Raw genomic sequence first — 57,671 nt, forward strand, 5'->3', positions numbered from 1 at the left:
GAAGACTGTCGCAAATAACATGAATGAGAATAGGGCATGGAAAATATATTCGATAAAAGCTACCAAGTCACCAAGCTTTAAGCTCCCTGCATCTATTTGAAGGCTACCTTGCCAGATAATAAATACCATTACAGTATTAAATAGAACAAAGAATGCTGGTTGTGCAAGAGCCATCAAAGAGAATAGTCTTGTTGATGTATCAGCATATTTCTTATTTACTTTTTCAAAACGTTTGCTTTCAAAATCTTCATTCACGAATGCACGTACAACACGGAGACCTGATAAATTTTCACGTAAAATGGCATTAATTTTGTCTAAATTCTTTTGTTGTTTTTTGGAAATTGGTTCTGAATAATAAGCAATTGCAATTACACCAATTAATAGGAAAGGTAGTGCACCTAAAACATACCATCCAAGCGTTCTATTAGTTCTCATTACGAGATATAAACTTGTTCCAAACATCAATGGCGTTGTAAAACCAAGTCTCAAAACATTCTGTAAGAAGAGCATGATTTGATAGGCATCATTGGTAACGCGCGTAATCAAAGATGATACTCCTATTGTTTCATACTCGCGATGAGAATATGTTTGGATTTTCTCATATAGATCATCACGAATATCAGCTGTAACATTTGATGTTATCCGTGAAGTAACATATCCAAGACAGATATTTAAGGTAACTCCAACAACTATTATTGCAAGCATCCATATACCCATTTTTATGACATATGAACGATCATTGTTGGGAATTCCTATATCTATCATCCAAGCTAGTAAAGTTGGTAGTCCTAGCTCGATTAAAATAAAGCCTAACACACAAATTAAATTACAAAATAAAAGCTTTTTATTTTTCATTGTGTATTTCCACATTAATTTCAATGAATGTACCTCCTTTTTATATACATTAACCCAAGTGTAACATAGGATAAACATTTTTTAAACACATTAAGTTAAAAAACAAGGGACTCTATCTTTTGATTTATAATCATATTTAGAATATAATATTATATATAAAAAATTTAATGAAAATGGATGGTTCAATGGAAGAAAGTAAAAAAGACAAATTTGTAAATCTTTTAGGTAGAGTTGCGTCAACAATGTCTGTATTGATGTATGTTTCATACATTCCACAGATTGCTGGAAACTTAGCAGGAAACAAGGGTAACCCCATTCAACCTTTCGTTGCTATGGTTAACTGTATCGTTTGGACTGCATACGGACTATTGCAAAAGAAAAAAGACTGGCCAATTGTTATCGCAAACGTACCAGGTATCGTCTTTGCAGGTATCGCATTTATTACAGCATTTTAAAATTTTTTAAAACTTTCATTTCGAAAGTTTTTTATTTTGGAGGTTATAATGGCAGAAATTAAAATAAGACATGAAAAAAAAGAAGATTATACTAACGTTGAAAAAGTAACTCGTGATGCATTTTGGAACTTATATGTACCAGGATGTAATGAACATCTGATAATTCATAATCTTAGAAATCACGAGGACTATATTCCAGAACTTACCTTTGTGATTGAAGTTGATGGAAGAATTGCAGGTTCTATTTTTTATTCAAAAACAAGAATCTTAGATGACTCAGGTAAAGAAATCAGTCAAGTAATCACCTTTGGACCTGTTTCAATAGCACCTGAGTTTCATAATATGGGACTTGGTTCTAAACTAATTAACTATTCAATAGAAGAAGCTAAAAAATTAGGTTATAAAGCAATCATTATTGGTGGCTATCCTGCTTATTATGAACGCTTTGGTTTTACAGGTACTAAGAAATTTGGATTAAGCCTTGAAGATGGTAACTACTACTCAGGAATAATGGCACTTGAACTTGTCCCAAATGCATTAAGTGACATTAAAGGGCAAATTCAATTTTCTTCAGCACTTGAACCTGATGCAAACGAACTTGAAGAATTCGATGCTCAATTCCCTCATAAAGAGAAAAAAGTTACGTCAAGTCAGGAAAAGTTTGCAAAGGCTGCTTCTGAACTTGATACAAAAGAATACTAAAAAAAGTTAACCCAGTATAAACTCCTTTGGAGCAAAGATTAGGTTAACTTTTTTCTTTAAATATGGTTTGCAGCTTTTAGAAGCTCAGTATAAATCGGAATTAAATTTTCATAAGTTTCTTCAACAAATTCCTTGGCTTTTTGAGGATCAGACCAAATATCGGAATCAGCAGGAATGACACGTCCAAATTCGAATTCACCTTTTTTTACATCACGAAGGCGCGTGATAGCTGCTTCTACTCCACCATCAGTGATTGGATAATATTCAGGGACCGTATGATCTTTAGAATATACAAAATCTTGAGGAAGTGAATTTAGGCTTTCTATATTATCTAATAAATAATCAGCCATTACTTTCTCTTCTTTTGGATTATCAATTAAAGATATATACATGAAAACATAATCTTTCCAAATTCCAAGTTGCAAATGTGGTTCAGATTTATAACCTCTCTTATTTAAAGAGATTGCTGACCAAGTGCTTTCAGGTGCATTTTTTGTACGACGAATATGTTGAGCTATATGAACAAAAGCATCATGTCCTACTGCTTCTTCAACTTGCGGTTTAATTGATTCTAATACTTCCTTAAATACTGGCTGAATGTGAGCACGAATTTCCACCATACGCTCATCCAAACCATTAACATTAAATACTTCAAAACTCTCTTCTGTAAACATAACTACCTCTATCTCTTATTATCTTAAATTTATTATAACTGGATAGAGTTCAAGGTGCAAGGTTGGTAATCAGATAATGAATGACCATGTTAGAAGAATTGCTGACAGGATTATTTTAATCATTAGATGTTTTAAATTTACTTTCCCATTCATTAAATAACCATTTATAGGTCCAGTTATCAGCAAGATTATAAGTCCCAAAGGTACAAAAATTTTGTTTATCCATGAAATTAGTAGGAAAAATGAGCCTAATAGGTTAAAAAAGCTTAGCCAATTTGGTAGTGAATATTTTTTTCTCAAAGAAATAAGGGAATATGCTAATAGAATTCCGTAAAGTGCTAAAATAAGGTAAATTGTAATTTTCATGTTTCCTCCTAAGATTTTTATAGGTGTCTGAAAGCGACGAGGACAAGGAGATGAGTTGAAGATAGAACTTGGGTTCATCAAAGCGAATCGACGATGTAATCGTCTAGTTTCAGGTGACTATGTTATAATTAAAACATAGGGTCTAAACCCCCTGTCAAGGAGAAACTATGTATATTTCGGAATTCGTCAAAAATCAGTCTACTACGCTAGATACTGTTAAATTTTATATAAAAAACGGTTTGCTGACTCCTGAAAAGGATGGGAGCTGGTACGTTTTTGGTGAGCAAGATGCTGGCGATTTTAAAAATATTGTAGAGCTTAAGGAACTTGGTTTTTCGATTAAAGCAATAAAAAGAATAAAAGAGCTACATAGTACTTCTTGTTCAACTGACGAGCAATGGATGGAAAATTTGTCTATTGTGACTGATGAACTTGCAGATATTGATAGTAAAATTGCTGAGCTTATGAAAAGAAAAATCAAGCTTGATAAAATACGAACTGAACTAAAAGAAAAATTAAGGAGACAAGATGTATAAATTAATAGCTTTTGACATGGATGGAACGCTTTTGACTAGCCAAAAAATAATCGCCGAATCTAGTATTGAAGCAATAAAAAAAGCCGAATCTGTTGGAAAAAATGTTGTATTATCTACTGGTCGAGCTTTGGTTGAACTGAATCAATATATGCCTGTGCTTCCCGATGTAGAATATGGTGTTCTTGCAAGCGGTGCTTTAGTCTACGATTTTAAAAATAAAAAGATTTTACATCAACATAAGATTCCAGCAAGTATTGTAGATCAAATTCGTGCAATTGTTAAAGAAAAGAAAACTATGGTAATTGCTATGATCAATGGGCAAATATATGTTCAACGGTCACACTATGACCATATCGAAAATTATCATATGGATTACTACAAAGATTTATATACTAATGCAGCTACATTCGTTGATGATATTTGTCAAATATTAAAGGGTGAACGAGAAAATTTTGAAAAAATAAACCTTTACCATTTTACTGATAAGGATAGATTAGATACATATGAAGAACTAAGAAAAGAAAATATTACTATTGTTAAGGCTGAGGAAACTGGTGTCGAAATTACTGACAAAGGTGTTGAAAAAGGTGAAGGTCTTGAGTTCTTATGCGATTATTTGAACATACCTATATCTCAAGCGATTGCTGTGGGTGATGCAGATAATGATGAAAGTATGATTAAAATTGCAGGACTTGGTGTTGCCATGGGAAATGCCAATGAAAATATAAAATCACTTGCTGATGTCGTTGTGAATGATAACGATCACGGAGGATGTGCTCAAGTGATTGATGAATATTTATTGGTTGATTAAAACATAATATTATGAGAAAAAGTATGTCGCACGAAGACATACTTTTTTGTATTTTTTAATTTACACGTTAACTTTATAGGATCAGAATCTTTCTTGAGATATTAAAAACATAGCACTAAAACGTGTCGTCTGTTTGTTCATCTGTATCATCTGTTTTGGAAGCATTCAAGAAACATAGCACTAAAACACTGAATACCAGCTTTAGCATCGTTAGCATGTTTTGGAAGCACTCAATTTAACATAGCACTAAAACTAGCATTTTTATTATTAATATTTCTATTCTGTTTTGGAAGCATTCAATTTAACATAGCACTAAAACTACATTATAGCGACATCATTCTTTTTAAAAGTTTTGGAAGCATTCAATTTAACATAGCACTAAAACAATCCAATCAGACCATTTATCAACTTTGAAGTTTTGGAAGCATTCAATTTAACATAGCACTAAAACTATGAATGTAATATCATTACAGAAAAAGAAGTTTTGGAAGCATTCAATTTAACATAGCACTAAAACTGAAGAAGATGAAGTATATCCTGCTCCTATGTTTTGGAAGCATTCAATTTAACATAGCACTAAAACTTCCAGGCTTCTATATCACACATATCAAGTGTTTTGGAAGCATTCAATTTAACATAGCACTAAAACTCGTAAAAATTATTAATATAGATGTCTATAGTTTTGGAAGCATTCAATTTAACATAGCACTAAAACTATTAGATATGTTTGCTTGCTCTATTAGTCGTTTTGGAAGCATTCAATTTAACATAGCACTAAAACTCATATACTTTCATAAAATCAATTTTTAGCGTTTTGGAAGCATTCAATTTAACATAGCACTAAAACATCTGCTTTGCGTGCATTGATGTGTTTTTTGTTTTGGAAGCATTCAATTTAACATAGCACTAAAACACCTGCTTACTGCTACATCAAATGTCACAAGTTTTGGAAGCATTCAATTTAACATAGCACTAAAACTGTTACTGATAATTAGTTTAATCACTGCAAGTTTTGGAAGCATTCAATTTAACATAGCACTAAAACATACTTAACGCATTAGAGACTACTACAACTGTTTTGGAAGCATTCAATTTAACATAGCACTAAAACTTGATATTAACATTTCATTTAACTTTTCTAGTTTTGGAAGCATTCAATTTAACATAGCACTAAAACCCCTTGTTTTGTATTTCGTCTAACGTATACGTTTTGGAAGCATTCAATTTAACATAGCACTAAAACGTAGTTCGTTGGATCAGAATTTAAAAGATTGTTTTGGAAGCATTCAATTTAACATAGCACTAAAACTTACAAATTTAGGTGTTAATTGGAATGGTGGTTTTGGAAGCATTCAATTTAACATAGCACTAAAACGTGCATGAATGCCTCTCCTATTTTCAACGTGTTTTGGAAGCATTCAATTTAACATAGCACTAAAACTGAGAAGCAAAGAAATGAACTAGCAGACTAGTTTTGGAAGCATTCAATTTAACATAGCACTAAAACTACCTCGTGATTACCGATACAAGAGTGAGAGTTTTGGAAGCATTCAATTTAACATAGCACTAAAACACCTACCTTGCAACACTATCATTTTTAAATGTTTTGGAAGCATTCAATTTAACATAGCACTAAAACAAAAAGTTATAGATGTTCAAAACTTAAAATGTTTTGGAAGCATTCAATTTAACATAGCACTAAAACCTCGTAGAATTTTTCTTTGAGGTTTTTTAGCATGCTATTAACCCTAGCAAGGCTTCAAAATTCAATCTCCCATAGTTTTATTTAACTTATTATATCATAATATTGAACTAATTATATCATAATATTGAACTCATATAAAAATCATCATCTAACATGTATTGTGGAAATCCATACACTTTTCTTGGCTCAACAAGCAAGACTTTTCCTCCTAATAAAGACGAATGCCTTCTCAATTCTTCCATCTCATCTTTTGAAAAATAACATGATACATTAGTTAGTATAAGGAGTTCTTTATTTGGAAGAAATTTATATAAGTTAAGAATATCAATTAGTTTTTCGTACAAACTTGTAGAGCTTTCATTTATTTTAACACCAAGTGACTTTATCAATTCTATATTAGTTATTTCATCAAATGATAAATCCAGAGGATATTCAATAATTTCATCAATTAATAAATTAGATATTTCATTTTTCAGTTGATGAATTTTGTTTCTAAGTTCCAAATTATCCTTAATTTGTCTATCAATGTCACTATATATTGTTTTAAGAACACCAACATTATTAAGTTCAAAGTTTAATATATCATTAATAACTAATATTTTACTTGATTTAACCGCATTGTAATTTTTATCGAAAAGTTTTAAATCCTGCTGATAATCATAATATTTAATATTTTCGATAAACTTGGCAAACACTTTGGTATTTTCAATTGAAAGTATTGTCCAAGAATCTATGTTTATTTTTTCGTCAAAGTAAATATAATTAAGATTCGTCAATGTCATTATCTCCTAAAAAAATTACTCTACTATCTGAATTTGCGACTGAATCATCAAAGTCACCATGAAGATAAATCATTTTTGAGAATTGTTTCTCCGTAACAGTTAGGATAGTTATATTTCCTTTTGATGGATTATTCTTTTTCAATCTTTTAATCAAGGCTTGTGCTGCAGTATTATTCAGTAATAATTTACTGTAAACTGAAAATTGATGCATTAAGAAACCTTCATCAATTAAATATTTTCTAAATTTACGATAACATTTTCTATCTTCTACAGTTTCAGTGGGAAGATCAAACATTAAAATCATCCTCATATATCTATAACTCATAATAAAATTCAGGGATATTGAAAGTTTCTCCATTTAAATTAGAAATTACTTTTTTTGTATAGTCACTAATTATATTCGTTAAATACATATCGCTTTTCTTATAAAAATATGTTTCAGAAAACATATCAAATAAATTTCGCTTTATTTGCTTAAATGGTTTATCTCTGTTTTTATATACAATATCATCAACTATTACTCTAAAAGGTTCCATAATATCACTTGCAAAATTAAAGTCATTAAATTGATTACTATGTTTAAGTCCAAATTGTGTTAAGCAACCGGCTTTAGTTATTTCACGCGCAAAAATTGACATTAAAAGCGTATAGCCGTAGTCTAATCCTGCATTAATATCTGACACATCATCACGAGTAAATTTAGTTCCAAATAATGCATTAAAATAAGTTCTAGCAGAATGACCTTCTCGATTTGTTGGATCATAAGGCTCCAAATCCTTAGCAAAGGCTAAAAGATTTGAAGCTTTATCTTCCATATAATTTTTAGTTAGGTGACTACTTTGGTTAACGATTTTTTGACGAATTATTTCAGTCCATAAATTGACTTTATCATCTATATTCCATCCAACTTGCTTACTTAACTGTAAACTACTATCATGTCGTGCATAGTATGGTGTCAGCATAGATTTTGGTAATCTTTTATCGTCACAAAAAATTACTAATACACCTTCATCTACTAATCTTTTTAAAAGCATGGTTGTAATAACAATATCTGTTGTTTCACAAATTAATACATCAATTTCTGAAAGGTGAATCAACTCTTGGCTTGAAGAGCTACGATATATTAAATGATTATTTTTATAGGATAGTTTACTGTGTGAATTTACTACTACTGTTCTCCATCCCATATATTTAATCTTCTTTCTTGTCTAAATTTCTTCTTGATTCGTACAGACCAGTTATTGAATAATCTATTATTGTTGACTTCAACAACTCATTTACTGATTGATATCTTAATCTATCTAATTTTATATCTTTACCAAAAAATTTAAATCCAGTCGATACTCCTGATTTACAAAAAGCTAACAAATTAATAAACGATTCACATAATAATCTGATTTCGCTCTCTTTATTTGTAATATAAATTTTTTCTAAATCTTTTATTACAGTGGGTTTTAATATATATTTCTCAGAAAATTTAATAATTACATCAAACAATTCATCAAATTGATATCTGAAATTTTTTAAATACTCTTCATTTTCTTCGGAATCTTTTTTACAATACTCTTTTGCCTTATATAAAAGAGTGATAATATTTTCAGGCAATATCAACTGATTGGCTTTATGTGCTTCAATTGAACTTGCAAGATATCTTTTACGTCCATCCTCAAACATATACAAAGAGTACTTAGGTAATTTAGTTAGTACTTTTGCATTAACATATCCTGAATTTATTAAGTAAGATTCCATATTCTTTTCAAAAATATTTTTTTCAGAAATATTGATATTTACAATTTCCAACTTAAATTTATCTTTTTTCACTGTATGACTTATTACGATAGAGTATGCACATCTTGGACTTCCATAGCCACCATATTTTTTGGGATCTAAATTATTCTTCAAATTGCGATACTTGTTTTTTTCTTTTCTAATCTTAGGATTCTCATCCCAAAATTCTCCGCTCTGAATCTCAAGTTTTTTAGTTATATTCATCTGATGACTTCCCAATACTTTTTTAATGGTTGGGATATCAGTTGAACCATTCCATAATATTTCCCCATCATCATTTATAATTGGTTCATTACTTGAGAAAAAGAGCATTAAATTACTATTTAATTTTTTCCTATAAGTAGCCTTATCAGGACCTTTATATGATGATTTTTTAAATTCACCATATACAAAATTGGATTTTAAGTTTGGATAGACTTTTAATATTGTTGTTCCAACAACGCTGTTAAGATATGCATCATGGGCATGGTGCATATCATTAAGCTCTCTTATTTTATAAATACCAAATTGTTTTCTAAATTGACTAGTTAATGCAGATTTCAATGTAATAATATTAACAGCTTCATATTCATCAACTTTTTCATTATTTTCATTCAGATTAAAGTAACTATACAAAATTGCCGCAACATTTTTTGTAATCTGGCGAGTTTCAACAAGCTGTCTATTAATAAATATTTCCTTATCTTGTTGGCTTAGACTACCTTTAGTCAAATTTGCAAGCTTTCTATCACTTAATAATCCAGCTTTATTTAGTCTATACCATTCAATAGACATTTTCTTAATAACATCTTCACTTGGCAGGTTATCAGATTTTCCTGTATTTGAGCGAGAACTTGTAAGCACCCTATTGTCAATAGAATTATCAGTAATAAAGCTTTGTGGAATAATATGGTCAATATGATAATTTGAAAGATTATGTATATCTAAATCTTTACCAGTATAAATATCTTTACCATTCTGCATATAATATAGATAAATTTTATCATTACGATAATCGGTATAATTAGGATTAATCTTTTCAGCATCTTTCCCTAATTCTTTTAAACCATCTTTTATTTTCTTTTCACGAGTTTTTGAGAGTCTAGTCCCTTGGTCAGTTGTTTGGTCTTCACGCGCCATTTCAATAACAATATTTTTAGGCTTTCTCCCCATCACTCTTACAAGTTCCTCAACAATATATAAAGATTGTAAAATACCTTTTTTTATAGCTGGAGATCCTGCCAATGAATCTACGGTATTTTTGAAACTTGAAAAGTCATTTTTCAACTGCTGATCTGTGATTTCTTTCTTAAACGATAATTTATCATCATTTATTAATTGCATAAAGTTTCTATGTGCAGAATCATCCTCTAAAAAATCTAAAATTGTTTTTTGGGTATCTTTGTCATAAATTCCATCAATCAATCTACGAGAAAGTCTCCCCCAACCAGTATAGTGTTTTCGAGAAAGCTTATTTACTGTGGTCTCTCCAATAATATCAGCATATTTGTTTAATTGCTGTTTAATCATCTTTCTGTCTTCAAATACTGTCAAAATTTTAACAATATCTTCTAGCATCTCTTCGTAATCCTCGTTATCAAGGATGTTCCTAGATATACCATTATTGGTTAAGTCAATGTATGTTGAAAAAGATGCATTGAAATTTTTATCAATTCCACTTTCTATTGAGACATCAGCATATTTAAACTCATCTTCTATACATTTAATAAGCTGTTTACTACTTACCTTTTTGCTATTTTTAAATAGTGTGTTAAAAATAACTTTCTTTTGCTTAGTATCTAACCATTGGGGTTCAGAAAAACCACTTGCGATAAATTTAACTTTTGTTAATTCATTAAATACAGTATATTTTTCATATAAAAGTGAATGTTTTGGAAGTACCTTTTCTTTAGGAAGATAGGTATCAAAATTAGTCATTTTTTCAATGAATCTAGTTGCTGAAGTTGCTTCATCAACTATTTCCTTAAAATTCCAGGGTCTAACAGGCTCATCAGATTTTCTTTCAATCCATGAAAAATCTGAATTATTATTTTTTCCAAGTGGACCTACATAGTATGGGATACGAAATTCAAGTATTTGCAGGATTTTATCTTTATTTTCTAATAAAAATGGATAAAATTTACCTTGTCTCTCTATTATTTTTTCGACTTCTCTCATATGAAGTTGATGAGGAATTACTCCATTATCGTAAGTTCTTTGTTTACGCAAGAAAGTTTCATTATCAATTTTTTTTATAAATTTATCTGCATTATCTAATTTTTCAATATTTTTTTTGATAAATGAATAAAAATCTGGTTCTTTTATTCCACCATTAATGTATCCCGCATATCCTTGTTTTGATTCATCTCTAAAAACTTCAAAATATTGTTCAGGTAAACTTTCTTTAATAAATTTCTTAAAATCTGCTAGATCCTTGCTGTGCTCCCTATACCTTTCAACCATACTTGAAGATATTAAAGCTTCTGAATCTGAATTTTCAGTTGATAAAATATTTGAAAGTTCAATAGAATCAAATGATTTTTGAGCAGAATTAAAAATATCTAAATATTCATCTCCGATTAAAGAAATAAGATTTTCTAAATCTTCCTCGTATGTATCTTTAGTTAATTGTAATTTTGCATCCTCAGAATTCTCCAATAGCATTTTAAAGTTAGCTTGGTTTCCAATTATTAATTTAAGAAAATTATGAAATTCTCTATTTTTCTTCTGAGTTGGGAATAAAGAGAGAACATTTTCCACTTTTCTTGCTCTAGATATTTTTTCAGTAAGATATGCTTCAACATCTGTTGATTCATCAACTGGATTGAAGTATGAGCCATCAGGTTGTAATGAAAATAGTTCATTATATTCACTTAAGAATTCTTTGAATGCTGATGCAACATTTGAGTTTTCTGGATTAAATTTACCCTCAATTAAAAAATGTCCACGGTATTTAATTGCATGATGAATAGCCAGATATACTAGACGTAAATCAGCTTTCCCATCTTTATCAAATCCAAAAAGATTCCTCTCTCCATCAACAAGTGACTTACGCAAATGATAAATGGTCGGATAATCCTTATAATATTGACTCTCTTCATTAGGAGTAGGAAATAAAGGATGTTTTTCCTTGATACTTTTGTCTTCAATTTGATAGAAACTTTCAATCATTCTTCCAAAAAAGTTTCTATCATTTTTTTCAATTTCAGAAGAAAATATTTCTTGTAAATATGATATTCTATTTGCTCTTCTTTCAAGTCTACGCCCCGTAGTTCTATACAATCTTCTATTTTCAGCTGTTTTAGCAGAATCAAATAGTCTGACGCCCCAAAAGTTTTTCTTTAAATATTTAACATCTGTATTCCCTGAAATTTTCATTCTTTTTCTAGGAATTGTATAATCATCATTCATCACAGCCCAACCAACTGAATTTGTACCTATATCTAGCCCAATAGTATAGTCTTTTGCTGAATCCAATTTTGTTTCATTTTTCTTTGTCATACAACTCTCCTTGTGATATTTATATTTATATTATATCAGTAAATTCTTCAAAATAAAGCGTTTACAAATATAATTTTTATGATATAATAAGTTTGTTAATAAAAATATTGGAAGTATTCGAATTAACATAGCGAGTTAAAATAAGGTTTATCCGTATTCAACTTTCAAAGTATGCCTGTCTCGGGCATTTTTTTATTGTATAAATTCTATTATAAGACCCATCAAATTTTAATTGATGGGTCTTTTCATATTCCGTTTACTATAAAATCCATTGAGTTATAAGAACAACGATAATTACAAGTAAGATAATCATTACAATATTATAGAGCTTACTAAATTGGAAATTATCAGCATTTTTATTATTTACTTCATATCTGTCAGTTCTTCTTACTGGTACTGGGGTTTCTATTGGTTTTAACTTCATTGTATCAACCTGTTGTCCAGCTTCAGCAATCTTCATAAATGTTTCTTGTGAACTTATTTTTTCAGCTACTTGCAGTTTCTTATATCTTCCATCTTTATTAAGATAGTATGCACCTTTTGTATCGGATGCAAAAATATTGATAATATTTGCAAGTTTAGTCTTAAGTTCCTTGTCTTTAATTGGAGTCGCAATCTCAACACGGTCTTCCATATTACGAGTCATAAGATCGGCTGAAGCAATCCAAAGTTCAGCATCATCAACGCTATTTTCACCGCCCCAGTAGAAACCATAGATTCTACTGTGCTCGAGGAAACGTCCCACGATACTTGAAATTACTACATCTTCCTTATCACCACAAATACCAACCTTCATACAACATGCACCACGTATAACAAGGCGTATAGGCACCCCAGCTTTAGCAGCACTGTATAAGGCATCGATAATATTTCTATCGGTCAAAGCATTTGCTTTGAAAAAGATTTTCCCTTTTCCTGTTCTCAAATAATGCTTCTTCATGAGTTTGATTTTTTCCAAAATCATTGGCTTAAGTAAAGTAGGTGAGGTCGAGATTAACTTATAATCAGGAACTTCAATATCATTTACCATGTAATTGAAGAATTGTTCAACATCATCAATGTATTCTTCATCACATGTGAGTAAAGATAAATCCGTGTAGACTTTAGACGTATCTTCATTATAATTACCTGTTCCAAGATGAGCATAACCCTTAGTACCATTCTCAGTCTTCTTGACAATAAGCATGGCTTTACTATGTGTTTTTAAATCTTCTTTACCAAAGCTTACATAACATCCTGCATCGGTCAATTGATCAACTAAAGCAATATTATTTTCTTCATCAAATCTTGCCTTAAGTTCAATGACTACTGTGACCTGGATACCACTTTTAGCAGCATTTACAAGTTGTGCGATTACCTCTGATTCATCTGCGACACGGTAAATTGTTTGTTTTATTGCAATAGTATTTGGATCATCTACCGCTTCCTTCAACAGTTCAATTACAAAATCAAATGATTCATATGGATGTTGGAAGAGTAGAGTTTCATTATCGATTTTTTCAAAAATATCGCGATTTGGTTTTGGTTCAATCGGATGAAATGGTGGATAGATAAGTTCTGGATATGATTTTGAATATCTTTTAATTAGACCAAATAAGAAAGTTAAATCAATTGGTCCTTGGATGTTATAACTCGACTTTTTCTCCAAGCCTAACATATCGTTTAAGATAGCTATATCAGTTGAGTGTTGGTTAATGTTATCTCCCGAATACTCTAAACGTGTTGGTCTTCCCTTCTCACGCTGCTTGACATACATCTTAACCCAGTCCAAAACATCAGTTTCTATGTCGCTATCAAGTTCTATATCTTTATCACGTGTAATTCTAAAAACAAATTGATTGATGATTGTGTTATCTGGCAATATCTTGTCGATATTGTTCATGATCAAATCTTCTAGAAAAACATATCTGTCTTCTTTGATAAGAGGAATAAGTCTATCGAGCTTATCTGAAATAGGAATAACTGTTGTAATTTCTTCCCCTTCATAAAAAGAACGGATATAAATATTTAATTCCCCATCAACGTAACTTGGCTGTGCATGATATTGGTCAAATTGAATGCTTGTTAGGCATGAAAAGATATTTTCATCAAAATGCTCATCAAGAACTTCTTTTTCTTGATTAGAGAGCTCAGAATATTCGCGGATACCAAATACTTCCTCATCATCTAAAATATCGATTAGATTAAAGTAATTTGTATATTGAATATCAACATTCTTTCGGTTTCTTTCACAAATTTGATCACGAATATCTTTTTGTAAGTGGCCTGTTTTATTATCACGCGCTTGTGGTGCAACTCTTATTATTTCTTGGATACTAGGAACTCGAACGCTATAATACTCATCAAGGTTATTTGAAGCAATAGCTAAAAATCTTAGACGTTCGAGAAGTGGAATTGACTCATCACGAGATTGATTGATAACCCTTCTGTTAAATAAGAGCCAGCTTAGATCTCGATTATAATATTTTGAAAAAATTTGTTCACTCATCTTCTAACCTTTTTAAAAAGTCCTTATAATCATTAAGTACTTGCTTTCTATAGTTTTTTGAGTATGTTACAAATGCATCAGCCATCCAATCTTGACTATCTAAATATCCAATTATCATTGGGAATGATGGTGACTGACTGTGTGCACGGGCAAGTAAGATTATACAAACGTCAACATAACCCCTAAATGAATCCCAATCTAGTTTATCTAACTTGATTGATCCTTTCATATCTCTAAATTGACGAACGTAAAAGTATTTATCTTCAGTTTTAAAGTTACCAAGAAACGGATCTGAAGCAGACTGTAAAATCTTTTGGCAATTAACGATATTCAATCCTTGTTGATCCTTATTTGCATATACCTCATGACCATCAGTGATTGGAAGTGCTTCTTTTATTTGTAGAACAAGATAAGAACCATCATTATTTTGTAACAGCATTAAGAAACAAAGTGTTCCAACGCTCCCTACACCGACAGCATGACGAACAATATCAATCACACGGCATTGAGATAGATATAACTTAATATTACTTGGTAGGTTATTCTTATATTCTTCATATCCAGTTACAATTGTTAAATAATCAGATTGGCTAACGTGCTTAGTAACGGGAGAATTCTCAATAAATTTCCTCTTACCATTCTCATCAACTTCTGTAAATTTCTCAACTGCAGAGTTTGAATCTTTGTGCACTGCTTTTTTTACTGCCTTTTTCAAAAGTTTTTGTGTACTCTCGTCACTCTCATTACCAAAGGTTTGAACAATGTTTTCAACCGTATTTGGGAATAACATTCTTTCTATTGATGGTAGCTTGGCAATATTTTTCAATGCTTCTTTATAGACATCAACAGCCTTTTTCAAAAAGATTTCTGCATCATTCTTAGGAAGATTTTGACTGTCCGCAATTAATAAAGCACTTACTAAAAAACGCTTAAGATCATATTCCCAATAGCTAACTCTTGATTCATCAAAATCGTTAACATCAAAAAGGAGCTGTCTTTCAGGAGAAGAATAGAATCCAAAATTAGCAAGATGAGCATCTCCACAAATTATTCCATCAATTCCGGTTTTATAACCGTTATTTAAGTCATAAGCCATAACGTCTGCTGTTCCACGAAAGAAAGCGAAAGTATTGGCTGACATTCTTTGATATTTAATAGGAAGTAACTCTTTAACTAATAACTTTTCTCTAATAGCAAGAATATCAAAAACATTTCTTTTCTTGACCTCAAAATTACTTAGTTCATCATAAGTAACTTCCTTACCAATAGAAGTCCCTTCTTTAATCAAATATTCATGACTTTGATAATGATCTGTTGCTATAAAATTATATGGCGCAATTTCTTTAATTTTTTTTGCCATCTTATCTCCTTAAACTACTTGTCTGTCAAAACTCTTATAATTTTCAAACTTTTATATGTATAGTCCCTATTATAGGAAAATTAAGTAAAAATATCAATGGAGAACTATAGTCTTTTCACAAAAATAGGGTGTCAGAACTATTTGTTCAACACCCTATTTCCTTATAATATTCCTGATTTCAACCAAGAAACCTTCATTTGATAATCACAAATTAACTGATTTTCATCCCAGCTGTTGGCTAGATAAGTCTTTAAACAATTTGTTACAAGTTCCATAATGAAAAAAAGAAATGTCATCCCTTCTTCCTTTGTTTGAATTTTTGTAAAGTTATTTTCATCTACAATTTTCATCCAAGAATCAATCATTTTATACTGTGAGTTTTCAGAATTCGCTGCAATTGGAATTCTTTTGTAAGAACGAAGTGAATCATTAGTCAAAAGGAAAACCATATCCTTAAAATCTTGACTATCTTCATCCAGACTTGAAATCCATCTCAAATAATCTTCAATTCCCGCAAATAAATCTGTTTGTTTTTGATAAATAAACTCCATTATTTTTCTATGAAGTTTCATATATTTATCTCTCACCACGTACTCATGAGCATCGGCCAAATCTTCAAAATAGTTATAAAAACTACCTCGAGCCATATTCATTTGACTTACAATGTCTGCAACCTTTACCTGACTAATATGATTTGCTGAAAAAACATTAAATAATACTTGATCAAGTTGACTTTTTTTCGACTCCCCAAGACGATAAAAGGCTTCTTTAGGCATTCACTTTCCCCTATTCTATATCTTCAATATTTACCTCTTTAAGTATTCCATCTTCCATGTGGTAAACTCTGTCACTCCATTTTATCATACGAGTATCATGAGTTACCATAACTGTTGCTTTTTTATTTTCATGTGTTTCTTTAACTAAAAGTTTTACAACATCATAAGCATGCTCTGTGTCTAAACTTGCTGTTGGTTCATCAGCCAAAATTAGACTTGGATTATTGAATAATGCACGACCAATAGCTACACGTTGACGCTCACCACCGGATAAATCACGTGGATATTTATCTTTCAAATCTAAAATATCAAGAGATTTAAGTATCTCATCAATTCTAGTATCTTCATTTTTCTTCTTTTCAACATTATCAACTAGATAAAATTGTTCCTTAACTGTAAGGAATGGGATTAAGTTTGAAGATTGAAGGATAAAACCAATTTCTTCAAAACGTAATTTTGAGCGTTTCTTTTCTGACAGGTTAGTAAAATCTTTATCATTGATAATAATTTTACCACTTGTGGGGCTTTGAAGTCCCCCAGCTATTGTAAGAAATGTTGATTTCCCTGAACCTGAAGGTCCAATGATACTCACAAATTCACCTTCCTTAACCTTGAAATTTACATCCTTAAGGGCTGTAATTTTAGTGCGTCCGTTTCCAAAGTCTTTTGTGATGTGATCCATCACTAATACATCTTTATTTGTCATTTTCATTAATCTCCTTTATCCGATTGCCTTGATTGGATCTACTTTAGCAACTGTTCTGATTGAGAATAAACCACCAAGAGCTGAAACTAAGATTAGAACTGCACCATATAACAACCATTGTTTAAAGTCGATGGCAAATGGCATAGCTTCTGGCAATATCATACTTGTTAGATATGCAAGAACGAAACCTACAAGTACTCCGATAAATCCTACTAACACTGATTGCCAAACGATTGATTTAGCTATAAATCCGTTTGAAATACCTTGAGCCTTCATGACACCGAAGATTGATGTTTTTTGGATGGTCATAACATACATGAAGATACCAATTACAGCTGCAACAATTACAAATAAGAAGTAAATCATAGACATAAGAGTTAAGTTTTGAGCTGCATAACCTGGCATTTTTTGAATGAAGGCTGGAATATCCATCTCTTTAATTTTTGAATCTTCATCGTTATTAGTGATAGACTTTATATCACCTTTTGAAAGAATTGCATTGATTGGTTTGTCGCCATCACTTGCAAATGGTTGTTTACCATACTTGATTTTTGTCCAAGTTTCAAGATTTGTATAAATTACTGGTGTAACTGCATAATAGGTTTTGTTAAAGATACCAACAACTTCTACTTCGTTTTCCAAATTACCAAGTTTTACCTTATCTCCAACTTTCAATCCTTTGTCAGCTAAGTTTTGAGAAATAATAATTTGATTTTCCTTAGTTAATTTATTTCCTTCAAGAATTTCTGGAAGATAGAATGCATTGTCTGATGCTCCAAATACAGAAACATTAACCTTGTCATCTTGACCATCAACATCAATAGCACCACTATAAAGACCGATAGGCGCTTTATCACTTGAATCTACTCTATCCAAATCTTTTCTTTTAAGTTGGCTAGCAGCAAATACACTATTTGAATCCTCAGAGAGTACTATTTGGCTCGCCCCCCAATCTTCTGCTTCTTGCTTAAATTGATCTGAAAGACCAGTCGCAAGTCCTGAAAGAATAAATGCTAAATATGAAATTAAAAACATTACTCCAATTACTAATACATAACGAAATTTCGAAAACTTCATTTCCTTAATGGCTAAAAACATTATTGCCTCCTATAAAAATTTATTTATGTGATTAATTTACTCCAAAAATGACAAAGTGTCAAAACATTTGTCTGACACTTTGTCATTTTTATAAATTTAATCAATTTTCAGTAAAAATATATTATAATTAACTTACAAATATATGTTAAGGAGTCATTATGAAGTATAAATTAACTAACTATAAGGTCGATATTGATGAAGAAAATAATGAAAAAATTCTTCAGGCTCAATATTTCCTTGAGGATCAATGGGGAAGTAAAATAGATTTTTTATTTGATGGTAATATCTATGAGACAGTACCAATTGATGATATTAACGACTTTGCAAATTTTCTAAGTCAGATTAAATATGAAATTGGCTGTAACGAATTGTCTAAAGAGCAGCTTTATAATAGCATCGAAAAATTCCTAAAAATAAGTAATAGTTAAGTCAGATATATAAATCAATGCAATTTTTCCTACTTTATGGTATAAATTGAATTATCTAATTTAAGGAGATTATACATGTTACAAGATTTTTGGCAATTATTTATGATTTTTCTAGTCTATGCAGTAATCGGATGGCTATGGGAAACATTCTACTGCTCACTAAAATCAGGACATTTTGTTTATAGAGGATTTTTACTTGGTCCATACTGTCCTGTATATGGATTTGGAGTTTGTGGAGTTTTACTTCTAACTCCTAAAAGCTACGGTTCAACTCTTGAACTCTATCTTTATTCAATCGTAATCGCAACTGTCATTGAATATATCGCAAGCTATCTATTGGAAAAACTTTTCAATATGAAACTTTGGGACTATTCTGATGTTCCATTTAATATTAATGGTCGAGTTGCACTCCCTGTATCAATTTTTTGGGGATTCGGTTGTGTAATTTTAATAAAATACATTGAACCATTCATTGGTGGTCATATTACTAATTTTATTAATTCTACTAAAGGTATCGCACCTGCAATCTTATTTGTTTTATTTATGGCAGATGTTATAAGCTCACTTGAATTCTCACACTCTACTAAAAATGAAGTTGCTTCTCAAGTTGATAAAAATGACCCAGAAAATGCATCAGCAAAAGAATGGCGCTGGGATCATATCATTAAGAATCATCAAGAATCTGACTCTCATAAGAAAATTTCTGCACACTTCAAAAACAAAACAAGTTTACGTGATAAACACATTAAACGTTTACTTAAAAACTATCCTAATATGAAATTTACAAAAGGAAGCAAGGGTTCAAGAGTTAAATAATTTTTAAGATCTCACTTGAGGTCTTTTTTAGTCCATTAAAAAAAGTAGTCTAAACTTCAGAGACTACTTATTTTAATAGATATTGAATTTATTCCACGTGTGTATATGTGAAACCACGTCCTAGTACTTCCGACACGTTACTTACAATTACAAAGGCATTCGGATCTACCGACTCAATAATTCGCTTGATAGTCAGAAATTCCTGATTATCAACTACAATCATCAGTACTTGCTTGCTTTCATTTTTGTAGCCGCCTTTGGCCTCAAGGAAAGTTAGACCACGATCAATTTTATTGTTAAGGCACTGTTGAATGGCTGGTAGTTTATCCTCACTCATTATCAGGATTTCCTTCTTACGATTTGTCCCAGTTTCAATATATGACATCACTATTGAGGTAATAATAATCGAAAGAATTGCATATAAGAATGACTCGATGCCGAAAACGACGAGGTTTAGGAAAACAACTATCGCATCTGTCATGAGAAGACCAACCGACTTATCGATATTGAAGTACTTCTGCAAGATTAGTGGAGGAATTGTTGTCCCACCAGCTGATGAGTCGTTGTTATAAAGAATACTTACACCATAAGCGAATATGGCGCTACCAAATAATACCGATAATAATTTATCACTTGTGAGCATCATTTCTGGCACAATTGCGATTGCGACCGGAAAAGCTAGGCTACCAAATAGAACCTTCAAAAATGATTCCTTACCAAGAAAAACAAGGGCAAGAATAAGCATGACAATATTTAGAGCAAGTACAACACCTGCACGACTAAAACCGAATGCATATTCCATCAAAATCCCGAGACCACTAACTCCACCTGCTGCAATTTGATGCGGTCCTAAAAACATATTTATGGCAAAAGCCAAAAGTAAGAGGGCAAATATTATCTTCACATAGCCCCAAATTTTATTTTTTATATCCAAAATAGTCCTCCTTTAAGTTATAAGACTATCTTATATGTTAACATCTTTTTTGGTCAAAAAGCAAGTATTGTGCCACAATTTAGAATATTTAAACAGAATAGTTTGTTTAAACAGATAAAACTAGTTGATGCGTTTAGACATTTTGATAAATGGATAAACACCACCATTTGTAGCTTGATTGTATAATTCTATATCCTTAAAACCATGATTCAAATACAATTTGTGGGCTCTCTTATTGAATTCAGCTACTGCCAGGTTAATTTGCTTAATTTTGAAGTTTTGATTAATATAATCAAGAATTATTTGGAAAAATTGATCTCCAATCCCCTTTCCTGTTAAATTAGGTTTTAATCCAAGACCAATTTCTAATTCATCGCCACTTTCAAAAAGGCAAAAATATCCAATCAATTCATTATCTGAAAGAATTTGATAGTAATTTTGTCCACGACCTTCCGAACTTATCAGTTGCTCATAATCTTCTGGATCCTCCGTCATATTATAAAATGAATAGGGTTCTTCATACTTCCAAGTATCAGCTATCACTTCTGCATTCTTTTGTGATAACTGATTTATTTCAACATTTGTTAATTTCATTTTTATTCCTCATTAGTGACAACAAATTTACCAAGCATAATTAGGTTCCATACAAGGTATCATTGCTTCAAGCAATTCTTTGGGAGTCACTTTCTTTAGACCTCCATATTTAGCATCTTGCATATATGGAGAAGGGTCAATGTAATATATATATTCAATATCTGTTCCATCTGAATTTGTTAAATATCCATTACCAATAAGATTATGTTCTCCCGTCCTATTATCATACATACGTGAATTGTCGATAGTGTAATATAATGGATAACCATTATCAATATTTTCTTTTACTCTTTCTTTAAATAATTTCAAGTCTTCTGAGTTTTGATCTGCACATTTAACTGTAGCAATTCTATAACCATCCTGATTATTAGCAGGTATTTCATATCCAAATAAGTGTTTATTCAAAACTCTAATTGCATCTTTATTGTGAGTACCAAAATCATCCGTTGTTCCCATTTCCAAAGCCAGTTGATCTTGCGATATATTTTTTCCTCTAGTTGAAAGAATCATACTCACAGCTGTTGGTGCACAAGTTGTTGCTTTTTGCTGAATTTGCTGATTAACATTGATATATTTTCTCGTCGCTTTTTTTGAATCATTTGTATTACTTTCGTTTGCATTATTTTCTTCTGTAGAACCACTTAAAAACTTATCTGCTATCTCATCTGAAATTGGTGGGTTTTCTTTTACATAATTATCAGGATATGAGCCACCATTTTTTTCAAGTTCTTCCTTTTGCTTGACTTTTTCATCCCAAGTATCCCCACTTCCAGTAGAATCAGTTGCCTCAATTTTATCAATTCCATTCTCACTATTATTAGAGGAACTCGAGACACTTGATACACTTGATACACTTGATTGAAGTATCTCAATTTTTTGATTTTTATCTTTTTCGTTAGAAAAGTCTTTGCCAATTAAAGCATATGTGACCCCAGATAGAACAGTAAAACAGACAGTGATTAAAATAATTTCTCTTTTTTTCATTTTTTCCCTCCGTTTATATATTGTTTATATAAAAATCTATTTATTTTTTCTTTTAAAGATTAAATAAGAATCAAAATTTAATATTAACTTTCCAAATAGAACAATAACAAATATCCCAATAATTATATATATTAAATTATTTGTACTAAATGATGAGCTAGTAACACTTGGCATAAACAAATCAAAAGTTGTTAAGAAAACGATAAATAAGTAAAACGGAATGCTTAATTTCTTTAATCTGATGAACCTCTCATCCTGTTCCGATGAATATTTCAGGTTCATAAAATATATAATTGGAATAATTATTACTGATAAAATTATTAAAGTAATTATAAATTTAAAATTACTAAGATATTTATCTAAATCACCTCTATATTTTGATGAGAGATTATTAACAAAAAGTATTATTGCAGGGATACTAAATACTGTAGTTAAAATCTTATAAATTGATTTTCCAATTAATGCATCAATAAACATTATGAATATGGTTAAAATTAAAGCTAAAGCTACTATCTGTTTTCCATTTTCAATTAAACCTCTTACGGGTATATTTACATATTTATTTGGAATAAATAATCCTCGAGTCATGTGTGTAATAATAGACATTAAAGTTATCATTAAAATAGAACCTAAGGCAAAATAAATAAATTGCGAAAAAAGTAGTTTATTCCGGTTTCTACCTCTTTGAACATAAAAAAGTGAAAATTTACGTCCCTGATCTAAGCACATAATTAGTAATAAGAGTGGTGCAATAATTAACACAAAGCTCATAATAGCGGAGTTGTTGATACTTACAAAAAAATATGTTGAATTTTCAGGCCCAAAAATAAAGCCATTGTTATATTCTGGAGTTGGATTATAGAAATTAAGCAATTTATTCCTATACTCCTCAAATGAATTTGGTAAGTATTGCAATACATTCTTAGCGCTCAATCTATTTTTTAATTCACTAGTATTAAGGTTATGTTCGTTCACATATGAAGACTTTCCAAATGTTGAAGCAGCAACATAATCATATGACCAGACTTTATCTGAATTAACTTCTTTTGGACTACCAGTTTCTGAAAACTGTGAACTAAAAAAATCTATACTGTGGTAATCATCTTTCCCATGACCATTTTTTACAAGTTCTTCAACCTGACTTTTAAAAGTATGATAATCTTTTTCATTTGTATAATTATAAACATTTTCTCTATAAGAATTCCAATTAGATTGGTCAGTGATCATACCAATTACCCCAACCAATATAATACAAATATAAACTCCTAATATGTAAAACTTTCTTAAATTCCAATATGCTTTTAATGACTTGATCATAGTCCCTCCCCTTAACTAAATTCTATACGGAAAACATCTTCTGTTGTCACTTGCAAAACCTCTACAAATTGATATGTAGAAGTATCTGAGAAGATTTTTTCTATTTCATCTTCGGGCATTATAACAAGCCAAACTCTTCCCCTTTTTTCAATAACTTTAGCGACATCGGTAAGATTAGAGGGAAGTATATCTTCATCGTAAACAAATTGAACTTTTACCTGTTCTTCCTCCACTGGATCATAAATCTTAATTTTATTATCCTTTATAAATAAGATGCTATCAGCTAAACTATCTAACTCAGCTAAATTATGAGTGGCTATCAAAACAGTTGATTCTGTACGTCCAACATTTTCAATAAGTAAACTCTTAACTTTATCTTTAATAAAAACATCAAGTCCATCTAACGGCTCGTCTAGTAGTATATACTTTGCCCCTGATGCAATACCACAAGCAATATATAGCAGCGCTTGCTGTCCCTTTGAAAATGAAGAAATCATTTTGTCTACAGGCAGGTCTGCATCTCTTAAAATATTATAAAATTCATCTCTTTTAAATTTTGGCAAATATGCTGAGATTATATCAGCAATAACCTTTGGAGAATAATTAGTCATAAAGTTTGATAGTGGGTCAACATAAAATACATCATCAACAGGGACAATAATTTCTCCTGTTGTGGGTAGCATTTCACTTGAAATAATCTTCAGTAAGGTCGTTTTCCCAGATCCATTTTTCCCAACAACACCTATTATTTTTGAGTCAGGAATCTCAAAACTAACATCATCTAAAATTAATTTCCCACTTATCTCTTTTGATACATTTCTTAATTTAAGCATCATTTACAACTCCTCTTATAACTTCCACTAATTCATCTTTACTAACACCTAGTTTCATTATATCTTTAACCATTTTAGTTAGTTCATCAAGCATATCCTGTTTTTGTACTTGATTTAACTTATTGACATCCTCACTAACGAAATTCCCCTTGTTGGGCATTGCTACAATAACTCCCTCTCTTTCAAGAAGTTGATAGCTTTTAGCAATCGTATTAGGATTAACACCCTCTTCTACAGCCATAGCTCGAACAGATAAGAGTTGATCCCCTGGATTCAACTTTCCTTTAACAATATCAAGTTTTATTTTTTCAGCAACTTGCTCATAAATAGGTAATTTACTCATCATACCTCCTATATATTATATGTACTATTTCATATAGTACGGTACCCCTATGTGTATTATTATAAATGGTACGGATTAAAAAGTCAACTAAAAATATAATTTTTTATTAACTCTTCATAATTCATAAAAAGAGCATAAAAAAAGTTATCGAAAATTCGATAACTTTTAGAAATATCTATTTAATTTGCTTTTTTCTATTTGTATTCCTACTTAATACATAAAGTGAAGCATACCAGACAATTGCAAGAACTGCTGCAAATTGTGTTTCTTTTGTAGTTAGTAAGATAATAAATATGAAAGCTAAGAATGCTAGTGTTAAATAATCAGTTAATGGCGCACCTGGCATCTTGAATTTTTGAGGTCCATTTTTAAAATCATCAGATTGACGATATTTAAGATGGGCATAAACAAGTGTCATGTAAATTCCAATAAAGGCTGCAGATGCAATTGATGTGATTATTTCAAATGCTCCTTCCGGTAAAAGAATACTTACAATTACAGCAATACCAATTAGAACTGTAGAGCAGATAATAGCATTCAAAGGAAGTTTATTTCTACTAAGTTTTGAGAATGGACTCTTTGGATTTTCATGAGTTAGAGAGTACAACATTCGTCCAGTTGCAAATATTCCACTGTTTAATGAAGATGCTGCTGCAGTTAATACAACGAAATTAATAATTCCAGCTGCTGCCGTAACCCCAATTCCTGCAAATACTTGTACAAATGGTGATTCATCAGCATTATAATTAGTCCAAGGTTGAATACACATAATAGCTAGCAATGCTCCAACATAAAAAATTAATATACGCATGATGATTGAATTAATTGCTTTAGGGATTACTTTATCAGGATCTTTAGCTTCTGCCGCTGTAGTACCAACAAACTCAATACCTAGGAAAGCAAAGAATACCATCTTGAAGGCAGGTAATAAATGTTTCCCATGGTCAGCAACAAAACCATATTTCCATAAATTTGATAGGCTTGCGACACCGGCTGATGTTCTTGTATGGGTTACAACCATAAATATACCAGTAGCAATCATGGCTAAAATCGCAATAATTTTAATCATGGCAAACCAAAATTCTGTTTCTCCAAATGCTCCTACTGCAATGATATTAATACCAAATAAGACTATTAAGAAAATTACCTCCCATATCCAAACAGGAATCGTTGGAAACCAATATTTCATGTAGATACCTATGGCCGTAAGCTCGGCCATGGCTATTACAATCCAGCCAATCCAGTATGTCCAACCGATTACTAACTGTGCTCGTTTTCCAAGATATTTTTCAATAAAAGCGATAAAAGTGGGCTGATTAGTATCAGTCAACATTAACTCACCCAGTGCTCGCATCATCCAGAACATAAATATCCCAGTAATGATATAAATTAATACTATCGATGGTCCTGCTGCTTGTATTGATCTTCCAGCTCCCAGAAACAGACCTGTACCAATTGTTCCCCCAAGAGCAATCATCTCAACGTGACGACCACTGAGTCCTCGTTCTAAGGCTGCTTTATCATCCTTATTTACTTGTTTTTCACCCATCTTTTTCCTCACTTCTTTTTTAAAATGTGATTTCTTTGTATATTTCAAATATATTACAGTATTATAGACTAAGATTTACCAAATTTCAATTATTTTCATAATATTTAAACTTCTACTTTATTTATTGAAAGCGTACACTTCCCTTTAAATCAAAGCTTTATGGACCTTAAAAAAATTATTTTTATTAATTAATTTTGTACAAAAAATCGGTATATTTGTATATACCAATTTTCATTATTATGCATATTTTCTGATCGTATCAACCATGTATTTCATTCCACCATTAATTACATCATCATAGTATTTTGCAAATCTTTCGTCGCATTCATACATATCAGCAAGTCCTAAATGATATTCTTTTGAATAATTAGGATAATATATTTCTAACCATTCTTTATGTAGAGCAAAAAGTTTTTTGGCTTTTTCATCTTCAATACTCACTTCTTCTGCTACAAGTTGAGTCAACAGTTCATTAATTTGAAGACGTAATTCTTCCGCACTATCAAATATTTTATCGCCTGAGGCACGTAGATAATCATTTGCTTGATTAATTACTTGATCACCATACTTTTCTCGAATTTCTTGTCCATATTTTGCTTCATTATCTGCAATAACTGCATTAACATTTTTAAAATCTTTTTCCATGATTTTCTCACCTTCTATTTTTCTTTGTAAATCATCAAGAATTTTATTTAGGTCGTCTCTTTTTTTCTTTAACCTATCAATTTGCTCCATATAAATTTGATATTCTGATGTATTTTCATTAAAAAATATTTCTGATATCTTCTTCAAAGGAATATCTAGGCTGCGATATAGTTGAATTTGATATAGTTTTTCGACGTCAGAATCACTATATTGACGATAATCATTTATTTCGTTTCTAGACGGATTAATTAAATCTAATTCTTCATAGTATCTTAGACTTCTTTCCGTTAATCCAGTAAGTTTTGATACTTCCTTAATATTTTTCACCCAAAGTGCCTCCTTGTTCTTTACAAATATCAGTATATTCCTTTACGTAAGGTGAAGGTCAAGTCTTTTATTAAATAATATCATAAATATTTTCTTTAATCTGTCATATACACTTCTCTAGTTATAATCAAAAAAGACATCCGAAGATGTCTAAATCATATTTTTAATAAAACTCGTCTGGTAAGATTGTTTCTCCAAGTTTAATATTATCTGAGTAATCAACTGGAATATCAATGATTACTGGACCAGTAGAATCATCAATGTTTGCCAATACTTGGTCTAGTTCGTCTTTTGAGTGAACTCTAATTCCTTTTGCTCCAAATGCTTCTGCATATTTAACAAAATCAACAGGTCCTAAATCAACACCACTTGAACGACCATACTTCATTACCTCTTGGAACTCTACCATGTTGTAATGACCATCATTCCAGATTAAATGAACGATTGGTAAATTCATACGAACAGCTGTTTCGAGTTCTTGTGCTGAGAACAAGAATCCTCCATCACCAGATACTGAATAAACTTTTTTCCCTGGGCGAACAAGGGCTGCAGAAATTGCCCAAGGAAGTGCAACACCAAGTGTTTGCATACCATTTGAGAATAACAAATGACGTGGGCTATATGAACGGAATTTACGCGCCATCCAGATATAATGACTACCAATATCAACAGTAACTGTTTGATCGTCTTTAACATGTTTTTGAAGAGTTGAAACTACATCAACTGGATGAAGAACACCTTCTTTTTCAACAATACTCATATCAGGGAAATTTAGAATTTCGCGTAAATCAATCAAATAATCAATTGAAGCCTTAGGAAGTTTATAACCTCTGATGGCAGGCAAAAGACTCTTTAATGTTTCAGAGATGTCACCAATTAATTCACGTTCTGGTTGGAAATATGTATCAATTTCAGCCATAGCTTCATCAATTACGATAATTCTGCTATCAATTTCAGCATTCCAGTTACGTGCTTCGTATTCAATTGGATCATAACCGATCGCAATTACAAGGTCTGATCTCTTAAGAAGCATATCACCTGGTTGATTGCGGAATAATCCAACACGACCGAAGAAATTCTTTTCTAAATCTCTTGAAATAATACCTGCTCCTTGGAATGTTTCAACTACAGGGAGAGGAACATGTTTAATTAAGTTACGAACTGCAGCAGTTACTTCTTCACTTGATGCTCCACTACCTAGTAAAAGTACAGGTAGTTCAGCGTTTCTAATAGCTTGAGCTAGATAGTTAATATCTTCAATAGAAGCTGTTCCAAGACGTGGTTCACTTAATGGCGAAATTGCCTTAACAGAAACCTTTGAATCTACAACGTCTTGTGGAATTGAAATGAAGCTTGCACCTGGTTTACCAGATTTAGCCATTCTATAGGCATTGGCAATTGCTTCAGAAAGTGTGTTTGGATCTTCAACTTCAGCTGAATATTTAGTAATTGGTTCGAAAAGGGCAGCATTGTCCATACTTTGGTGAGTACGTTTTAATAAGTCTGCTCGTTTTACTTGACCACCAATTGCAAGAACTGGGTCACCTTCTGCTGTTGCAGTAACCAAACCTGTTGCTAAATTACTTGCTCCGGGACCACTTGTAGCAATAACAACACCAGGATCACCAGTAATACGACCAACACCTTGAGCCATAAAGGCTGCATTTTGTTCGTGGCGAGCGATAATTAACTCAGGACCTTTATCTTCCAAAGTATCAAATACTTTGTCAATTTTTGCTCCTGGAATTCCAAAAATATACTTCACATCATGATTAATCAGACTATCAACAACTAGGTCTGCACCAAATTTATCTTTTGACATTTGCATCTCCTTTTTCTTATTTCGTGAATTAGTATATCATGAAAAAAAGAAGAAAACTATTAAAGAAGACTAGGAAACCGTTATCATAAGAAAAAAATATTTTGTATAAAAAAATCTCGCCCGAAAGCGAGAATAATTTTAGTTTAATATTCTTCTAATTGAAGATCTTGTAGTAAATTTTGCATGTTTTCATCGTCAGGAACTAAATCAAGATATTTTTCGACTTGAGTTTTAGCATCCGTTTGACGTCCTATTCTACGTAAAACATCAATATAATCTTTTAAAAATTCTGGGTTATTAGACATATTTTCTGCCAATCCATCAAAGATTTCTTCAGCCTTATCTTCTTCATCAAGTTCCATGTATGCTTTAGCAAAGTTCCATGATGCAAGTAAATGTTCTTCATCTAAAACATCTTCCAAATGAACTACTGCTTCATAGTCTTCATGATCTAAATATAAATTACTTAATAAAAATACTGTTTCGTCATGCATATCTGGTACATCAAGAGCCTGCATGAGATATTTTTCAGCTTCTTCAAAGTCATGCATTTGATAAGAAATACGTGACAAGAAATGAAGTAATGGAACATCCTGAGGATTCTTTTTCAAACCTTGTAATGCAATGTTTTTAGCTTCTTCAAAATTATTATCATGCTCTAATGCTTGGGCATATAGATATTCATATCCGTCAAAATCAGGATTTAAAACATCTAACTGTTTAAAGTAATCAATCGCTCTCTTATCTTCTCCAAGCTCCATATTGATATTTGCAAGTTCAAAGAGAACATTATCATCATGATATAATTCTAAAGATTTTTCTAGATATTCAAGGGCTAACTCAAATTTACCTATACTTGCATAGGCAGTACCAATACGTTGATATGTTGAGACTCTTGTTGCTTCATAAATTTCTTCAACATCAAGGAGTACATATTTATCTATCGCTTCTTGATATCTTCCCTGGCTATAAAATAATTCAGCCATTGCAAAGGTAATTAATGGTGAATCTGACATACTTTCGGCGAGACGTAATTTCTCCAAAGCAGCTTCATAAAAGCCCTCCATTTGGTAAAGATCTGCTGTCTCAACTACTGCTGCCAAATAATTTTCATCATCCTCAGGGATTTGAGATAGGTATTCATATGCCTTATCAAAGTCACCATCGTCAGCAGCCATACTTGCTAAATTTATATAGAAGCCTTTATCTTCTGGATCTTCATCCATGACTTTATCATATATTAAGCGGCTTTCTTCTTGAAATCCCATATACTCTAAATATTCGGCTAGGTCCAAAAGGACTTCCTGTTCGTCAGACTCAAGCGCTTTTTTTAAAAGATCTTGAGCTTTTTCTAATTCTTGGTCATGAAGTGCCTCAACCATTTGTTCTGAATATGTCATTATTCTTCTGCCTCCTTATCCAATTCATCTTCTACTTGATCAAGTTGTCCTTCTGTCATTAGCGGTTCACTATAAAGTCCTGATACTTCACGGTACCATTTGTAGAAGTAACTTATTATTACTTTTAATGATGCATAAACTGGTATTCCCAGTAATACCCCCCAAAGACCGAAAAGTTTTCCTGAAGTTAGTAATACAATCAATACTGTAACTGGATGTATTTTTAATTTACTTCCTAGTACTAATGGTGAGATTAGATGTGCTTCAATAAATTGTTCTAAGGCAAAACAGATTAGAACTTTAATAATCATAACAGGACCTGTTGCTAGTGCAACTAATAATGCTGTGACTAAGGCAACAAATGATCCCAAATATGGGATTAGATTAAGTACACCTGCTATAATACCAATAGTCACGCTATATTTAAGTCCAATTATAGTAAATAAGGTACTAAGCATTATTGCAACGGCAAGTGAAACTGTTACTTGTCCACGTACATAGTTTGATAAGGTATTTCCTACATCAGATAAAATTTTTGCTGTTTGGGGTCTAACTTTGTCTGGAAGAAATTGTGTTACGTATGGATTGAGTCTTCTACCATCTTTTAATAGATAGAATAAAATGAATGGTAGAATAGCAATAGATACCAAGACACTTGTTGCAGTAGATAGGAATCCAGTTACTCCTGAAACTGCTGTTTTTGAAATATCCCTTGATGCTTCTATTAATTTTCCACTAACATTATTAATGAATTCTTCAATTTGAGGTCTGAATTGCTCAAACAGCGGTTGCTTGATTATTTCATTAATTCTTTTTTGTGATTCACTAATATAATATGGAATATTGGTCATAAAACTTTCTATATGATCGAAAATACTAGGAATTACTACTGCAAGTGAAAAGATGATTATCCCTACTAAAATAATAAAAAGAATACTGATTGAAATTGTCCTTTTTATTCCTTTTTTCTCACACCAATCGACGATTGGGTTCAACATATAATAGAAGATTGCTGCCAAAACAACTGGCAACATTATTATTCCCAAGAACTCAATTATTGGTCTAAAAAGAAAGCCTAGTTTACTAATTATAAAAAGATTTAAAAATAATAGGAGTGAAACTACTAATGTTGTTGCTATCCTATTATTAATAAATAGTTTGTAAAACCAAGAGGTTTTATAAGGTCTATTTTGATTCATTCATTTACCTTCATTTTTTCTTTTTTGTAACTTAAATTATAACACAAGTCAGCAAAGGAAAAAAACATTTAAAAACATTAAATGAAATCTGCTTTTTTCGCCTTTTAGATATTAAATTTAGAGGAAATCACTCATATATTTATAGAAAATATATGTGAACTTTTTTGATACCGTAAGTGGTTTAACTCAACCTTTTATCCCATTTATGATATTATTAAATAGAATATAATCTAGGAAGAGGTAAAATATGCAAGATACAATTTACTTTGGAACTTATACACGTCGTGAGTCTAAGGGAATCTACAAGGCTACTTTGGATACTGAAACTGGGCAACTTAGCGATTTAATCGAATATATTGAGGAGCCAAGTCCAACTTACTTAACTATTGATGATCAAAAACATCTGTACTCCGTTGGAGCTGTTAAGTCTGAGGGTGGTGTTGCGGCATTTGATGCTAATGGTCATCTTCTCAATCATGTTGTTGAAGAAGGTGCACCACTTTGTTACGTTTCTGTTGATGAAGAACGTGATTTGGTTTATGGTGCAAACTACCACAAAGGTCAAGTTCTTGCTTACAGACGCCAGGAAGATGGAAGTCTATCTTTAAGCGATAAAGTTCAACATGTTGGTTTTGGCCCTCATGAGAATCAATCGAGCCCGCACGTTCACTTTGCTGATTTGACACCTGACAAGTTTTTAGTAACTTGTGACCTTGGTACCGATAGTGTGACAACTTATGATATCCTTGACGGAAAACTGATTGAAATCAATAATTATCAGTCTGCACCTGGCTCTGGTGCTCGCCATATCGTCTTCCAAAAAACAAACAAGATTGCTTACTTGATTTGTGAACTTAATTCTACTATCGAAGTTCTTATCTACGATGGTGTCGGAGAATTCTCTTTACTTCAAACAATTTCAACACTTCCAGAAGATTATGTTGGTTTTAACGGGACTGCAGCTATCAGGCTATCTGCTGATGATAAGTTCTTATACGCTAGTAACCGCGGTCATGACTCAATTGTCGTTTATAAGTGTTTAGGTGACTCTACTTTGGAGAAAATACAAACTATTTCTACGTCAGGAAAGACTCCTCGAGATATTAACTTATCAAGTGATGGTAAGATTGTAGCAGCCGCACACCAAGATAGTGATAATGTTACTACATTTTCGCGTGATGAGGCAACAGGACTTTTGACTGAAATTCAACATGACTTTAAAGTTCCAGAAGCTGTGTGTGTTTATGTAGAAAAATAAAAAAAAACTCCTAATATCTTCTAGTAATGAAGATATTAGGAGTTTTTTACTTTAATAAGCTAAGGACCCCAAATCAAAGTCCCAATAAAAAATACTAAACCAATACTACATGCAATTAGACCATTCAATACTATCAAAGTATTTTTCAGTGATTTACTTCGACACTTTATCGCAAAATATATTCCCAAAGCACCTAAAACTGGTGTTAAAAATATAAATAAGGAAGGATTATTTGCATTATAAAAGAATAAGTTAGGAATCCAACAAAGCAAACCTAATAAGAAACAAATTATACTTAATGTAGGATATGAATTCTGACTAGAGAAACTATTTTTCATGAGACCTCCTTTAACATTAGATAGAGTTTTTTTTAACTATAGCATTTATGTTATATAAAATAAATTTATTGATAATTATTTATAATTAAAACAAAAATAAAAACGTAATTATTAAATTTGCTTAATAATTACGTTTTTATTTTACCTATCATACTGTCTCTTAATAACCAACATTAAAGATGGATACTAGTGCCACTTTCACTATATATTGCTTTTGATGCTTGTTCAAGTGAAGCAATAATTGACTTTCTTCCTTCCTTTGATTGGGCAAAGTCAACTGCGGCTTCAACTTTTGGCAACATACTACCTGGCGCGAATTGTCCTTCTTGGATGTATGTTTCAATTTCTTCAATAGTTACATCTTCAAGAGCCTTTTGATTTTCTTTACCAAAATTGACATATACATTATCAACTGCGGTCAATACAATGAAAATATCCGCGTCAATTAAAGCAGCCATTTTTGCTGCAGCAAAGTCTTTATCAATAACTGCGTCGATACCCTCATATCGATTACCTTTATAAACTATAGGAACTCCTCCACCGCCACACGCAACTACTACTTGGCCAGCATCTACTAATGTTTGAAGACTAACTTTTTCATATATATCTATTGGTTTTGGAGAAGCTATAACTCTTCTCCATCCTCTACCTGAATCTTCTTTGTAGATATCTCCAGTTTCTTCCATTATTTTTTTAGCATCAATTTCTGAATAATAGGCACCGATTGGCTTTGTTGGATTGTCAAAGGCTTTATCATTAGCATCAACTACAACTTGAGTTAGCATTGAAACAACTGGAATATCACCTAAATTTCTTTCTACTAACTCTTCATCAATAGCTTGTTGCAAATGATATCCTATATAGCCTTGACTCATGGCAATACACTCTGGAAAAGGCATAATTTTTTCTGGATCAGAAGCTGCTGTTTCTTCAAAAGCTAATCTAATTTGGCCAACTTGTGGTCCATTTCCATGTGCAATAACTACATTGTGGCCTGCTTCAATTAAATCTGCAACAGATTTAGCAGCAAGTTCAGCTTTTGTAAGTTGTTCATTTGCAGAATTCCCTAAGGCATTTCCACCAAGAGCAATAACAATTTTAGACATATAAACTCCTATCTTTTTGGTTGTTGCTGAGTTATACAATGAATATTTCCACCACCATAAACAACTTCAACAGTATTTACACCAACTACTTCTTTGTCTGGGAACATTTCTTGAACTTGTTTTAATGCAAGAGAATCATTAGTATCACCATATTGAGGAACAATTACTCCGTTATTAGTAATCAAGAAATTCATGTAAGAGGCAATACAAATATCTCCATCTTCTCTTGGCATTGTTCCTTCAACATAATCAATTTTGAAATTACCGTCAATAGTCACAGTTTCTATTGGACAACATAATTTATGAACTTTAAGTTTACGACCTTTAGCATCAGTCATTTCAACTAATTTATTATACGCATCTTGTGCCGCTTCATAAAAAGGACTATTTTTATCTTCAGTATAAATACATGCAACTTCTCCTGGTGCTACAAAACATGCAACATCATCAATGTGTCCATTTGTCTCTTCAGGATCTATTCCGTCTTTTATCCATAATACCTTTTCACAGTTTAAGAATTGGCATAATTTTTCTTCAATTTCTTCTTTTGTCATATGTGGATTGCGCCCTTCGCTTAGTAAACACATTTCGGTTGTAAGAACAGTTCCTTCCCCGTCAATATGGAATGAGCCACCTTCAAGAACAAAATTATTTGTACGATATGAATCAACATGCTCAATCTCACAAATTTTTTGAGCTACTAAATCATCTTGATCCCATGGGAAGTATAAACCATCCACGAGTCCACCCCATGCATTGAATTCCCAATCCACTCCTCTCAATTCACCTTTATCATTTATTACAAATGATGGTCCGCAATCACGTACCCAAGAGTCATTATTTGACATTTCATAAACCGTAATTTCAGAAGGCAATTGACGTCTGCAATTTTGAAACTGTGCTTGGGAAACGACTACATTCATTGGAGTAAACTTACTAATTGCTTTGGCAACATTTGCAAAAGCTTCTTGTGCCTGTTTTCCTCCATCTCGCCAATTATCTGGTCTTTCTGGCCAAATCATCCAAACCTTTTCTTGAGGTTCATACTCTGCGGGCATTCTGAATCCATCTTTTTTAGGCGTGCTTCCTATTATTCTCTTTGACATCTTTCTTTTCTCCTTTTAACTTAATGTTTTTTATTACAATGAAAACTTCACCAATCAGTATAAATATAATTGCTCCAATTGTTACTGGTAATTGCTCTCTTAAAGTTTCTGAATCAAATTTAAGAGGAATCGCGGTAAAAATTAATGAAATAATAATCATTATCATAGGTGCTGCAACTAATAATTTAAGAAAATTATCACTTCCTTTAACTTTAAATGGTCTCGGTCTTTCTGGATCAATTTTACGAAGCTTGTAGAATGCTGGAAAAACTGGTACATATGATAGTAGGAACATTACAAGATTTAATGAGAAGAATGACCAAAATAAATCTTGGTTAGGTAGTAGAGGTGCAATAAGAACAACGATCGATGCTACTACTCCATTCATTATTGCAGTTCCAACAGGCATATTGTTTTTCCCACCTCGTTTACCAAATACTTTTGGCATGTCTCCATTTTCAGCAGCATAACATGCTGTATTGTTTACTCCTAATGACCAAGAAATCATATTGCCAAATAAAGTCAACATAAATAAGAAAGCCATTAATCCAATAAACCAACCACTGGTAGAACCAGTCAATAATTTAAAACTGTCTATTAAACCACTACTAGTACTAATTTCACTTGTTGGTATAGCTACACCAATACCGAAAGCTGAAAATATATAAATCGCTGCAATTACTAAGCCAGCAACAACAATTGATTTGGGAATTTGTTTATTTGGATCTTCCATATCATCAGCAAAAGTACAGATCACTTCAAAACCAAGTAGATTGAAAAGGATTACTGAAACAAAGGAAAGACTGTGCAAATCAAAAGTTGGTAACATTGATTTAAGTGTGAATTCATTTGCCATACCTTTTGTTAATGCAACATACAATCCAAGAAATCCTATTAATAAAGCAAGGAACATTTTTATTACCGCTGCACCATTTAATATCCAAACACTATCACTTACTGGGAAAAAGCTAATCCACACAACAATCCAAATAAATATTAGTTCAATTAATATATTACCTACTGTATTAAATTCCATACCAGTAATAGTTGTTATTAATCCTGGACACATTACTGCGAGTGAAGCGAGCCATAACGGATAATTTATCCAATAAAACCATGAAACTCTTGCACCCCATTTATGCCCAAAAGCTTTAGTAACCCAATCGTAAATCCCACCTTCACCATTATAAGTAGTTCCTAGTTCTGAAGAAATTAGTCCGTATGGGAGTAAAAAAGTGATTAGCAAGAAAATCCACCAAAAGAATTGAGAATTTCCGATAGCTGCTACAGGGGCTGCTGCCTCAGCTACAAATACCACACAAATTACTGATAAAATGGCACTCATTAAACTAAACTTTTTCTTTTTTTCCATTTTTTTATCCTTTCAAATGGGAAACAAGACTGAACCAATCAGCCTTGTCCCTTCATACTCCCAAATAACAAACTAATCAGTTCATTTCAAAGGAAGCATATTTTTCCTATAAACTTTCTCCTAAAAGTTCTTCTAATTCTGCTTTTGCATTCGCTTGTGCTTGACTATCGATAGGATTTTTTTGTGCATAATCTCTTAATAGGTAAACTAATAAGCCACGAATTGAAGTTAAACGATTCTCAGCCTCATCAAAACAGATTGAATTTTTGCCATCAATTACTTCATTTGTTACTTCTTCGCCACGAGTTGCAGGTAAACAATGCATAAATTTAGCATCTTTTCCTGCTTTATTCATCAATTCTTCATTTACTTGATATTTAGGATAGAAAACATTCATTCTTTCTTCTTCTGAAAGTTCCGCTTCATACAGTCCATACCACACATCTGTATATACAAAATCTGATCCGACGATTGATTCCACATCCTCTGAAATTGTATAAGTACCTCCAGATACTGCACAAATTTCATCTAATTTTGCGCGATGAACATCATTCAATTGGAAACCTTTTGGTCCAAATTGAACAAAATCCATTCCCATTTTAGTAGTAATAAGTGCCAAAGAGAAACATACCTGAGTAGCATCTCCAATAAACGATACTTTGACATCTTCAAGCTTTTTATCAGCAGGTAGATGTTCAATCATTGTACATAGATCACCTAGCTCTTGCGTAGGATGATTGTAATCAGACATTGCATTAATTACAGGAATTGTTGAGTTTTCAGCTAAATCCACAACGCTTTTATGACGTTCAACACGCGCCATAATGATATCAACTAAACGAGAAAGCACACGGCTTGTATCTTCAATAGTTTCATGACCACCTAATTGTATTTGACCAGGCGCAAGATATTGAGCATGTCCACCAAGTTGCTCCATCGCAGTTTCAAAAGAAACACGAGTTCTAGTAGAAGATTGTTGAAAAATCATTCCCAGGGTCTTATTTTTTAATAGTTGAGGATAAAAACCATTTTTTACTGCGGCTTTAATTTTTAATGATAGATTTACAATTTCTAATAATTCTTCTTTAGAATAAGTTTCTGTTGTTACGAAATCGCGTTTGTTAATGTTCATCTTTCGATGCCTCCTAAATGTTTTTGTTTTGTTTACAGACATATAATACCAAGCAGAAATATAGTTTACGATAAACTAAAAGATGCAAACAAATCAAAACTTGTAAACGTTTTCTAAATATTAGGCATTTTATGAAAAAATAAACCAAAATAAGCAAAAGTTTAGATGAGTTTAGATCAAAAGTTTAGCTAATTTTAGTAATTTAATCACAAAATAGATGATATAATAAACTTAACAATTAACTAGTTTACAAGTGAGAAGGAAATATTATGCTAATGGCTTTTATGTTTATTTACAATATTCTATTGATAATTTTGTATACGCTTACAATGAGTTTATCTTTTTCTAATTATTTAAAAGAAAAAAAGAAAATCTTTTTATTGATTTCCTTATTTATACTTTTCTTCATTTTTGATAATACCATCGTTTATATGACTGAATTTTTATCTTCATTCTCTAACAGCTATGATCAACTATTCATGAAAGCCCCCGTTGCAAAAACGATTATTTTTTTATCGAACTCATATCTATCACTAGCAATTGTCAGCATCCTAGAAAATAGAAAAATAAAAAACTATGAATACTTTATTCTGATTGGGATGGCAATTTGGTTAATCTCTATTCCATTATTTAATACTTCGTCTCTTAAGATTTGGCTATACTACCTTCCAAATCAATTATTCATGCTATACTTGGGAGTTCAAATTATTATTTTTAATAAAAAAAACTTCAATTTCGAAAATAAGAATATCTTAAAATTAATATCGCTAATTAATATATTCTTTTCAATTGCAATTATTCTTGAAGATACTTTTGTAATTTTTAAATTGGACGACTACTCTAATCAAACATTACAAATGAACAATAGAAGTATATGTGAAGATTTGTATTCAATTATAATTTGCTTATTAATAATTATATGTATGATGAAATATCAAAATAAATCTTTATTAATAGATGAAATTCCCAATGATGTAGATTCAGATGATATTAATATTAACTATACTGATAATCATGAAGAGGCTTTAGAAAATACTGATTCTGAATTTGATGATTTTTGTAAAGAATTTTCTTTAACACAACGTGAAAAAGAAGTTTTAGAACATCTTCTCAATCATGAACCAAATCAAAATATTGCTGACAACATACATCTTTCTTTAGGAACAGTTAAAACACATATTCATAATATATTCATAAAAATTGGAGCTAAAAAAAGAAGTCAAGTTTTCGAAATCTATGATGATTTTAAAAAACAATAAATTAACAAGAAGAGCTTCTGCTCTTTTTTAATAAAAAAACACTTGTTTCCAAGTGCTCAAGTGCTCTATTTATATTTACGTACTTCAGGACTTTGATAATCATCAATAATTTTATCTAATTGATTCAAATTATCTATAAAATAAATTTTACTACGATCAACTTCACTTAGGAACCCATCAGTTACCATCTTATCAAAGAAACTTTTAAGTAAATCATAGTAACCAGCAACATTATAAAAGATACAAGGGCTTGAATTTTGTCCAACACGAACCCATGAGTAAGCTTCTGCTATCTCTTCAAGTGTGCCTGGTCCTCCAGGAAGAGCAATACAAGCATCTGAAAGTTCAAGCATTCTCATTTTTCTTACAGACATGTTTTCCACTACTTCAATTTCATCAATCTTATCATGAGCAAGTTCTCGTTCTTGTAAAAATGTAGGAATTATTCCAATCACTTTACCACCATTATCAAGAACAGTGTCAGCGATTTTTTTCATCAAGCCAACATTACCTCCACCATAAACAAGAGTATTTTTACGCTCTGCTATCCATTTACCCAAGTCAATTGTTGCTTCTTCATAAAGAAAATTATTTCCAGCATTAGCACCACAATATACAGCTATATTCATTATATAATTACCTTTCTATCTCAATATTATCTAAAGCTCTATTGATTAGTATATCATTTTAAAAATTATTTCAAACAAGGAAATTTTAGCAAATTGCGTTATAATATCAAAAAGGAGGAAAGAAAAATGAATACTAAAGAATATGAAAAATGGGTTATCGATTTTTATCGAAATCGTGGCTGGTATGAATACGACCCTTTTGTTAGGATTAACTATTTAACCGAGGAAGTGGGTGAAGTTTCACGCGCTGTTAGGGATATAGAGATTGGGCGAGACAGACCGGACGAAAGCGAGAAATCACTTGATACGAAGAAGGATAATCTGCTTGAAGAGTTAGGTGACGTTTTGGATAATATCATTATTCTAGCGGATAAATATGATATGACACTTGAAGATGTGATGGATAAACATATCAAAAAACTTGAGAAGCGTTTTGACCAAGACCAAAAAGAAGACGACAAAGAAGATTAGTATGTTGTCCTTTAATAAAATCTCCAAGAAATCTTCTTCTGATGAAGAGATAGCAAAGCTGAAATTTTTATATAGAAAATCTTTTCCTCGGGACGAACAAATACCCTTTCGTACCCTATTAAGTAAGTCCGATAAAGACTTTGTTGATTTTCTAGCAGTTTATGATGATGATTTGTTGATTGGTCTTGTATATCTTATGCATGATGGTGATTTAACCTATCTGTCTTATTTAGCGGTTGATGACGATTTTCAATCACGTGGTTTTGGGAGTCAAATTCTTCAAGCCTTGAAAAAGGAATATACTAACCAGAGAATTTGTCTAACATATGAGAAGATAGATCCAAAGGCTGACAACAACGCTCAACGACTTGCTCGTATAAAATTCTATGATAAAAATGGATTTGACTACCTTAATTTTTATATAGAAGAATATCATGTTTTATATTCATTTATGTCGAATGGACGTCCTGTCAATCCAAAAGAATATGCAGATTTAAAAAAGAAATTCTTTGGTAAAATGCTATATTTTATGCCAAAAGATAAAATTTATAAGTAAAGAGACTTGAAAATTTTCAAGACTCTTATTTTTATATACTATTCCTTACCTTTTCTACCATCAATCCATCAACATTGAGACAGGATATATCTGTCTTTTTTTGATATTCATTAAAGAAATAAGGAAAATGTGTACAGGCAAAGACAATTTTTTCTACATTATTTGCTTTAAAAAGTTCAATACTTGCTGGTAAACCATATGACTCAACAATTACCTTTGGATTTTCATGACGTTCGACTGCATAAACCCACTCTAAATTTGAAATTGATGTTATGGAAATATCTTCATTAGTTTGACTCATAACTCTTTCCACTCCTGCTGCTCCTTGGGCATTAGCAGCTAGAACTCCTATTTTATTATAGTTAGTAGCTAGTTCACGATAGAGTGTAAAGGGAGTAATTATATTTATTTGAAGTATTTGAGCAAGGCTATCAAAATCAACAGATGCTGACAGAGAGTTACAATAAATGAAGAAAATATCTACACCAGAAGTTTTATAATCTGAAAGAATTTCTTTAATGATTTTTTCTCGTTTATCCTCGTCCATTGTTTGAAAATAAGTTTGCTGGTTGGGATCCTTAGAAATTGCTCGCTCTATTATCTCAATTTCATCAGAAAAGTTATCCTTTAAGAGCTTAGCTCCGGCTTCTGTATCTACTGGTGTGCCTGCCATTACAAGAATCTTTTTATTCATTATTATCTTCCTCAATCTCTTTCGATGAGATTCCCAAAATAAATTTGAAATCACTCCTTTTCTTATTCGTTTTCTTAAATCCTTTCTTGCTATCAAGTATAAATACTTTTTGCTTAATCCATATTCTCACATAAACTGAATTAAAATTTATAGGTCCATAAATTCCTTTTTTCTCATACTCACTTCCATCTGCACGCTCAAATTCAGTTCTAAGAAGATGATTGTTACCAAAGCCAAACTCAAAGTATTTTCTCATATAATTCTACCTTATTTTTTCCTTCGCTTGTTATCTTCTTATTTTCACAATATTTGAATAGAACATTTAAAAACATGTATGTTGCAATAAATAATAAAGATAAAGCTCCTAAGTTTCTCAATAATTCGTTGCCATCGTAATATAAATATGAACCTCCTGATTGACCATTAAATATTTTGCCATCAGACATAAAAAGCAATACAGACCATGTATATGTTACTGATGTTGTTATATTAAGACAAAATAATTTAAATTTTGTCCACGGCATTTCTTCAATATGAATAAATGGAAATAAAAAAACACTGAGAGGCATTGCGTACATTATCAATAAAATACCAAATGATAAAACGATATAAAAAAAATATCCTACATTATAATAATATTTTAATATTTCTTCCTCAGCAAATAAAGAAATGATTAAAAGAACAATAGAGGTGATAATTTTTTGATTTTTATTAGATCTCAAAAAAATACAATTGGAGAAATTAAACTTTATTAATAGTTTAGTTGCAATAAAAAAAATCAACGAATATAGAAAAAATGGTAATACAACAAAAATTAACCCTAATATTAGCAAAATTATACCTTTCAAAATTATATTTATGTATTATATTATATAATACTAAATTAAAATTAAAATTAAAATTAAAACAAAAGAAAAAACCATCTTTCAGGTTTTAACTTTTAATAATTGATTTTAAAATGTACCGTCAGCAATTTCAGCCAATGTATCATAAGAAGGGATGAAGAATAGATTACCTGTTATCGGAGTAGAAAAGTCTAGTAAACGGTCATAATTTCCTTTTGGCTTACCTTGGAACATATTCACTAACATTCTATGAGTAACAGAATAGTAACGAGAATAACCAATAAAGTAAGTTCCCACCTTATTTTCACCTGTTACAGCAAAGGGAACGTTCATGCGGATAATCTTGTTTTCTACACCAGTTGTATCATCAACAGAAACTACATTATGAGCGTTCTTCATCTTAGCATCATCATCAAGTTCCTTGTCGTCATATTTACGGCGACCAATTGAAGCTTCTTGATTCTCAGTAGTCTGTTTGTTCCAATAAGACATATCATGGATGTATTTTTGAGCGAAGGCGTAAGAACCATTAATGAATTTTTCATCCTCTTCACCAACAATAGCATATTCAGGAATTTCTGCACCAACAGGATTTTCAGTTCCATCGACAAAACCAATAATCGCACGACCCTCAAAATTCCTAAAACCATGAGTTTCATCCGTTAACTTAACATAGTCCTTAATAATATCATAGCAAAGTTGATGTATCTCGTAGCAAATAGCCATTTCATTTGCTCTGATATGGAAGAATAGGTCACCAGGTGTTGCTACTGCTGGAACTTTTGGTCCATCAATTTCCTTAAATGGTACAAGTTGATTTGGTTTTGCTTTACCTGGGAACAGATAATCCCATGCCTCAGACCCAATACCAAAAGCAAATTCTAACCTATCATCAGGATAACGAGTTCGCATACTATTTAGAAATGGTGGAATGTGATCAGCTAAATCAGCAATGGCATCCTTCGCCCCATCTACTTTATCCATTGTGTAAGTTGCAAAAACGATATTTTTACCAGGATCTTTCATTACATCTTGTGCACCTAGAATTACTTGTTTTTCAGTCACTTTATTCTCCTTAATTTATAAGCCTTTATATTAAATAATTATAGTCCAATTATTTCTAAAAGTCATAGAATAATGTGATTAAATCAATTAATAAACAAGAAAAAACCAAAATAGTAATTACAATACAAGTTATATAATTACTGTTTTGGTTATTATATCAATATTTAAAATTTCCTAAAACGTTCATACCTTTGTTCAAGAAGTTCTGTACTTGATAAAACTTGCAGTTGACCCACAGCATTCATAAGCTCTTCTCTAACGTTTTTGATAAGGACATATTCACTTATTCTCATTCCATTTTTGGTTTCTGGAATTATCTTATCAATAATAGAAAGTTCCATAAGTTCATCTGGAGTCATCTTCATAATGTCAGCAGCTTCTTTGGCACGTGAACTATCCTTCCATAAAATAGATGCAAATCCTTCAGGCGATAAAATAGAGTAGATAGAATTTTCAAGCATCCAAATTTGGTCAGCTTGAGCAAGTGCAAGTGCTCCACCACTTCCACCTTCACCAATTATAATAGAAAGAATGGGAACCTTTAAGGTGGACATTTCAAGTAGGTTACGTGCTATCGCTTCACCTTCTCCTCTTTCTTCAGCTTCTATACCACAGAAGGCCCCTGCAGTGTTGATAAAATTAATAATTGGTCGATTAAACTTTTCAGCTTGTTTCATTAGACGCAATGATTTTCTATATCCTTCTGGACTTGCTGAACCAAAGTTACGTTCAATATTCTCGGTTAAACTACGACCTTTTTGCGTTCCAATAACAGTAACTGGAATATCACCTAGCATAGCTACACCAGCGACCATAGCCTTATCATCTCCATAATATCGATCACCATGAAACTCCATAAAATCTGTAAAAACTTGATTCATGAAATCTAAAGAAGTTAGTTTTGATTGTTCACGCGCTAATTTTAATATTTCATAAGCATTCTTAGTCATGATCAACCTCTTTTTCTTCTGTTGATGAATGGATCCTCAATAATTGAGATAAATATGCCTTCAATTCGTTACGACCAACTATTTGATCAATGAATCCATGCTCCATTAAAAATTCAGCCCTTTGAAAGTCCGCAGGCAACTTTTGCTTAACAGTTTGTTCAATTACCCTACGGCCTGCAAAACCAATTAATGCTTGAGGTTCAGCAAGGATAATATCCCCTTCCATGGCAAAACTAGCTGTAACACCTCCAGTAGTCGGATCTGTAAGTACTGTTACATATAAAAGTCCAGCATCTGAGTGCCTCTTAACTGCTTGAGATATTTTTGACATCTGCATTAGTGACAAAATTCCTTCTTGCATCCTAGCACCACCAGACGCTGTGAAAAGGACAACAGGTAGTTTATCAGCAAGAGCTCTTTCAAAAAGACGAGTAATTTTCTCACCAACAACTGTTCCCATAGATCCCATGATAAAATTGGCATCCATAATACCTAAAGCAGTCTTATATTCTTTTATTGAGGCTTGACCTGTCCATACTGCATCTCTTAAACCAGTTGATTTTTGCGCTTTTGCTAATTTTTCCTTGTATCCGGGGAAATTTAATGGATCTTTACTTTCCAGTTCACCATTCCATTCTATAAAACCTTCATCAGCAATTAATTTCAATCGATTTTCAACTGACATACGAAAATGATAACCACAGTTGGGACAAACTTGACTATTTTTCACCTCTAAGTGATAAATCATTTGTTTACAAGATGGACACGACCACCAAATATCATCAGGAATCTTTTCACTTGCTTTTTGACTAGAAATAGGTGGATTTAGGCGAATATATTTTGCTTTTTTCTTTTTAAATAATCCCATAATTCCTCCTTATCTTAACTAAATTTTCCAGGTCGGTAAAAATTCCTCTTGAACAAATGCTGTATCATAGTCCCCACTGATAACCTTTTTATGATTAAGCAGAGCCCTTTGAAAGTCAACATTAGTCACTAGCCCATCTGTAACAACCTCATCGAGTGCCCTATTCATCTTCATCAAAGCTTGCTTGCGGTCCTTACCATGCACAATAATTTTAGCAATCATTGAGTCATAAAATGGTGGAATTTCGTAACCATCATAGACTGCACTCTCCACCCTTAACCCCAAGTTACCACTTGGTAGAAAAAGATTTTCAATTTTTCCTGGACTAGGCGCAAAATTCAGCTTTGGATTTTCAGCATTAATACGACATTCAATGGCATGACCTGATAATTTAACATCATCTTGACTAACAGATAATTTCTCACCTGATGCAACTATCAATTGTTCATTTACAATGTCAATTCCAGTAACCATTTCAGTTACTGCATGCTCAACCTGAATTCTAGTATTCATTTCCATGAAATAGAAACTACCTGACTTATCCATCAAAAATTCTATGGTACCAGCACTCTCATAATCAACTGATTTTCCAGCCTGAACAGCAATCTTTCCAAGATACTCACGGTTATCTTCAGAAAGTTCATCGTATGGAGCTTCTTCAATTAATTTTTGATTATTTCTTTGAAGTGAGCAATCTCTTTCTCCAAGCTGAATAACATTTCCAAAAGAATCTCCTAGAATTTGAACTTCAATATGTCTTGCTGGATAAATAATCTTTTCCATATACATTTCATCACTTGAAAATGCGGCTTTTGCTTCTTGCTGAGATGCGTTAAATTCTTTGGGTAATTCTTCTTTTGAAAATACCTTTCGAATTCCTTTTCCACCACCGCCAGCAGCAGCCTTTAACATTACGGGATAACCAATTTCATCTGCTAATTTCAAAGCTTCATCAACTGAAAAAATTGCACCATCGCTTCCAGGAATTACTGGAACTCCAGCTGCTTGCATTATTTTACGAGCATTAACTTTATTTCCCATCTCATCAATCGTTTTACTTTTGGGACCAATAAACTTAATTCCACATTCTTCACACATGAAGGCAAAACGAGAATTTTCAGAGAGGAAACCAAAGCCTGGATGAATCGCTTCTGAATTTGTGACTAAGGCTGCTGATAAAATTTGTTGCTCATTCAGATATGAATCACTTGCTCTTGCAGGACCAATGCAGATTGCTTCGTCAGCTAATTCAGTATGAAGGGCCTCTCTATCAGCTTCTGAATAAACAGCTACCGTTGCAATTCCCATCTCACGACAAGCTCGAATAATTCTTACCGCTATTTCACCACGGTTAGCAATTAATACTTTTTTAAACATAGCTACACCTCTTAGTTAATTGCGAAAGTTAATTCAGCCTCAGCAACTTTCTTTCCATCAACACGAGCAATCCCCTTACCAACACCAATATTTTCCTTAAGCTTTGTAAGTTCAACCTCAAGAATCAATGTATCCCCTGGTGTAACCTTTTGACGAAACTTAGCTTTATCAATTGAAGCAAAATAGGCTGTTTTCCCCTTAAATTGGTCCATTGATAGAAGTAAAACTGCGCCTGCTTGGGCCATTGATTCAATAATCAAAACCCCTGGCATTACAGGTTCATGAGGGAAATGTCCTTGAAAGAAAGGTTCATTAATAGTTACATTCTTTTTAGCTATAATTTTTTCTTGACCATCTATTTCTTCAACACGGTCAATTAATAGCATTGGATAGCGATGAGGTATTATTTCTTTTATTTCTTGAATTGTTAATAGTGACATTTCTAACCTTCCTTAACACGAAATAGTGGCTGATTAAAGGCAACTACTTCTTCATTTTTAACAGCAATTTCAGTGATTATTCCTGAAATGTCTGATTGGATTTCATTCATCAACTTCATAGCTTCAACAATACAAACTGTTTCACCAACTTCCACCCTATCTCCAACATTCTTAAATACTGGAGTATCAGGTGTTTCTTGAAGATAAACAACTCCAACCAATGGTGAAGTGATACTTGCTAAATCTTCTTTAGACTCTTCATTTTTACTTTCTTCAAGCTGATGAGGTTTTTCAACCTCTTGTTGAGCTGATTGTGTTAAATTCTCTAAATTTTCACCTTTGTTTCCTGAAAGAGAATTATTTTTTTCAGGGTTAACAGGTAACAAGTTAAGAGGATTATCTAGTTTTGATAGATGAAGATTAAAATCTCCTTCTTGCCAATGAAGTTCTGTTAGACTAGTTTGGTCAAATTGTTCGATTAAGTCTTTTATAGATTTTATCTTCACTCTTCATCCCATCCCTTCATCAAAATTACTGCATTATGACCACCAAAACCAAGTGAATTACTCAAGGCATATTTAACACTGGCATTTTGACTTTGATTTTTTATAATATTTAAGTCGATTTCTGGGTCCATATTTTCAATATTTATACTAGGTGGAAGAAATTGGTGTTCCAATGCTTCAAGAAGCACGACTGCCTCTACACCGCCTGCTGCACCGAGTAAATGACCTGTCATTGATTTTGTAGAAGATACTGGAACCTTGCTTCCATATTCACCAAGACCATAATGGATGGCTGTTGCTTCACTTGAATCATTAGCTGGTGTACTAGTTCCATGTGCATTTACATAATCAACTTGTTCTGGCTCAATCCCTGCTTCGTTGAGCGCAAATTTAATGGCTTTACCTGCACCTGACCCATCAGGATTTGGAGCAGTCATATGATATGCATCACAGTTTGCACCATACCCTACTACTTCAGCAATTATTTTTGCTCCGCGTTTTTGTGCATGTTCAAGTGACTCTAAAACCAAAATTCCTGCACCTTCACCCATTACAAATCCATCACGATTCTTATCAAATGGTCTTGAACCTTTGTCTTTGTCAGTTTGTTTGCTTAAGGCTGTAAGTGATGCAAATCCTGCAATACCAATTTCACAAATTGTAGATTCAGCACCGCCTGCTAAAATTACATCTGAGTATCCATGCTTAATGTTTCGATAAGCTTCACCGATTGAATGAGTACCTGACGCACAGGCTGTAACAGTGCTGGTACAAATACCTTTTGCTCCTACTCGTAAGGCAATATTTCCTGCAACCATATTGACAATAGACATGGGCACAAATAATGGTGATACACGACTTGCACCTTTATCGTTCATTCTGCTTACCTGATCTTGAATTGTTGGAAGTCCTCCAATACCTGAGCCAACCATAACACCAAAGCGATCTTGGTCAACAAGCTCTTTATCAAGATTTGCCATTTGAAGGGCATCAAGACTGGCATGAATTCCATATATTGAAAACAAGTCCATTCGCTTGGCATCTTTTTTTGTAAAGTATTTTTCTAGCGGGAAGTCTTTGACCTCTCCAGCAAGGTTAACACCAGTATTAGTAGAATCAAAACGAGTAATTTTATCAATACCATTTGTTCCTTTTTTCAAACTTTCAAGGAAGTCCTCTTTATTATTTCCAATTGGCGATACAACGCCATATCCTGTAACTACAACTCTTTGCATTGTATACCTTTCTATCCGTTCATAACCATTCCGCCGTCAACATTTATCACTTGACCTGTAATATATGGACTTTTGGCTAAGAATACTGCAAGTTCAGCAACATCATCAACACTCCCAAAGCGGTTCAGTGGAATTGTTGCCTTAATTTGCTCCTTAACATTATCTGAGAGAATATCTGTCATTTCAGTTTCAATGAAACCTGGTGCAATAGTGTTGGACCTAACATTACGACTAGCGCCTTCTCTTGCCATGCTCTTAGACATTCCAATAATCCCAGCCTTACTTGCTGCATAATTTGCTTGACCAAGATTACCAAGTTGTGCCGAAACACTTGATAGGTTGATGATGACGCCATATCTTTGCTTCATCATTTTTTTAAATATTTGTTGACTTACATTAAATGTTCCCGTCAGATTTGTCGAGATTACATCATCAAAATCACTAGCCTTCATCCGTAGAAAAAGAGAATCTTTTGTAATGCCCGCATTATTAATCAAAATATCAATAGTGCCTAACTGCTCTTCGACTTTTTTGAGCATATTTGCTACATCTTCAAAGGATGAAATATCCCCAGTAGCAGCTATACATTTAACACCATTAGCTGCTATTTCATTTATCAAATTCTCTGAGATTTCAGAACGACCATTTAAAATAATATTTGCTCCTTCTTGGGCAAATTTTTTAGCAATTGCAAGTCCAATACCTCTACTACTTCCTGTAACAAGAACTGTCTTATCTTTTAAATCCATATTATTTCTACCCCTCATAAGAATCTAAGAAATTTTGCAAAGATTTAATATCCTCAATATTATAAGTTTCAAGATTTTTATCTATCTTTTTAACAAAAGATGTTAAAGTCTTGCCAGGTCCAATTTCAACAAAACGTCCAACTCCTAGATTTATCATTTCATCAATAGTTTGATAGAAACGAACTGGAGACATTACCTGCCTGGCAAGTAAATCATCAAGTTGATCTTTCTGCATAATTTCGGCTTGAACATTACCAATAATTGGTGTGTTCATTTCTTGCCATTCAGTTTCAGAAAATATCTTTGCAAGTTCTCTTGAAACTGGCTCATAAACTTTTGTATGAAAGGGGCCACTAACGTTCAAGGGAATTATCTTTTTATGACCCTCTTCTTTTAAGATAGCAACAAATTCATCAACTGCTTCACTTTCTCCTCCGACCACAATTTGTTTAGGAGTATTATAATTTGCTACTGAAACCAGACCATCAACCTGTTCAGATGCCTGCTCAATAATAGAAATTGGAGTATTTAAAACTGCTACCATTTTCCCAAAGTTTTTGGGCACGGCAGCAGACATTAAGTTACTTCTTTTTTTAACAAGCATTAGACAATTAGAAAAGTCAATAGCACCAGATGCCACAAGAGCAGAATATTCCCCAAGACTTAGTCCTGCAACATAGTCAGCCTCAATCTTGTTATTTCTTAAAATGCTTAATATACCATTTGAAATGGTAAATACAGCAGGTTGAGTATATTCAGTTTCATTTAAAAGGTCATTTTCGGTAAAAACTATTTCTTTTAAATCATAGCCAAGAATATCACTGGCCTGATCGAATACTTTCCTGAACTCAGATTCATTTTGGTAGAGATCAAGTCCCATACCAACATATTGTGAACCCTGTCCACTAAATAGAAATGCTGTTTTCATAACATTTACTTTGTTGCATTATCAACGTAGACTACTAAATCTTCAACAGTATTGATAGGTTCAGTTGTATCAATTTCAATATCAAATTCATCTTCAATCTCATTAATTACTTGGAAAATATCCAAAGAGTCCGCATCTAAATCTTTAGTGAAATTAGTTTGAAGCGTAATATCTTCAGTATTTTTATCTAGTTCTTCAGCAATAATTTCTTGAATTTTTTCGAATGTCATAATAGTTTCTCCTATTTATTTCTATAATTTTATAAGTATGTTTCCCCAAGTCAGTCCACCACCAAAAGCTGATAAAAGAATTTGCTGGCCACTTCCGAGGGTTAAAATTTCATTTTTAATGGCTTCATCCAACAAGATTGCTACTGATGCACTTGATGTATTGCCGTATTTTTCAATATTTTGTAAGAATTTTTCTCGAGGTTGTCCAATTTTCTTGGAAACTTGATCTAAAATCCTAGCATTTGCTTGGTGTAACAAATAATAATCTATTTGCTCTGAATAATCTTTTATTGTTTTGCTTACATTACCTACTACAAATGAAAAAATTTGTCTTCCATCCATTGATAGCTTTTCAAGTGAATTTTCTTTACTTGATGAATCACTTTTAACCCAAGGATTAGTAACAGGTGACTTACCTGACTGTAAGCAATTTGCTTTTTCTCCCTGAGCATAAAGATTGCTTGAAAGGATGTGCTGTTCTTGACTAGATTCCAGTATGACGCCTCCAGCACCGTCTCCAAAGAGAACTGCTGTCGAGCGATCTGACCAATCAACTGCCTTCGACATTACATCTCCTGCAATAACCATGCCCCTTTTATTACTAGCACCAACCATTTTCTCAGCGACTGTTAAGGCATATACGAAACCAGAGCATGCTGCTGAGACATCAAGTGCCCAGGCATTTTTTGCTTCAATAGCTCCTTGGACAATGCAAGCAGTCGATGGGCTTTGGTAATCTGGAGTCATACTTGCAACGATTATAAAATCTATATCATTTGCATCAAGACCTGATTCATCCAACATTTTTTTAGCTACTTCAATACACAAATCAGATGTGTCTTGTCCAGTTGAAATATGTCGCTCTTTGATACCTGTTCGTGAATATATCCACTCATCATTTGTATCAAGTATTTGGCTAAGGTCATCATTGGTTACAACATTATCAGGTGTATAGGATGCAGTTGCAATTATTTTTGCAAATTGTCCCATTATTTACTCCTTGATTAAGAATGAATGAAGATTTTTTAAACCGCTTGTTAGGGCTGAAACTTCATCATCGTTCATACCTTCAATCACTTGATTTATCATTTTATAGTGAAATGATTCATGGGCACGATAGACAAGACGTCCTTTTTTGGTTAAACCAAGTTTTACAACTCGCTTGTCATCCTCACTTCTTAGCCTTTCAACGTAACCCTTTTTAACTAGCTTATCAATCGCCGTAGTAAGAGTTCCCAAAGTTACCGAAAGTTCTTTTGCAACATCAGTTGCAGTTTTCTTTTTGTACATACCTATCTTATCGATGGTATGGATTTCTTTTATTGATAAATCACTGAAGTTCTCAGCCTTGAGCTGCTTCTCTTCTAAATCAATAATATCGTTATAAACGATAACTAGTAGTTCATTTATTTGTTTTAATTCAGGTGACATTTTTTTATCCTTCATAATTTTTAATTCAAATTACTTTGATAATCAAACTATAAATTATTTATAAAAAAAATGCAAGTAAAATTTATTTGTCTCCGACAATAAATGTAAATTGACATGTTACTTTATTTTCACCATTCACTGTAGCCCAGGCATTTGCAGTACCAACACTACCTTTTATTTTTATTATTTCAAAATTTAAATCCATAATATCATTCGGTCTTACTTGATCGATAAATTCAACCTTATTAAAACCACCAATATATGCAGTCTTACCCAAAAACTCAGGTGATTTCAATATTAATATTGAACCTGCTTGTGCAAGTGTTTCAACAATCAAAAGACCTGGCATAGAAGCATCTTCAAAAGAATTTTTAAAAAAATCCTCGTTGTTACTTACGTTTTTTCTTGCAACAATTTTTTTACCAGCATCTATTGATATTACACTATCAATATACAAAATGGGATATCTATTTGGAATTGTATCTAAAATATCTTTTCTGGTTAATATTTCATTCACAAAATGTCCTCCTTAATTTTATGAATACAAAAGTATCATAGTTTTAAAAATAAATCAAGCAAAATTTAATTTGACAATCAAAGTATTTTATTTAATAATATTCATGTTTAGTAAATTAAAAATGAGATTAGGAGATCTTATGGGATTCTTAGATGGAAAAAAAATAGTAGTTATGGGCGTAGCCAATAAAAAAAGTATTGCTTGGGGTTGTGCCAAGGCACTTATGGAACAAGGAGCTCAAGTAATCTATACCTACCAAAATGAACGAATGAAAAAATTAGTAGTAAAATTATTAGGAACAGAAGCAAATCTAGTTGAATGTGACGTTGCTTCAGATGACAGTATAGCTACTGCTTTTGCTACTATCAAAGAAGAATATGGAAATATCGATGGGCTAGTACATGCCATTGCTTATGCAAATAAGGAGGATTTAGCAGGTTCAGTCGTAGATATCAGTCGCGATGGATTTTCACTTGCTCAAGATATATCTGCCTATTCACTTATTGCCGTTTCTAAGGCTGCACAGCCTATCTTAAATGATAATGCAGGAATTGTAACTCTCACTTATTTAGGAGCTGAACGAGCCGTTCCTAACTATAATATGATGGGGATTGCAAAAGCCGCCTTAGAGGCAAGTGTTCGCTATCTAGCTGCTGATTTATCACCACAAAATATTAGAGTCAATGCAATTTCAGCAGGTGCAATCAAAACACTAGCGGTTTCTGGTGTCAAAGACTACCAAAAACTAATTGAAATCTCAAAAGATCGTACACCAAGCAAGGTTGGTGTTACAATTGAGGAGGTTGGAAATGCCTGTGCTTTCTTAATTAGCCCCCTTTCAAGTGGTATTATTGGAGAAGTAATTTTTGTTGATAAAGGTGTGCATCTTTCATAAAAATATATATTTTAAGAGTATACACTGATTAGACTTTATAACGCAAAAAAATAGTCCTTATTACTAAGGGACTATTTTTTCTTTGTGAAAGTTACAATATTTGTCATACCAAGCATACCTTTTTTAGCAACTTGTTGAAATTTCATTTCTTTATTTGATACTTTTTCAATAATATATCTGGTACCATTCTTTACCGAAGCAAATATTATTTGATTTTCATCTTCTGATTCGATAATTATATTTTTATTAAACCCTAAATCCTCATCTGTCATTATCCATTCATCATCATTCTTAGAAAAACTATAGCTAGTTTCCCATTCTTGACAATACCATGAACCAATAAGCCAGTTGTTAGATCCTTCAAAATTTTCCATAATACACTTCTCCAAATTATTTATAAATTCTTTAAAAAATCACTTCCGAAAAAGTGATTTTTTTATTTTATTCTTCATCCATGCTAAGTACACTCAAGAAGGCTTCTTGCGGTACTTCTACACTTCCGATTGATTTCATACGTTTCTTACCTGCTTTTTGTTTTTCAAGCAGTTTTCTCTTACGTGATACGTCACCACCATAACACTTAGCAAGTACGTTTTTACGAAGAGCTTTAATATCAGATCTTGCCACAATTTTATGCCCGATTGCTGCTTGAATTGGTACTTCAAATTGTTGACGAGGAATGATTTTCTTCAGTTTTTCTACAATTAATTTTCCACGCTCATAGGCAAAATCCTTATGTACGATAAATGATAGAGCATCAACCTTCTCACCATTCAATAGAATATCCATTTTAACCAAGCGGCTTGGACGGTATTCGCTTATCTCGTAGTCGAAACTTGCGTAACCTTTAGTAGAACTTTTTAGCTTATCGAAGAAATCATAAACGATTTCTGATAGTGGAATTTGATAGATTATGTTAACTCGGTTGTCGTCAATGTAATCCATTGTTACAAACTCACCACGTTTACGTTGAGCAAGGTCCATAACGGCTCCAACGTAGTCTGACGGTACCATGATTTGTGCCTTCACGAATGGTTCTTCAATGTTTTCAATCTTAGTTGGATCAGGGAATTCACTAGGGTTAGAAACTACGATGTTTTCACCATCTGTTGTATTGACTTTATAGATAACACTTGGTGCTGTCATGATAAGGTCAAGGTTAAATTCGCGCTCCAAACGTTCTTGAATAACGTCCATATGGAGAAGACCCAAGAATCCACAACGGAAACCAAAACCAAGGGCTTGAGATGTTTCAGGCTCGAATGTTAAACTTGCATCATTTAATTGAAGTTTTTCAAGGGCTTCACGCAAGTCATTATAGCGATTACTATCAATTGGATACAGACCACAGAATACCATTGGATTTAATTTCTTATATCCGTCTAGTGGCTCAGAAGCTGGGTTGTCAGCAAGAGTTACAGTATCACCTACACGAGTGTCAGCAACTGTCTTAATTGCAGCTGCGACGTAACCAACGTCTCCAGCCATCAAATAGTCACGTCCAACTGCTTTAGGAGTAAAGATTCCAACTTCTGTTACATCAAAAGTTTTTCCATTACTCATCATTTGAATTTTATCGCCTGGTTTAACAACCCCATCCATGACACGGATGTTAAGGATAACTCCACGATAGGCATCATAAACAGAGTCAAAAATCAAAGCCTTAAGCGGTGCTTCAACATCACCTTCTGGTGCAGGAACTTTTTCAACGATTTGTTCAAGAATCTCTTCAATTCCGATTCCTGCTTTTGCACTAGCAAGAACGGCATCACTAGCATCAAGACCGATTACATCTTCAATCTCAGTACGTACACGTTCTGGATCAGCAGCTGGTAGGTCAATTTTGTTAATTACTGGCAAAATTTCAAGATCATTATCTAAGGCTAAATAAACATTAGCCATCGTTTGAGCTTCGATCCCTTGTGCAGCATCTACGACAAGAACTGCACCCTCACAGGCAGCAAGAGAACGAGATACTTCATAGGTAAAGTCAACGTGTCCTGGTGTGTCGATAAGGTGGAATATGTATGTTTCACCATCTTTTGCAGTGTAATTAAGCTCAATTGCATTTAGCTTAATTGTTATTCCACGCTCACGTTCCAAGTCCATTGAATCAAGCAATTGGTTTTGCATTTCACGCTTTGAAACGGTTTGAGTTTGCTCCAAAATACGGTCAGCCAAAGTCGATTTACCATGGTCAATATGCGCAATGATTGAGAAGTTACGAATCTTCTTCTGGCGCTCTTTTAATTCATTAATATTTATATTAGACATTTAATTTCCTCATCACATTTTGATAATCGTTTTATTATACCATAAATTACTAGCAAAAAGCACCCACTTGAGTGCTTAATCTTACATCCATTAACTATTTAAGAATTTCACATTGATAGTGTTTAATCGTTTAAAAATCTCATCCCAATCTTGTGAATTATCTATATATTTTTTTATTTTATCTTTAATTACGAAAGAAAAATCGATTTCCCCACTAAAAACATTTTTATCAAAGTATTGATTATCATTTATTAAAATATTAAAGAAATTAAAGTAATTATAGTCATCCAATTCATTTAAATAACTCTTATTTTCTGGTGAGTTATTTCCTTTATCAGTCGAAAAATAGATTGCTAATATTTCACTTTTAATACTTAATTTTCTATATTTGTCTTCATTATTAATTAATATTTTGCATTTCTCATATACATTATCATCTATGATATTTTGACTATTTAAATTAAAATTTCCATAATTTCTAATTATATGTAGAAAATAAGAATAATCATCAGCGAAAACGTCTTTCCTTTGTTTAAATAAATCATTTATTTGACCAAAATTTTTTTCAGCCCACAAATCTAGATAATTTGAAATAATTAGATGAATTATTTTTCCATCAAAAGTGAAAATATTTTTTTGTTTTCTCAACTCTTCAAAAGCAATATCTGCAAGTCTTGGTAGATAATTGTTAAATTCATCATCTGGAAGATCTGAAATATATTCCAAAAAGTCTTCATCATCTTTTTTATTTCCAGAAATAAAGTTTCTTAATTTTTCATCATTTGACAAAATTTCGTGTGCTTCGGATGAACTCAAGTTACTTACCGAATCCAGGACTAAATATCCATCCATCTTCTCCAAAAATGGACTAGGAACTTTATAGTTTGAGCTCAAGAAGTACTTTATATTTCTATATAAATTTTTCTTTTTATTTTTCCTTTCGATTTCTTTATCAGTTGGAAACCATCCTCTTCTAAGTTTGTTATATTCTGTTGGATAGAATAGGTAAAGATATATAACAAATAATTTTTGGATTGGTTGTACTTTTTCTTTTCGCTTATAAGTAATAAATTCTGTATTAACATATGTATTAAAGGCTGAAAGTTCACGTAGATTTCTATTTTCACTAATGATAAAATCGCGTAATTCAATCATATGAACTGCATGACTTTTGTAGTCTTTAATTCGAGAGTTATTTTGATCAATAATAATAAAAGTATTTTTAAATGTCTCTAGTAACTCTTCAAAATAGTCAGACCAAATGTTTTGAGGTTGTAAATCATAAGGAATATCTTTCCTTACATCAATAATCTTTTGAAGATACTTATCTTCTAACTTTCCATTGCGTTTTTGATTGTTTATTTTTTCGTAATCCCCTATAAAGATCACCGTAATTTTACCTTGTAAAAGATTAAAAAGCTTGTAAGCGGCATTTTGTCTTTCTTTTGAAACACGATCAAAATCATCAATTATCAAAACTTTATTACTATATCCTATAGTAAAATTTTTTAAAAACCATATATAAATATCGTCAGTGTTGTTTAAAAATGTATTTTTCAATGCCAATAATACTGTAGATAACACTACTAAAAACATAAATATTGAATTAATATTACTGTTATCTTTCCAAAAAGCATAACTTGTTGTTATCATAATAATAAACAATA

Annotated in this window: 59 protein-coding genes and 1 CRISPR repeat array (2 of these 60 cut by a window edge); of the genes, 11 read left to right on the plus strand and 48 right to left on the minus strand. The window is 32.1% G+C overall.

Annotated elements, in window-relative coordinates; translation table 11 throughout:
• Positions 1 to 879: the 5' portion of an ABC transporter ATP-binding protein gene (locus BG261_RS00315; RefSeq protein ID WP_070791080.1), read on the minus strand. Its footprint begins 855 nt before the window's first position; 879 of the gene's 1,734 nt are visible here — the first part of the coding sequence; the start codon lies at positions 877 to 879; its stop codon lies off the left edge, out of view.
• A 161-nt stretch (positions 880 to 1,040) separates the two neighbouring features.
• Between BG261_RS00315 and BG261_RS00320 the strand changes: the two genes are divergently transcribed.
• Positions 1,041 to 1,310 (plus strand): SemiSWEET family transporter, encoded by a 270-nt coding sequence (locus tag BG261_RS00320; protein WP_070791082.1) that lies wholly within the window; start codon positions 1,041 to 1,043, stop codon positions 1,308 to 1,310.
• Between the two features lie 48 nt (positions 1,311 to 1,358).
• Complete coding sequence (locus BG261_RS00325; RefSeq protein WP_070791084.1) at positions 1,359 to 2,012, plus strand: GNAT family N-acetyltransferase; 654 nt, start codon at positions 1,359 to 1,361, stop codon at positions 2,010 to 2,012.
• Positions 2,013 to 2,068: 56 nt separating this feature from the next.
• On the opposite strand, the gene BG261_RS00330 is transcribed toward BG261_RS00325, so the two are convergent.
• Together BG261_RS00330 and BG261_RS00335 are read right to left on the minus strand one after the other, a co-directional pair.
• Entirely contained in the window at positions 2,069 to 2,686 is a 618-nt protein-coding gene (locus tag BG261_RS00330) for a DUF1054 domain-containing protein (RefSeq protein WP_070791086.1), read from the minus strand.
• Between the two features lie 69 nt (positions 2,687 to 2,755).
• Positions 2,756 to 3,052, minus strand: coding sequence for a hypothetical protein (locus tag BG261_RS00335; protein WP_070791088.1), 297 nt, complete (start codon positions 3,050 to 3,052; stop codon positions 2,756 to 2,758).
• A gap of 167 nt (positions 3,053 to 3,219) precedes the next feature.
• Here BG261_RS00335 and BG261_RS00340 point away from each other — a divergent pair, with 167 nt between their 5' ends.
• A complete protein-coding gene (locus tag BG261_RS00340) occupies positions 3,220 to 3,588 on the plus strand; it encodes a MerR family transcriptional regulator (RefSeq protein WP_070791090.1) in 369 nt (122 codons plus the stop codon).
• Complete coding sequence (locus BG261_RS00345; RefSeq protein ID WP_070791092.1) at positions 3,581 to 4,399, plus strand: Cof-type HAD-IIB family hydrolase; 819 nt, start codon at positions 3,581 to 3,583, stop codon at positions 4,397 to 4,399. The genes BG261_RS00340 and BG261_RS00345 overlap by 8 nt, the downstream gene beginning before the upstream one ends.
• 217 nt (positions 4,400 to 4,616) lie before the next feature.
• A CRISPR array of direct repeats spans positions 4,617 to 6,104; the repeat unit is 36 nt; unit sequence GTTTTGGAAGCATTCAATTTAACATAGCACTAAAAC.
• Positions 6,105 to 6,220: 116 nt separating this feature from the next.
• Here the strand turns inward: BG261_RS00345 and csn2 are convergent.
• The 9 genes from csn2 to BG261_RS00390 all read right to left on the minus strand — a co-directional run bounded on the left by csn2 (position 6,221) and on the right by BG261_RS00390 (position 18,582).
• On the minus strand, positions 6,221 to 6,880 hold the full coding sequence (csn2, locus tag BG261_RS00350) for a type II-A CRISPR-associated protein Csn2 (protein WP_158007162.1): 660 nt from the start codon (positions 6,878 to 6,880) through the stop codon (positions 6,221 to 6,223).
• Positions 6,867 to 7,211 carry a CRISPR-associated endonuclease Cas2 gene (gene cas2 / locus BG261_RS00355; RefSeq protein ID WP_070791095.1) on the minus strand — a complete coding sequence of 115 codons (345 nt, stop codon included), beginning with the start codon at positions 7,209 to 7,211 and terminating at the stop codon, positions 6,867 to 6,869. The genes csn2 and cas2 overlap by 14 nt, the downstream gene beginning before the upstream one ends.
• Positions 7,201 to 8,073, minus strand: a complete 873-nt coding sequence (gene cas1 / locus BG261_RS00360) for a type II CRISPR-associated endonuclease Cas1 (protein WP_070791097.1) — start codon at positions 8,071 to 8,073, stop codon at positions 7,201 to 7,203. Before cas1 ends, cas2 begins: the two co-directional genes overlap by 11 nt.
• 4 nt (positions 8,074 to 8,077) lie before the next feature.
• Positions 8,078 to 12,154, minus strand: a complete 4,077-nt coding sequence (cas9, locus tag BG261_RS00365) for a type II CRISPR RNA-guided endonuclease Cas9 (RefSeq protein WP_070791099.1) — start codon at positions 12,152 to 12,154, stop codon at positions 8,078 to 8,080.
• Positions 12,155 to 12,413: 259 nt separating this feature from the next.
• Entirely contained in the window at positions 12,414 to 14,642 is a 2,229-nt protein-coding gene (ppk1, locus tag BG261_RS00370; RefSeq protein WP_070791101.1) for a polyphosphate kinase 1, read from the minus strand.
• A complete protein-coding gene (locus BG261_RS00375; RefSeq protein ID WP_070791103.1) occupies positions 14,635 to 16,002 on the minus strand; it encodes a DUF2252 domain-containing protein in 1,368 nt (455 codons plus the stop codon). The genes ppk1 and BG261_RS00375 overlap by 8 nt, the downstream gene beginning before the upstream one ends.
• A 161-nt stretch (positions 16,003 to 16,163) precedes the next feature.
• On the minus strand, positions 16,164 to 16,778 hold the full coding sequence (locus BG261_RS00380) for a TetR/AcrR family transcriptional regulator (RefSeq protein ID WP_070791105.1): 615 nt from the start codon (positions 16,776 to 16,778) through the stop codon (positions 16,164 to 16,166).
• A gap of 10 nt (positions 16,779 to 16,788) precedes the next feature.
• Positions 16,789 to 17,484 carry an ABC transporter ATP-binding protein gene (locus BG261_RS00385; protein ID WP_070791421.1) on the minus strand — a complete coding sequence of 232 codons (696 nt, stop codon included), beginning with the start codon at positions 17,482 to 17,484 and terminating at the stop codon, positions 16,789 to 16,791.
• 15 nt (positions 17,485 to 17,499) lie between these two features.
• Entirely contained in the window at positions 17,500 to 18,582 is a 1,083-nt protein-coding gene (locus BG261_RS00390; RefSeq protein WP_070791107.1) for an ABC transporter permease, read from the minus strand.
• A gap of 158 nt (positions 18,583 to 18,740) precedes the next feature.
• Here BG261_RS00390 and BG261_RS00395 point away from each other — a divergent pair, with 158 nt between their 5' ends.
• A complete protein-coding gene (locus BG261_RS00395) occupies positions 18,741 to 19,010 on the plus strand; it encodes a hypothetical protein (RefSeq protein WP_070791109.1) in 270 nt (89 codons plus the stop codon).
• A gap of 75 nt (positions 19,011 to 19,085) precedes the next feature.
• Positions 19,086 to 19,826 (plus strand): putative ABC transporter permease, encoded by a 741-nt coding sequence (locus BG261_RS00400; protein WP_070791111.1) that lies wholly within the window; start codon positions 19,086 to 19,088, stop codon positions 19,824 to 19,826.
• Between the two features lie 88 nt (positions 19,827 to 19,914).
• Here BG261_RS00400 and BG261_RS00405 read toward each other — a convergent pair whose 3' ends face one another.
• The 11 genes from BG261_RS00405 to BG261_RS00455 all read right to left on the minus strand — a co-directional run bounded on the left by BG261_RS00405 (position 19,915) and on the right by BG261_RS00455 (position 31,773).
• Positions 19,915 to 20,763 (minus strand): YitT family protein, encoded by an 849-nt coding sequence (locus BG261_RS00405; protein ID WP_070791113.1) that lies wholly within the window; start codon positions 20,761 to 20,763, stop codon positions 19,915 to 19,917.
• A gap of 117 nt (positions 20,764 to 20,880) precedes the next feature.
• Positions 20,881 to 21,354, minus strand: a complete 474-nt coding sequence (locus BG261_RS00410; RefSeq protein ID WP_070791115.1) for a GNAT family N-acetyltransferase — start codon at positions 21,352 to 21,354, stop codon at positions 20,881 to 20,883.
• Between the two features lie 27 nt (positions 21,355 to 21,381).
• Positions 21,382 to 22,338: a C39 family peptidase gene (locus BG261_RS00415; RefSeq protein WP_070791117.1), complete on the minus strand. Its 957-nt coding sequence runs from the start codon at positions 22,336 to 22,338 to the stop codon at positions 21,382 to 21,384.
• A 36-nt stretch (positions 22,339 to 22,374) separates the two neighbouring features.
• Positions 22,375 to 23,655: a hypothetical protein gene (locus BG261_RS00420; protein WP_070791119.1), complete on the minus strand. Its 1,281-nt coding sequence runs from the start codon at positions 23,653 to 23,655 to the stop codon at positions 22,375 to 22,377.
• 11 nt (positions 23,656 to 23,666) lie between these two features.
• Positions 23,667 to 24,491 (minus strand): ATP-binding cassette domain-containing protein, encoded by an 825-nt coding sequence (locus BG261_RS00425; protein ID WP_070791122.1) that lies wholly within the window; start codon positions 24,489 to 24,491, stop codon positions 23,667 to 23,669.
• Entirely contained in the window at positions 24,481 to 24,831 is a 351-nt protein-coding gene (locus BG261_RS00430; protein WP_158007163.1) for a GntR family transcriptional regulator, read from the minus strand. The genes BG261_RS00425 and BG261_RS00430 overlap by 11 nt, the downstream gene beginning before the upstream one ends.
• A gap of 175 nt (positions 24,832 to 25,006) precedes the next feature.
• Positions 25,007 to 26,380 carry an amino acid permease gene (locus tag BG261_RS00435; protein WP_070791126.1) on the minus strand — a complete coding sequence of 458 codons (1,374 nt, stop codon included), beginning with the start codon at positions 26,378 to 26,380 and terminating at the stop codon, positions 25,007 to 25,009.
• A gap of 237 nt (positions 26,381 to 26,617) precedes the next feature.
• The gene (locus BG261_RS00440) at positions 26,618 to 27,352 is read right to left on the minus strand and encodes a MerR family transcriptional regulator (protein ID WP_070791128.1); all 735 of its coding nucleotides are present in this window, start codon (positions 27,350 to 27,352) and stop codon (positions 26,618 to 26,620) included.
• Between the two features lie 163 nt (positions 27,353 to 27,515).
• A complete protein-coding gene (gene alsS / locus BG261_RS00445) occupies positions 27,516 to 29,174 on the minus strand; it encodes an acetolactate synthase AlsS (protein WP_414653938.1) in 1,659 nt (552 codons plus the stop codon).
• A 143-nt stretch (positions 29,175 to 29,317) separates the two neighbouring features.
• Complete coding sequence (locus BG261_RS00450) at positions 29,318 to 30,574, minus strand: tetratricopeptide repeat protein (protein WP_070791132.1); 1,257 nt, start codon at positions 30,572 to 30,574, stop codon at positions 29,318 to 29,320.
• On the minus strand, positions 30,574 to 31,773 hold the full coding sequence (locus BG261_RS00455; RefSeq protein WP_070791133.1) for an AI-2E family transporter: 1,200 nt from the start codon (positions 31,771 to 31,773) through the stop codon (positions 30,574 to 30,576). Before BG261_RS00455 ends, BG261_RS00450 begins: the two co-directional genes overlap by 1 nt.
• A 247-nt stretch (positions 31,774 to 32,020) precedes the next feature.
• On the opposite strand from BG261_RS00455, the gene BG261_RS00460 reads away from it, so the two are divergent.
• Positions 32,021 to 33,031, plus strand: a complete 1,011-nt coding sequence (locus tag BG261_RS00460) for a lactonase family protein (RefSeq protein WP_070791135.1) — start codon at positions 32,021 to 32,023, stop codon at positions 33,029 to 33,031.
• 59 nt (positions 33,032 to 33,090) lie between these two features.
• Here the strand turns inward: BG261_RS00460 and BG261_RS00465 are convergent, their stop codons facing one another.
• The 5 genes from BG261_RS00465 to ptcA all read right to left on the minus strand — a co-directional run bounded on the left by BG261_RS00465 (position 33,091) and on the right by ptcA (position 38,085).
• Positions 33,091 to 33,369, minus strand: coding sequence for a hypothetical protein (locus BG261_RS00465; RefSeq protein WP_070791137.1), 279 nt, complete (start codon positions 33,367 to 33,369; stop codon positions 33,091 to 33,093).
• 173 nt (positions 33,370 to 33,542) lie between these two features.
• Complete coding sequence (gene arcC, locus BG261_RS00470; protein WP_070791139.1) at positions 33,543 to 34,475, minus strand: carbamate kinase; 933 nt, start codon at positions 34,473 to 34,475, stop codon at positions 33,543 to 33,545.
• A gap of 8 nt (positions 34,476 to 34,483) precedes the next feature.
• A complete protein-coding gene (gene aguA / locus BG261_RS00475; protein ID WP_070791141.1) occupies positions 34,484 to 35,581 on the minus strand; it encodes an agmatine deiminase in 1,098 nt (365 codons plus the stop codon).
• Positions 35,550 to 36,953: an APC family permease gene (locus tag BG261_RS00480; protein ID WP_070791144.1), complete on the minus strand. Its 1,404-nt coding sequence runs from the start codon at positions 36,951 to 36,953 to the stop codon at positions 35,550 to 35,552. The genes aguA and BG261_RS00480 overlap by 32 nt, the downstream gene beginning before the upstream one ends.
• Before the next feature lie 106 nt (positions 36,954 to 37,059).
• A complete protein-coding gene (ptcA, locus tag BG261_RS00485) occupies positions 37,060 to 38,085 on the minus strand; it encodes a putrescine carbamoyltransferase (protein WP_099098620.1) in 1,026 nt (341 codons plus the stop codon).
• 275 nt (positions 38,086 to 38,360) lie between these two features.
• Here ptcA and BG261_RS00490 point away from each other — a divergent pair, with 275 nt between their 5' ends.
• The gene (locus tag BG261_RS00490) at positions 38,361 to 39,344 is read left to right on the plus strand and encodes a response regulator transcription factor (protein ID WP_070791423.1); all 984 of its coding nucleotides are present in this window, start codon (positions 38,361 to 38,363) and stop codon (positions 39,342 to 39,344) included.
• A 65-nt stretch (positions 39,345 to 39,409) separates the two neighbouring features.
• On the opposite strand, the gene BG261_RS00495 is transcribed toward BG261_RS00490, so the two are convergent.
• Positions 39,410 to 39,973: an LOG family protein gene (locus tag BG261_RS00495; protein ID WP_070791146.1), complete on the minus strand. Its 564-nt coding sequence runs from the start codon at positions 39,971 to 39,973 to the stop codon at positions 39,410 to 39,412.
• A 126-nt stretch (positions 39,974 to 40,099) separates the two neighbouring features.
• On the opposite strand from BG261_RS00495, the gene BG261_RS00500 reads away from it, so the two are divergent.
• Positions 40,100 to 40,444: a MazG nucleotide pyrophosphohydrolase domain-containing protein gene (locus BG261_RS00500; RefSeq protein WP_070791148.1), complete on the plus strand. Its 345-nt coding sequence runs from the start codon at positions 40,100 to 40,102 to the stop codon at positions 40,442 to 40,444.
• Between the two features lies 1 nt (position 40,445).
• Entirely contained in the window at positions 40,446 to 41,000 is a 555-nt protein-coding gene (locus BG261_RS00505) for a GNAT family N-acetyltransferase (protein WP_070791150.1), read from the plus strand.
• A gap of 31 nt (positions 41,001 to 41,031) precedes the next feature.
• Here BG261_RS00505 and BG261_RS00510 read toward each other — a convergent pair whose 3' ends face one another.
• From BG261_RS00510 to BG261_RS00585, 16 genes are all read right to left on the minus strand, one after another.
• Complete coding sequence (locus tag BG261_RS00510; RefSeq protein ID WP_070791152.1) at positions 41,032 to 41,694, minus strand: aspartate/glutamate racemase family protein; 663 nt, start codon at positions 41,692 to 41,694, stop codon at positions 41,032 to 41,034.
• Positions 41,687 to 41,950, minus strand: coding sequence for a DUF3977 family protein (locus BG261_RS00515; RefSeq protein ID WP_070791153.1), 264 nt, complete (start codon positions 41,948 to 41,950; stop codon positions 41,687 to 41,689). The genes BG261_RS00510 and BG261_RS00515 overlap by 8 nt, the downstream gene beginning before the upstream one ends.
• Positions 41,934 to 42,416, minus strand: a complete 483-nt coding sequence (locus BG261_RS00520) for a hypothetical protein (protein ID WP_143603343.1) — start codon at positions 42,414 to 42,416, stop codon at positions 41,934 to 41,936. Before BG261_RS00520 ends, BG261_RS00515 begins: the two co-directional genes overlap by 17 nt.
• Before the next feature lie 231 nt (positions 42,417 to 42,647).
• Positions 42,648 to 43,565 carry a Dyp-type peroxidase gene (locus BG261_RS00525; protein ID WP_070791424.1) on the minus strand — a complete coding sequence of 306 codons (918 nt, stop codon included), beginning with the start codon at positions 43,563 to 43,565 and terminating at the stop codon, positions 42,648 to 42,650.
• Positions 43,566 to 43,768: 203 nt separating this feature from the next.
• Positions 43,769 to 44,554 carry an acetyl-CoA carboxylase carboxyl transferase subunit alpha gene (locus tag BG261_RS00530; RefSeq protein ID WP_070791158.1) on the minus strand — a complete coding sequence of 262 codons (786 nt, stop codon included), beginning with the start codon at positions 44,552 to 44,554 and terminating at the stop codon, positions 43,769 to 43,771.
• Positions 44,547 to 45,422 (minus strand): acetyl-CoA carboxylase, carboxyltransferase subunit beta, encoded by an 876-nt coding sequence (gene accD / locus BG261_RS00535; protein ID WP_070791160.1) that lies wholly within the window; start codon positions 45,420 to 45,422, stop codon positions 44,547 to 44,549. Before accD ends, BG261_RS00530 begins: the two co-directional genes overlap by 8 nt.
• An 18-nt stretch (positions 45,423 to 45,440) precedes the next feature.
• On the minus strand, positions 45,441 to 46,799 hold the full coding sequence (locus tag BG261_RS00540) for an acetyl-CoA carboxylase biotin carboxylase subunit (RefSeq protein WP_070791162.1): 1,359 nt from the start codon (positions 46,797 to 46,799) through the stop codon (positions 45,441 to 45,443).
• Positions 46,800 to 46,810: 11 nt separating this feature from the next.
• The gene (fabZ, locus tag BG261_RS00545; RefSeq protein WP_070791163.1) at positions 46,811 to 47,239 is read right to left on the minus strand and encodes a 3-hydroxyacyl-ACP dehydratase FabZ; all 429 of its coding nucleotides are present in this window, start codon (positions 47,237 to 47,239) and stop codon (positions 46,811 to 46,813) included.
• Between the two features lie 2 nt (positions 47,240 to 47,241).
• On the minus strand, positions 47,242 to 47,745 hold the full coding sequence (locus BG261_RS00550) for an acetyl-CoA carboxylase biotin carboxyl carrier protein (RefSeq protein ID WP_070791165.1): 504 nt from the start codon (positions 47,743 to 47,745) through the stop codon (positions 47,242 to 47,244).
• The gene (fabF, locus tag BG261_RS00555) at positions 47,742 to 48,980 is read right to left on the minus strand and encodes a beta-ketoacyl-ACP synthase II (protein ID WP_070791167.1); all 1,239 of its coding nucleotides are present in this window, start codon (positions 48,978 to 48,980) and stop codon (positions 47,742 to 47,744) included. Before fabF ends, BG261_RS00550 begins: the two co-directional genes overlap by 4 nt.
• 11 nt (positions 48,981 to 48,991) lie before the next feature.
• The gene (fabG, locus tag BG261_RS00560; RefSeq protein WP_070791169.1) at positions 48,992 to 49,729 is read right to left on the minus strand and encodes a 3-oxoacyl-[acyl-carrier-protein] reductase; all 738 of its coding nucleotides are present in this window, start codon (positions 49,727 to 49,729) and stop codon (positions 48,992 to 48,994) included.
• 7 nt (positions 49,730 to 49,736) lie between these two features.
• Complete coding sequence (gene fabD, locus BG261_RS00565; RefSeq protein WP_070791171.1) at positions 49,737 to 50,657, minus strand: ACP S-malonyltransferase; 921 nt, start codon at positions 50,655 to 50,657, stop codon at positions 49,737 to 49,739.
• Between the two features lie 5 nt (positions 50,658 to 50,662).
• Positions 50,663 to 50,887 (minus strand): acyl carrier protein, encoded by a 225-nt coding sequence (locus BG261_RS00570; RefSeq protein WP_070791173.1) that lies wholly within the window; start codon positions 50,885 to 50,887, stop codon positions 50,663 to 50,665.
• A gap of 21 nt (positions 50,888 to 50,908) precedes the next feature.
• A complete protein-coding gene (locus BG261_RS00575; RefSeq protein ID WP_070791174.1) occupies positions 50,909 to 51,877 on the minus strand; it encodes a beta-ketoacyl-ACP synthase III in 969 nt (322 codons plus the stop codon).
• A gap of 3 nt (positions 51,878 to 51,880) precedes the next feature.
• On the minus strand, positions 51,881 to 52,318 hold the full coding sequence (locus BG261_RS00580) for a MarR family winged helix-turn-helix transcriptional regulator (protein ID WP_070791176.1): 438 nt from the start codon (positions 52,316 to 52,318) through the stop codon (positions 51,881 to 51,883).
• An 82-nt stretch (positions 52,319 to 52,400) separates the two neighbouring features.
• The gene (locus BG261_RS00585; protein WP_070791177.1) at positions 52,401 to 52,835 is read right to left on the minus strand and encodes a hotdog family protein; all 435 of its coding nucleotides are present in this window, start codon (positions 52,833 to 52,835) and stop codon (positions 52,401 to 52,403) included.
• Between the two features lie 139 nt (positions 52,836 to 52,974).
• On the opposite strand from BG261_RS00585, the gene fabI reads away from it, so the two are divergent.
• Positions 52,975 to 53,730, plus strand: coding sequence for an enoyl-ACP reductase FabI (gene fabI / locus BG261_RS00590; RefSeq protein ID WP_070791180.1), 756 nt, complete (start codon positions 52,975 to 52,977; stop codon positions 53,728 to 53,730).
• Between the two features lie 71 nt (positions 53,731 to 53,801).
• On the opposite strand, the gene BG261_RS00595 is transcribed toward fabI, so the two are convergent.
• From BG261_RS00595 to BG261_RS00605, 3 genes are all read right to left on the minus strand, one after another.
• Positions 53,802 to 54,104 (minus strand): hypothetical protein, encoded by a 303-nt coding sequence (locus BG261_RS00595; protein WP_070791182.1) that lies wholly within the window; start codon positions 54,102 to 54,104, stop codon positions 53,802 to 53,804.
• A gap of 67 nt (positions 54,105 to 54,171) precedes the next feature.
• Positions 54,172 to 55,995: a translation elongation factor 4 gene (gene lepA / locus BG261_RS00600; protein WP_070791425.1), complete on the minus strand. Its 1,824-nt coding sequence runs from the start codon at positions 55,993 to 55,995 to the stop codon at positions 54,172 to 54,174.
• A 99-nt stretch (positions 55,996 to 56,094) separates the two neighbouring features.
• On the minus strand, positions 56,095 to 57,671 hold the 3' portion of the coding sequence (locus BG261_RS00605) for a P-loop NTPase fold protein (protein ID WP_070791184.1). It continues 283 nt past the right edge of the window; the window shows 1,577 of its 1,860 coding nt (coding positions 284-1,860); its start codon lies off the right edge, out of view — the gene reads right to left on this strand; its stop codon occupies positions 56,095 to 56,097.

Origin of the sequence: Floricoccus tropicus, assembly GCF_001832905.1 — a bacterium.
Lineage (GTDB): Bacteria > Bacillota > Bacilli > Lactobacillales > Streptococcaceae > Floricoccus > Floricoccus tropicus.

Coding starts and splice junctions, on each gene's coding strand:
- BG261_RS00320 (WP_070791082.1), top strand. CDS start 1,041: ATGGAAGAAAGTAAAAAAGACAAATTTGTAAATCTTTTAGGTAGAGTT.
- BG261_RS00325 (WP_070791084.1), top strand. CDS start 1,359: ATGGCAGAAATTAAAATAAGACATGAAAAAAAAGAAGATTATACTAAC.
- BG261_RS00330 (WP_070791086.1), bottom strand. CDS start 2,686: ATGTTTACAGAAGAGAGTTTTGAAGTATTTAATGTTAATGGTTTGGAT.
- BG261_RS00335 (WP_070791088.1), bottom strand. CDS start 3,052: ATGAAAATTACAATTTACCTTATTTTAGCACTTTACGGAATTCTATTA.
- BG261_RS00340 (WP_070791090.1), top strand. CDS start 3,220: ATGTATATTTCGGAATTCGTCAAAAATCAGTCTACTACGCTAGATACT.
- BG261_RS00345 (WP_070791092.1), top strand. CDS start 3,581: ATGTATAAATTAATAGCTTTTGACATGGATGGAACGCTTTTGACTAGC.
- cas2 (WP_070791095.1), bottom strand. CDS start 7,211: ATGAGTTATAGATATATGAGGATGATTTTAATGTTTGATCTTCCCACT.
- cas1 (WP_070791097.1), bottom strand. CDS start 8,073: ATGGGATGGAGAACAGTAGTAGTAAATTCACACAGTAAACTATCCTAT.
- cas9 (WP_070791099.1), bottom strand. CDS start 12,154: ATGACAAAGAAAAATGAAACAAAATTGGATTCAGCAAAAGACTATACT.
- ppk1 (WP_070791101.1), bottom strand. CDS start 14,642: ATGAGTGAACAAATTTTTTCAAAATATTATAATCGAGATCTAAGCTGG.
- BG261_RS00375 (WP_070791103.1), bottom strand. CDS start 16,002: ATGGCAAAAAAAATTAAAGAAATTGCGCCATATAATTTTATAGCAACA.
- BG261_RS00380 (WP_070791105.1), bottom strand. CDS start 16,778: ATGCCTAAAGAAGCCTTTTATCGTCTTGGGGAGTCGAAAAAAAGTCAA.
- BG261_RS00385 (WP_070791421.1), bottom strand. CDS start 17,484: ATGACAAATAAAGATGTATTAGTGATGGATCACATCACAAAAGACTTT.
- BG261_RS00390 (WP_070791107.1), bottom strand. CDS start 18,582: ATGTTTTTAGCCATTAAGGAAATGAAGTTTTCGAAATTTCGTTATGTA.
- BG261_RS00395 (WP_070791109.1), top strand. CDS start 18,741: ATGAAGTATAAATTAACTAACTATAAGGTCGATATTGATGAAGAAAAT.
- BG261_RS00400 (WP_070791111.1), top strand. CDS start 19,086: ATGTTACAAGATTTTTGGCAATTATTTATGATTTTTCTAGTCTATGCA.
- BG261_RS00410 (WP_070791115.1), bottom strand. CDS start 21,354: ATGAAATTAACAAATGTTGAAATAAATCAGTTATCACAAAAGAATGCA.
- BG261_RS00415 (WP_070791117.1), bottom strand. CDS start 22,338: ATGAAAAAAAGAGAAATTATTTTAATCACTGTCTGTTTTACTGTTCTA.
- BG261_RS00420 (WP_070791119.1), bottom strand. CDS start 23,655: ATGATCAAGTCATTAAAAGCATATTGGAATTTAAGAAAGTTTTACATA.
- BG261_RS00425 (WP_070791122.1), bottom strand. CDS start 24,491: ATGATGCTTAAATTAAGAAATGTATCAAAAGAGATAAGTGGGAAATTA.
- BG261_RS00430 (WP_158007163.1), bottom strand. CDS start 24,831: ATGAGTAAATTACCTATTTATGAGCAAGTTGCTGAAAAAATAAAACTT.
- BG261_RS00435 (WP_070791126.1), bottom strand. CDS start 26,380: ATGGGTGAAAAACAAGTAAATAAGGATGATAAAGCAGCCTTAGAACGA.
- alsS (WP_414653938.1), bottom strand. CDS start 29,174: ATGTCAAAAGATAAATTTGGTGCAGACCTAGTTGTTGATAGTCTGATT.
- BG261_RS00450 (WP_070791132.1), bottom strand. CDS start 30,574: ATGACATATTCAGAACAAATGGTTGAGGCACTTCATGACCAAGAATTA.
- BG261_RS00455 (WP_070791133.1), bottom strand. CDS start 31,773: ATGAATCAAAATAGACCTTATAAAACCTCTTGGTTTTACAAACTATTT.
- BG261_RS00460 (WP_070791135.1), top strand. CDS start 32,021: ATGCAAGATACAATTTACTTTGGAACTTATACACGTCGTGAGTCTAAG.
- BG261_RS00465 (WP_070791137.1), bottom strand. CDS start 33,369: ATGAAAAATAGTTTCTCTAGTCAGAATTCATATCCTACATTAAGTATA.
- arcC (WP_070791139.1), bottom strand. CDS start 34,475: ATGTCTAAAATTGTTATTGCTCTTGGTGGAAATGCCTTAGGGAATTCT.
- aguA (WP_070791141.1), bottom strand. CDS start 35,581: ATGTCAAAGAGAATAATAGGAAGCACGCCTAAAAAAGATGGATTCAGA.
- BG261_RS00480 (WP_070791144.1), bottom strand. CDS start 36,953: ATGGAAAAAAAGAAAAAGTTTAGTTTAATGAGTGCCATTTTATCAGTA.
- ptcA (WP_099098620.1), bottom strand. CDS start 38,085: ATGAACATTAACAAACGCGATTTCGTAACAACAGAAACTTATTCTAAA.
- BG261_RS00490 (WP_070791423.1), top strand. CDS start 38,361: ATGGCTTTTATGTTTATTTACAATATTCTATTGATAATTTTGTATACG.
- BG261_RS00495 (WP_070791146.1), bottom strand. CDS start 39,973: ATGAATATAGCTGTATATTGTGGTGCTAATGCTGGAAATAATTTTCTT.
- BG261_RS00500 (WP_070791148.1), top strand. CDS start 40,100: ATGAATACTAAAGAATATGAAAAATGGGTTATCGATTTTTATCGAAAT.
- BG261_RS00505 (WP_070791150.1), top strand. CDS start 40,446: ATGTTGTCCTTTAATAAAATCTCCAAGAAATCTTCTTCTGATGAAGAG.
- BG261_RS00510 (WP_070791152.1), bottom strand. CDS start 41,694: ATGAATAAAAAGATTCTTGTAATGGCAGGCACACCAGTAGATACAGAA.
- BG261_RS00515 (WP_070791153.1), bottom strand. CDS start 41,950: ATGAGAAAATACTTTGAGTTTGGCTTTGGTAACAATCATCTTCTTAGA.
- BG261_RS00525 (WP_070791424.1), bottom strand. CDS start 43,565: ATGAAAGATCCTGGTAAAAATATCGTTTTTGCAACTTACACAATGGAT.
- BG261_RS00530 (WP_070791158.1), bottom strand. CDS start 44,554: ATGACTAAGAATGCTTATGAAATATTAAAATTAGCGCGTGAACAATCA.
- accD (WP_070791160.1), bottom strand. CDS start 45,422: ATGGGATTATTTAAAAAGAAAAAAGCAAAATATATTCGCCTAAATCCA.
- BG261_RS00540 (WP_070791162.1), bottom strand. CDS start 46,799: ATGTTTAAAAAAGTATTAATTGCTAACCGTGGTGAAATAGCGGTAAGA.
- fabZ (WP_070791163.1), bottom strand. CDS start 47,239: ATGTCACTATTAACAATTCAAGAAATAAAAGAAATAATACCTCATCGC.
- fabF (WP_070791167.1), bottom strand. CDS start 48,980: ATGCAAAGAGTTGTAGTTACAGGATATGGCGTTGTATCGCCAATTGGA.
- fabG (WP_070791169.1), bottom strand. CDS start 49,729: ATGGATTTAAAAGATAAGACAGTTCTTGTTACAGGAAGTAGTAGAGGT.
- fabD (WP_070791171.1), bottom strand. CDS start 50,657: ATGAAAACAGCATTTCTATTTAGTGGACAGGGTTCACAATATGTTGGT.
- BG261_RS00570 (WP_070791173.1), bottom strand. CDS start 50,887: ATGACATTCGAAAAAATTCAAGAAATTATTGCTGAAGAACTAGATAAA.
- BG261_RS00575 (WP_070791174.1), bottom strand. CDS start 51,877: ATGGGACAATTTGCAAAAATAATTGCAACTGCATCCTATACACCTGAT.
- BG261_RS00580 (WP_070791176.1), bottom strand. CDS start 52,318: ATGTCACCTGAATTAAAACAAATAAATGAACTACTAGTTATCGTTTAT.
- fabI (WP_070791180.1), top strand. CDS start 52,975: ATGGGATTCTTAGATGGAAAAAAAATAGTAGTTATGGGCGTAGCCAAT.
- BG261_RS00595 (WP_070791182.1), bottom strand. CDS start 54,104: ATGGAAAATTTTGAAGGATCTAACAACTGGCTTATTGGTTCATGGTAT.